At 67.5% G+C, this 55,770-nt stretch carries 55 protein-coding genes and 3 pseudogenes; 26 read left to right on the top strand and 32 right to left on the bottom strand.

What is annotated here, in order from left to right:
- Together ACLML9_RS06020 and ACLML9_RS06015 are read left to right on the top strand one after the other, a co-directional pair.
- Positions 1-719 (top strand): SDR family oxidoreductase (locus tag ACLML9_RS06020; protein WP_411944537.1); only part of this gene is annotated, 719 nt, incomplete at its 5' end.
- A gap of 1 nt (position 720) precedes the next feature.
- A complete protein-coding gene (locus tag ACLML9_RS06015) occupies positions 721-1,548 on the top strand; it encodes a mycofactocin-coupled SDR family oxidoreductase (RefSeq protein WP_030525310.1) in 828 nt (275 codons plus the stop codon).
- Between the two features lie 157 nt (positions 1,549-1,705).
- Here the strand turns inward: ACLML9_RS06015 and ACLML9_RS06010 are convergent, their stop codons facing one another.
- From ACLML9_RS06010 to ACLML9_RS05985, 6 genes are all read right to left on the bottom strand, one after another.
- Positions 1,706-2,329: a DUF4328 domain-containing protein gene (locus ACLML9_RS06010; protein ID WP_411944536.1), complete on the bottom strand. Its 624-nt coding sequence runs from the start codon at positions 2,327-2,329 to the stop codon at positions 1,706-1,708.
- Positions 2,330-2,616: 287 nt separating this feature from the next.
- Positions 2,617-3,480 (bottom strand): alpha/beta fold hydrolase, encoded by an 864-nt coding sequence (locus tag ACLML9_RS06005; RefSeq protein WP_411944535.1) that lies wholly within the window; start codon positions 3,478-3,480, stop codon positions 2,617-2,619.
- A gap of 154 nt (positions 3,481-3,634) precedes the next feature.
- On the bottom strand, positions 3,635-3,892 hold the full coding sequence (locus ACLML9_RS06000) for a hypothetical protein (RefSeq protein WP_411944534.1): 258 nt from the start codon (positions 3,890-3,892) through the stop codon (positions 3,635-3,637).
- A 2-nt stretch (positions 3,893-3,894) separates the two neighbouring features.
- A complete protein-coding gene (locus ACLML9_RS05995) occupies positions 3,895-4,059 on the bottom strand; it encodes an FAD-binding protein (protein ID WP_411944533.1) in 165 nt (54 codons plus the stop codon).
- Positions 4,060-4,088: 29 nt separating this feature from the next.
- A complete protein-coding gene (locus ACLML9_RS05990) occupies positions 4,089-4,460 on the bottom strand; it encodes a nuclear transport factor 2 family protein (RefSeq protein WP_411944532.1) in 372 nt (123 codons plus the stop codon).
- Between the two features lie 71 nt (positions 4,461-4,531).
- On the bottom strand, positions 4,532-6,067 hold the full coding sequence (locus ACLML9_RS05985; protein ID WP_411944531.1) for an FAD-binding protein: 1,536 nt from the start codon (positions 6,065-6,067) through the stop codon (positions 4,532-4,534).
- 259 nt (positions 6,068-6,326) lie between these two features.
- Between ACLML9_RS05985 and ACLML9_RS05980 the strand changes: the two are divergent.
- Together ACLML9_RS05980 and ACLML9_RS05975 are read left to right on the top strand one after the other, a co-directional pair.
- Positions 6,327-6,973 (top strand): annotated as a pseudogene (locus ACLML9_RS05980) (hypothetical protein); the annotation flags it as partial.
- A gap of 70 nt (positions 6,974-7,043) precedes the next feature.
- Positions 7,044-7,727, top strand: coding sequence for a PadR family transcriptional regulator (locus ACLML9_RS05975; RefSeq protein ID WP_411944530.1), 684 nt, complete (start codon positions 7,044-7,046; stop codon positions 7,725-7,727).
- A 239-nt stretch (positions 7,728-7,966) separates the two neighbouring features.
- Here the strand turns inward: ACLML9_RS05975 and ACLML9_RS05970 are convergent, their stop codons facing one another.
- The 4 genes from ACLML9_RS05970 to ACLML9_RS05955 form a co-directional block, all read right to left on the bottom strand.
- Positions 7,967-8,803, bottom strand: a complete 837-nt coding sequence (locus ACLML9_RS05970; protein WP_411944542.1) for an IclR family transcriptional regulator — start codon at positions 8,801-8,803, stop codon at positions 7,967-7,969.
- Between the two features lie 245 nt (positions 8,804-9,048).
- Entirely contained in the window at positions 9,049-9,954 is a 906-nt protein-coding gene (bphC, locus tag ACLML9_RS05965) for a biphenyl-2,3-diol 1,2-dioxygenase (protein ID WP_411944529.1), read from the bottom strand.
- Between the two features lie 33 nt (positions 9,955-9,987).
- On the bottom strand, positions 9,988-11,169 hold the full coding sequence (locus tag ACLML9_RS05960; RefSeq protein ID WP_411944541.1) for a hydroxylase: 1,182 nt from the start codon (positions 11,167-11,169) through the stop codon (positions 9,988-9,990).
- Between the two features lie 57 nt (positions 11,170-11,226).
- Positions 11,227-12,414, bottom strand: a complete 1,188-nt coding sequence (locus tag ACLML9_RS05955; protein WP_411944540.1) for a Rieske 2Fe-2S domain-containing protein — start codon at positions 12,412-12,414, stop codon at positions 11,227-11,229.
- A 371-nt stretch (positions 12,415-12,785) separates the two neighbouring features.
- Between ACLML9_RS05955 and ACLML9_RS05950 the strand changes: the two genes are divergently transcribed.
- Positions 12,786-14,084, top strand: a complete 1,299-nt coding sequence (locus ACLML9_RS05950) for a TetR/AcrR family transcriptional regulator (protein ID WP_411944528.1) — start codon at positions 12,786-12,788, stop codon at positions 14,082-14,084.
- Between the two features lie 136 nt (positions 14,085-14,220).
- Here ACLML9_RS05950 and ACLML9_RS05945 read toward each other — a convergent pair whose 3' ends face one another.
- A complete protein-coding gene (locus tag ACLML9_RS05945; RefSeq protein WP_411944527.1) occupies positions 14,221-14,520 on the bottom strand; it encodes a transposase domain-containing protein in 300 nt (99 codons plus the stop codon).
- 281 nt (positions 14,521-14,801) lie between these two features.
- Here ACLML9_RS05945 and ACLML9_RS05940 point away from each other — a divergent pair, with 281 nt between their 5' ends.
- The 3 genes from ACLML9_RS05940 to ACLML9_RS05930 all read left to right on the top strand — a co-directional run bounded on the left by ACLML9_RS05940 (position 14,802) and on the right by ACLML9_RS05930 (position 16,838).
- Positions 14,802-15,536, top strand: coding sequence for a DUF4352 domain-containing protein (locus tag ACLML9_RS05940; protein ID WP_411944526.1), 735 nt, complete (start codon positions 14,802-14,804; stop codon positions 15,534-15,536).
- Between the two features lie 520 nt (positions 15,537-16,056).
- Entirely contained in the window at positions 16,057-16,326 is a 270-nt protein-coding gene (locus ACLML9_RS05935; protein WP_411944525.1) for a DUF1778 domain-containing protein, read from the top strand.
- A complete protein-coding gene (locus ACLML9_RS05930) occupies positions 16,323-16,838 on the top strand; it encodes an N-acetyltransferase (protein ID WP_411944524.1) in 516 nt (171 codons plus the stop codon). The genes ACLML9_RS05935 and ACLML9_RS05930 overlap by 4 nt, the downstream gene beginning before the upstream one ends.
- On the opposite strand, the gene ACLML9_RS05925 is transcribed toward ACLML9_RS05930, so the two are convergent.
- Positions 16,822-17,409 (bottom strand): GNAT family N-acetyltransferase, encoded by a 588-nt coding sequence (locus tag ACLML9_RS05925; protein WP_411944523.1) that lies wholly within the window; start codon positions 17,407-17,409, stop codon positions 16,822-16,824. The genes ACLML9_RS05930 and ACLML9_RS05925 overlap by 17 nt on opposite strands.
- 395 nt (positions 17,410-17,804) lie before the next feature.
- Between ACLML9_RS05925 and ACLML9_RS05920 the strand changes: the two genes are divergently transcribed.
- The 9 genes and pseudogenes from ACLML9_RS05920 (at position 17,805) to ACLML9_RS05880 (ending at position 25,815) form a co-directional block, all read left to right on the top strand.
- A complete protein-coding gene (locus tag ACLML9_RS05920) occupies positions 17,805-18,011 on the top strand; it encodes a hypothetical protein (protein ID WP_411944522.1) in 207 nt (68 codons plus the stop codon).
- Positions 18,012-18,152: 141 nt separating this feature from the next.
- Positions 18,153-19,049 (top strand): SAM-dependent methyltransferase, encoded by an 897-nt coding sequence (locus tag ACLML9_RS05915; protein ID WP_411944521.1) that lies wholly within the window; start codon positions 18,153-18,155, stop codon positions 19,047-19,049.
- Positions 19,050-19,148: 99 nt separating this feature from the next.
- Positions 19,149-19,739 (top strand): hypothetical protein, encoded by a 591-nt coding sequence (locus ACLML9_RS05910; RefSeq protein ID WP_411944520.1) that lies wholly within the window; start codon positions 19,149-19,151, stop codon positions 19,737-19,739.
- A gap of 241 nt (positions 19,740-19,980) precedes the next feature.
- Positions 19,981-20,271, top strand: coding sequence for a hypothetical protein (locus ACLML9_RS05905; protein WP_411944519.1), 291 nt, complete (start codon positions 19,981-19,983; stop codon positions 20,269-20,271).
- A 163-nt stretch (positions 20,272-20,434) separates the two neighbouring features.
- Positions 20,435-20,857: pseudogene (locus ACLML9_RS05900) on the top strand (oxygenase MpaB family protein); the annotation flags it as partial.
- Positions 20,858-21,305: 448 nt separating this feature from the next.
- Positions 21,306-22,454: an ATP-binding protein gene (locus ACLML9_RS05895; protein WP_411944518.1), complete on the top strand. Its 1,149-nt coding sequence runs from the start codon at positions 21,306-21,308 to the stop codon at positions 22,452-22,454.
- 249 nt (positions 22,455-22,703) lie between these two features.
- Entirely contained in the window at positions 22,704-24,026 is a 1,323-nt protein-coding gene (locus ACLML9_RS05890) for an ABC transporter substrate-binding protein (protein WP_411944517.1), read from the top strand.
- Positions 24,023-24,973 carry a carbohydrate ABC transporter permease gene (locus ACLML9_RS05885; protein ID WP_411944516.1) on the top strand — a complete coding sequence of 317 codons (951 nt, stop codon included), beginning with the start codon at positions 24,023-24,025 and terminating at the stop codon, positions 24,971-24,973. The genes ACLML9_RS05890 and ACLML9_RS05885 overlap by 4 nt, the downstream gene beginning before the upstream one ends.
- The gene (locus tag ACLML9_RS05880; protein WP_411944515.1) at positions 24,970-25,815 is read left to right on the top strand and encodes a carbohydrate ABC transporter permease; all 846 of its coding nucleotides are present in this window, start codon (positions 24,970-24,972) and stop codon (positions 25,813-25,815) included. Before ACLML9_RS05885 ends, ACLML9_RS05880 begins: the two co-directional genes overlap by 4 nt.
- Positions 25,816-25,993: 178 nt before the next feature.
- Here the strand turns inward: ACLML9_RS05880 and ACLML9_RS05875 are convergent, their stop codons facing one another.
- The 7 genes from ACLML9_RS05875 to mftA form a co-directional block, all read right to left on the bottom strand.
- Positions 25,994-26,386, bottom strand: coding sequence for a DNA-binding protein (locus ACLML9_RS05875; RefSeq protein ID WP_411944514.1), 393 nt, complete (start codon positions 26,384-26,386; stop codon positions 25,994-25,996).
- Positions 26,386-26,634, bottom strand: coding sequence for a hypothetical protein (locus ACLML9_RS05870; protein WP_411944513.1), 249 nt, complete (start codon positions 26,632-26,634; stop codon positions 26,386-26,388). Before ACLML9_RS05870 ends, ACLML9_RS05875 begins: the two co-directional genes overlap by 1 nt.
- Positions 26,635-26,812: 178 nt before the next feature.
- Positions 26,813-27,112, bottom strand: coding sequence for a Scr1 family TA system antitoxin-like transcriptional regulator (locus ACLML9_RS05865; protein ID WP_411944512.1), 300 nt, complete (start codon positions 27,110-27,112; stop codon positions 26,813-26,815).
- A gap of 1,726 nt (positions 27,113-28,838) precedes the next feature.
- Complete coding sequence (mftG, locus tag ACLML9_RS05860; protein ID WP_411944511.1) at positions 28,839-30,296, bottom strand: mycofactocin system GMC family oxidoreductase MftG; 1,458 nt, start codon at positions 30,294-30,296, stop codon at positions 28,839-28,841.
- Positions 30,297-30,315: 19 nt separating this feature from the next.
- Positions 30,316-31,716: a mycofactocin biosynthesis glycosyltransferase MftF gene (mftF, locus tag ACLML9_RS05855; RefSeq protein ID WP_411944510.1), complete on the bottom strand. Its 1,401-nt coding sequence runs from the start codon at positions 31,714-31,716 to the stop codon at positions 30,316-30,318.
- A gap of 193 nt (positions 31,717-31,909) precedes the next feature.
- The gene (gene mftC, locus ACLML9_RS05850; RefSeq protein WP_411944509.1) at positions 31,910-33,415 is read right to left on the bottom strand and encodes a mycofactocin radical SAM maturase; all 1,506 of its coding nucleotides are present in this window, start codon (positions 33,413-33,415) and stop codon (positions 31,910-31,912) included.
- 16 nt (positions 33,416-33,431) lie between these two features.
- A complete protein-coding gene (gene mftA / locus ACLML9_RS05845; RefSeq protein WP_411944539.1) occupies positions 33,432-33,530 on the bottom strand; it encodes a mycofactocin precursor MftA in 99 nt (32 codons plus the stop codon).
- 327 nt (positions 33,531-33,857) lie between these two features.
- Between mftA and mftR2 the strand changes: the two genes are divergently transcribed.
- Both mftR2 and ACLML9_RS05835 read left to right on the top strand, forming a co-directional pair.
- Positions 33,858-34,508 (top strand): mycofactocin system transcriptional regulator MftR2, encoded by a 651-nt coding sequence (gene mftR2, locus ACLML9_RS05840; RefSeq protein WP_411944508.1) that lies wholly within the window; start codon positions 33,858-33,860, stop codon positions 34,506-34,508.
- Between the two features lie 68 nt (positions 34,509-34,576).
- On the top strand, positions 34,577-35,632 hold the full coding sequence (locus ACLML9_RS05835; RefSeq protein WP_030525267.1) for a ferredoxin--NADP reductase: 1,056 nt from the start codon (positions 34,577-34,579) through the stop codon (positions 35,630-35,632).
- Between the two features lie 125 nt (positions 35,633-35,757).
- Here ACLML9_RS05835 and ACLML9_RS05830 read toward each other — a convergent pair whose 3' ends face one another.
- Both ACLML9_RS05830 and ACLML9_RS05825 read right to left on the bottom strand, forming a co-directional pair.
- Positions 35,758-36,516: a glutamate racemase gene (locus ACLML9_RS05830; RefSeq protein ID WP_411944507.1), complete on the bottom strand. Its 759-nt coding sequence runs from the start codon at positions 36,514-36,516 to the stop codon at positions 35,758-35,760.
- Positions 36,517-36,525: 9 nt separating this feature from the next.
- Complete coding sequence (locus ACLML9_RS05825; protein WP_411944506.1) at positions 36,526-37,725, bottom strand: NAD(P)/FAD-dependent oxidoreductase; 1,200 nt, start codon at positions 37,723-37,725, stop codon at positions 36,526-36,528.
- A gap of 315 nt (positions 37,726-38,040) precedes the next feature.
- Between ACLML9_RS05825 and ACLML9_RS05820 the strand changes: the two genes are divergently transcribed.
- Both ACLML9_RS05820 and ACLML9_RS05815 read left to right on the top strand, forming a co-directional pair.
- On the top strand, positions 38,041-38,397 hold the full coding sequence (locus ACLML9_RS05820; protein ID WP_411944505.1) for an SPW repeat protein: 357 nt from the start codon (positions 38,041-38,043) through the stop codon (positions 38,395-38,397).
- A gap of 321 nt (positions 38,398-38,718) precedes the next feature.
- Entirely contained in the window at positions 38,719-40,815 is a 2,097-nt protein-coding gene (locus ACLML9_RS05815; RefSeq protein WP_411944504.1) for a hypothetical protein, read from the top strand.
- Between the two features lie 10 nt (positions 40,816-40,825).
- On the opposite strand, the gene ACLML9_RS05810 is transcribed toward ACLML9_RS05815, so the two are convergent.
- The gene (locus ACLML9_RS05810; protein WP_411944503.1) at positions 40,826-41,029 is read right to left on the bottom strand and encodes a hypothetical protein; all 204 of its coding nucleotides are present in this window, start codon (positions 41,027-41,029) and stop codon (positions 40,826-40,828) included.
- Between the two features lie 678 nt (positions 41,030-41,707).
- Here ACLML9_RS05810 and ACLML9_RS05805 point away from each other — a divergent pair.
- Positions 41,708-44,059, top strand: coding sequence for an arylsulfatase (locus ACLML9_RS05805; RefSeq protein WP_411944502.1), 2,352 nt, complete (start codon positions 41,708-41,710; stop codon positions 44,057-44,059).
- Between the two features lie 47 nt (positions 44,060-44,106).
- Positions 44,107-45,006: a formylglycine-generating enzyme family protein gene (locus ACLML9_RS05800; RefSeq protein WP_411944538.1), complete on the top strand. Its 900-nt coding sequence runs from the start codon at positions 44,107-44,109 to the stop codon at positions 45,004-45,006.
- A 40-nt stretch (positions 45,007-45,046) separates the two neighbouring features.
- On the opposite strand, the pseudogene ACLML9_RS05795 reads toward ACLML9_RS05800, so the two are convergent.
- The 10 genes and pseudogenes from ACLML9_RS05795 to ACLML9_RS05750 form a co-directional block, all read right to left on the bottom strand.
- Positions 45,047-45,133: pseudogene (locus ACLML9_RS05795) on the bottom strand (hypothetical protein); the annotation flags it as partial.
- A gap of 17 nt (positions 45,134-45,150) precedes the next feature.
- The gene (locus tag ACLML9_RS05790) at positions 45,151-45,549 is read right to left on the bottom strand and encodes a PIN domain-containing protein (protein WP_411944501.1); all 399 of its coding nucleotides are present in this window, start codon (positions 45,547-45,549) and stop codon (positions 45,151-45,153) included.
- Positions 45,534-45,797 (bottom strand): type II toxin-antitoxin system Phd/YefM family antitoxin, encoded by a 264-nt coding sequence (locus tag ACLML9_RS05785; RefSeq protein WP_265803556.1) that lies wholly within the window; start codon positions 45,795-45,797, stop codon positions 45,534-45,536. The genes ACLML9_RS05790 and ACLML9_RS05785 overlap by 16 nt, the downstream gene beginning before the upstream one ends.
- A gap of 130 nt (positions 45,798-45,927) precedes the next feature.
- On the bottom strand, positions 45,928-47,118 hold the full coding sequence (gene tuf, locus ACLML9_RS05780) for an elongation factor Tu (RefSeq protein ID WP_030525250.1): 1,191 nt from the start codon (positions 47,116-47,118) through the stop codon (positions 45,928-45,930).
- Between the two features lie 136 nt (positions 47,119-47,254).
- Positions 47,255-49,357 carry an elongation factor G gene (fusA, locus tag ACLML9_RS05775; RefSeq protein ID WP_411944500.1) on the bottom strand — a complete coding sequence of 701 codons (2,103 nt, stop codon included), beginning with the start codon at positions 49,355-49,357 and terminating at the stop codon, positions 47,255-47,257.
- A gap of 126 nt (positions 49,358-49,483) precedes the next feature.
- The gene (gene rpsG, locus ACLML9_RS05770) at positions 49,484-49,954 is read right to left on the bottom strand and encodes a 30S ribosomal protein S7 (protein ID WP_030525248.1); all 471 of its coding nucleotides are present in this window, start codon (positions 49,952-49,954) and stop codon (positions 49,484-49,486) included.
- A 1-nt stretch (position 49,955) separates the two neighbouring features.
- Positions 49,956-50,330 (bottom strand): 30S ribosomal protein S12, encoded by a 375-nt coding sequence (rpsL, locus tag ACLML9_RS05765; protein ID WP_030525247.1) that lies wholly within the window; start codon positions 50,328-50,330, stop codon positions 49,956-49,958.
- 411 nt (positions 50,331-50,741) lie between these two features.
- Positions 50,742-51,296 (bottom strand): DUF3558 domain-containing protein, encoded by a 555-nt coding sequence (locus tag ACLML9_RS05760; RefSeq protein ID WP_411944499.1) that lies wholly within the window; start codon positions 51,294-51,296, stop codon positions 50,742-50,744.
- A gap of 4 nt (positions 51,297-51,300) precedes the next feature.
- On the bottom strand, positions 51,301-51,831 hold the full coding sequence (locus tag ACLML9_RS05755; protein ID WP_411944498.1) for a DUF3558 domain-containing protein: 531 nt from the start codon (positions 51,829-51,831) through the stop codon (positions 51,301-51,303).
- A 110-nt stretch (positions 51,832-51,941) separates the two neighbouring features.
- On the bottom strand, positions 51,942-52,916 hold the full coding sequence (locus ACLML9_RS05750; protein WP_411944497.1) for an NADPH:quinone oxidoreductase family protein: 975 nt from the start codon (positions 52,914-52,916) through the stop codon (positions 51,942-51,944).
- 252 nt (positions 52,917-53,168) lie between these two features.
- On the opposite strand from ACLML9_RS05750, the gene ACLML9_RS05745 reads away from it, so the two are divergent.
- From ACLML9_RS05745 to ACLML9_RS05735, 3 genes are all read left to right on the top strand, one after another.
- Positions 53,169-53,504: a type VII secretion target gene (locus ACLML9_RS05745; RefSeq protein ID WP_411944496.1), complete on the top strand. Its 336-nt coding sequence runs from the start codon at positions 53,169-53,171 to the stop codon at positions 53,502-53,504.
- Entirely contained in the window at positions 53,501-54,631 is a 1,131-nt protein-coding gene (locus ACLML9_RS05740; RefSeq protein WP_411944495.1) for a transglycosylase SLT domain-containing protein, read from the top strand. The genes ACLML9_RS05745 and ACLML9_RS05740 overlap by 4 nt, the downstream gene beginning before the upstream one ends.
- A gap of 127 nt (positions 54,632-54,758) precedes the next feature.
- Positions 54,759-55,529: an acyl-[acyl-carrier-protein] thioesterase gene (locus ACLML9_RS05735; protein ID WP_411944494.1), complete on the top strand. Its 771-nt coding sequence runs from the start codon at positions 54,759-54,761 to the stop codon at positions 55,527-55,529.
- Positions 55,530-55,770 lie beyond the last annotated feature (241 nt).

The following is a 55,770-nucleotide window of genomic DNA, read 5'->3' as shown; positions in this document are numbered from 1 at the left end:
CCGAGGAGGGCGCCGATATCGTCGCCCTCGACCTCGCGGAGAGCGCGGCCGACCTGGTCGCGGTGGCCGGGGAGGTGGAGGATCTCGGCCGCCGGTGCGTCACCGGTTTCGCCGATGTCCGTGACCCGCTGGCGGTCGAGGAAGCCGTGAACACCGGAGTGACGCAGCTGGGCCGGCTGGATGTGGTCGTCGCCAATGCCGGCGTCTACGCGGATCTGGCGCCGACCTGGGAACTGTCCGACGACGCCTGGCAGCGCGCCCTCGATATCAATCTCACCGGAGTCTGGCACACCGTCCGGGCGGGGGCCGCGCACCTCGACGCGGGCGCTTCGATCGTGATCGTCGGGTCGACGAACGGCATCAGAGGCGGCGCTTCGGCCGCCCACTATTCGGCGAGCAAACACGCGGTGGTGGGACTGGCGCGGACGCTGGCCAATGAGCTCGGCCTGCAGGGCATCCGGGTGAACACCGTGCATCCGGGATCGGTGGCGACGCCGATGATCCTGAACGGCGACGTATACGCGAAATTGCTGCCCGGGATGGCGGATCCGACCCGCGACGACGCGGCGCGGGTTCTCGCGGAACGGACAATTCTGCCGGTGCCCTGGGTGGAGCCGGTGGATATCAGCAACGCGGTGTTGTTCCTCGCGTCCGACGAGTCCCGGTACATCACCGGCACCCAGCTCGTCGTGGACGCCGGACTTACTCAGAAGGTGTGAGATGGGACGGGTTTCGGGCAAGGTAGCGCTGGTCACCGGCGCCGCACGGGGTATCGGGCGGGCCCAGGCGGTCCGGTTGGCCGAGGAGGGCGCCGATATCGTCGCGCTGGATCTCTGCGGTCCGGTGGAGACGGTGGTCATCCCACCGGCGACGCCGGAAGACCTCGAGCAGACCGTGCGAGCTGTCGAGAAGACCGGGGCACGGGTCGTGGCCGCCACTGCCGATGTCCGCGACGGCGCGGCGCTGCGGGCGGCGGCCGACCGGGCGGTGGACGAACTCGGCGGTCTGGACGTGGTGTGCGCGACGGCCGGGATCACTTCCAGCGCACCCGGGCTGCAGCTGACCGAGGAGCAGTGGCGGACGATGCTGGACGTCAACCTGACCGGCGTATGGCAGACCTGCAAGGCGACCGCCCCGCATCTCATCGCCCGCGGCGGCGGATCGATGATCCTCACCAGTTCGATCGCCGGACTGCGCGGACTGGTCGGGGTCGCGCACTATACGGCGGCCAAACACGGTGTGGTGGGGTTGATGCGGTCGCTGGCGCAGGAGCTGGCACCGCACGGGATCCGGGTGAACTCGGTGCACCCCACCAATGTGGATACTCCGATGATCCAGAACGATATGGTCCGCCGGTCGTTCCGCCCCGACCGGGAGAACCCTACCCGCGAAGAATTCGCGGAGGCCGCGCGGACCATGAACATGCTGCCGATCCCGTGGGTGGAGCCGGTCGATATCGCGAACGCGTCGCTCTTCCTGGCCTCGGAGGAGGCCCGCTACATCACCGCGGTGACCCTGCCCGTCGACGCGGGCAGCACCCAGCGGTAGGGCTCCGCCGAACCGGGGCGCCGGTCACCGGGGCCGCCGGATCACCGCCGTGATACAGCACTCGAGTCGACCGACCGCCTGGTCACGATATGCGACGGGGAAGGCGGCGCGGCCGGCAGCCTGGTAGAAGCTCGCCCGGGAACGCCGTATGGCCGTCCTACCCCTGCGCGGACGCCATGTGTTCGTCTTGCCAACGGGCCACGGTGAGAGCGAGGGACCGGAAGGAGAGCGCCGCCACGACGTACAGCGCCGTGCCGCCCAGCAGACTTCGGCCCAGAACCACTGCACCCTCGGGGAACCCTGATCGGTTCAGCTGAAAAAAGCCGTAGGCCAACAGAATCGGCGCCACGAGCCAGCTGATCCACCACACGAAGACCGCACGCAGGTTTTGCCCGGCCGGGTTGCTCGCCCGGACCACATCGCTGACCACGATCATCGGAACCACGAAGTTCACGATGGGGATCAGCCAGCCCACGATCGCCCACCACGACGGCAAGCGGTGACCGGCCGGGGCCAGGAGTCCAGCGTTGGCGCGCGCCCGTACCAGCCATCCTATGACCAGTACGCCGACCACAGGCCAGGCCAGGATCATGAACAGGGCACCCGACCCGAGCAACGCCTGGCCGATCTGCCCTTCCGTCGATTTCTGGGTCGAGCCGAAGGTGAAAGCAGCCGCGGCCATCGCCAGGGGCCCCAGAATCGCGATGAAGACCGCCGTCGTCGCGGTCAGCGCCCACCCGCGTAACGGTCGAATGCCGCGAGAATTGATGATGCCCTGCATGGATTCCTCCCGTATCCGTGCGACGCGGACGACTCTCCGGTAGTACCGCATGATCGCCCACGGAGTCCGGCCGCCGTGTTCGGATTCCCGACCGGACAGCGACATAGTGGCATTCGATGAGCTCGCGTGCCACGCAAATCGACCGATTCCGCTCCGCACGAGACGAATCGGCCGTGGAAGCGCCGGCCGGGATCCCAGCGGTCGTAAAGCAGGGTGTTCGGGCAGCAGGCTGCCGATCCGGCCGGCGGGCCCAACTTCGTCGAGTGGTAGCAGGTCTTCCCGGCGCCTCAGTCCTTGCGGGTCAGGAAGGCCATGACCGTGGATTCGAAGGCGCCCTTCTGCTCGATCATCGCCCAATGGCCGCAATCCGGGAACACGTGCAGTTCGGCGCGCGGGATGGTGCGCATCGGCAGCAGGGCCATATCCAGCGGGCTCACCCGGTCGTCACGTCCCCAGGTCACCAGCGTCGGCGCCTTCACCTTGTGCAGCAGCGCCCACGGCGGCGGGCTGTCCGCGGCGTCCATGGCGCGCACCATCGCGGTGAACGCGGCCCGGCTGTACATGCGGCGGGCGCTGTCGAGAGTGGCCGGATCGGTGGCCTGGGCCCAGCGCTCCTCGACCATCTCCTCCGTGACCAGGGCCGGGTCGTACACCATCGAGTGCAGCCAGGCGATCAACCGTTCGCGGGTCGGGTTCTCGGTGAAGTCCTGGAGCAGCCGGATGCCCTCCCCCGGACCGGGACTGAAGATGTTCTTGCCGATACCGCCGATGGTGACGATCTTGCCGACCCGGTCGGGGTGGGCGATCGCGTAGTTCAGCGCGACCCCGCCGCCCATCGAGTTGCCGACGATATCGACCCGGTCGAGGCCGAGCGCGTCGACGAAGCGGACCACCGCGTCCAGGGCGGTGATCATCGGATGCCCGCCGAAATCGTCACTGACGCCGAAACCGGGGAACTCCAGGATGAGAGTGCGGAACCGTTCGGCGAAGAAATCGAGATTGCCGCGGAAGTTACGCCAGCCGGTGACCCCGGGCCCGGAACCGTGCAACAGCAGCAGCGGCGTACCGGAGCCTGCCTCGTAGTACCGCAGCATTCCGGCGTCGGTACGTATCTCCCGCAGCTCGTGCTCGGTGCCGGAAACCGTCGTCATCGTCAACCCTCCATCTCGCGTGCTTCCTTCCGAACCACGCTGCCAGGTGCGCGGCGACCGCTCATCCGGAGTTCCCGGTGAGCGGTCGCCGCGTGCCGTCGGGACTGAGTAAGGGGTAGCCCTCCTGCCGACAGGCGAGCACCGGGCAGCCGTGTCAGCCCAGGCGGCCCGGCACGGGTTCCCGGCGGTGTTCGTCGGTGGGTAGATCACCGTCGGCGACGGCCCGTTCGATGGAATCGCGCAGCGCCGGGCAGGTCGGTATCCATTTACTGGGCTCGCCGAGGGCCGCCCGGCGGGCGAATTCGGGGCAGGCGGATTCGGCGTCGTCGAGCCATTGCACACTGGTGTGGCTAGGGCTGAACTTCTCCACCAGCACTCGGTTACCGCAGGCGGCGCACTGTACGGGCTGCACGATCACTCCTTCATCGCGGCGTGACGGGCGGCGGTAGCGGCCTTCTCGATGACCAGAGTGTCCGCGCCCCGGTCCGCGGCGGCCACTGCGCCGGTGAGGCCGCCGGCGCCGCTGCCCACGACCAGGAAACCCACCTCGTGGTCCCAGTGCTGTTCGGTAGAGGACACGGATATCTCTTTTCTCGTAGAGCTCGAACTCAGCCGAAGCTGATGTCCTCGGCCGACCAGAACGCGCGCATACTCGTGATCCGCGCGTTCTCGTCGAAAGTCATGACGTCGATGGGTTCGACGGTGATGGTCTGGTCACCGGTCTCGGTGACCACCCGGAAACCGAACGCGGCGCTGTCGCCGCTCACCCGCAAGGTCAGCAGTTCAGTACTGCGACGCGCGGATTCGAGGCTCCCGTAGAACTTCTCGATGGCCGCGCGGCCGGTGTGCGACGGACTGCCCACCGGGTCTTCCAGGGTGGCGTTCTCGTCGTAGAGGGCGGCGATATCGGCCGCGGTTCCGGTGGCCACGGCGTCGAGGTAGCGGTGTACGGCTGCGCGGATCTGTTCGGGTTCGGGCATGGGCGTTTCCTGTTCGGGTTCGGGGCGCCGTGATCCGGCCGGCCCGTGGGTGAGCGTGTCGCCGGTCGGCGCTAACGGCCGAGCATGTTCAGGACAGCGAGGTGGGCGAAGAGCATCGAGGCGCCGATCGGGTTGCCGCCGCCGGGGTAGACGGTGCCGCTGACCGCGGCCATGGTGTTGCCCGCGGCGTACAGGCCGGGGATCGGCGTCGCGTCGCGGTCCAGCACCCGGGCGGCGCTATCGGTGCGCAACCCACCCTTGGTGCCCAGATCGGACAGGCCGAAGGCGGCGGCGTGGAAGGGCCCCCGCTCGATCGGCACCAACGGCAGCTCGCCCTGGGAGAAGGCCCGGTCGTAGGCCTCGTCGCCGCGGCCGAAATCGGTATCGGCCCCCGCGGCGACCATCGCGTTGTACCGCTCGACCGTCTCGACGAGGTGTGCGGCGGGGACACCGATGGCCGCGGCCAGTCCTTCGAGCGTCTCGGCGCTATGCCACAATCCGGCCGCCTCGTATTTCTCGGTCTCGACCATGGACACATTCGTGGCCTGTACCGGCGGCCTGATCCCGTCCCGGTCGTCGTAGATCATCCAGAACGGCAGGGTCATACTGCCGGCGCGCAGTCGTTCGATCGCCGCCCGGCCGAGCCGGTCATAGGGCGCGGATTCGTTGACGAACCGCTTACCGTCCTGGTCGACGAAGATGCCGCCGGTGAACCACAGCGCGAAGGCCGACCGCCCGTCCGGATGGGTGAGCCCGGGCGACCACCACGCCTGGTCCATGAGATCGGTATCGGCTCCGGCGGCGATACCGGCCCGATGCGCTTTTCCTTGATTGCCGGGCGGGCCCATGGTGTCGCGGGCCGCGCCGGGCACCCCGTAGTGGCGGCGCATCTCTTCGTTGCCCTCGAATCCGCCCGCCGCCAGCACTACACCGCGCCGGGCCCGGATCGCGATCGTGCCCCCGGGCCGTTCGATACGCGCGCCGATCACCGTACCGTCCTCGACGATCAACTCCGCGAGGGCGGCGTTGCGGTACAGGCGGACGTCCGGATAGGCCGCCAGCGCGCGCAGGAAACGGCCGATCAGCGCCTGCCCGCCGATCAGGAGCTCCGGCGGTTCGGCGCCCAGCCGGTCGGTGTCCAGCGGGCCGCGCAGATGTGCGCGCAGGTCGCCCAGTTCGGCGGCGGGCAGCGGTACGGGGACGATATGGCGTTGTCCGTCCGTTCGCGCTTTCGGGGCCGCGCCGAAATAGTCCGGCCACGGGTACATCTGGAATTCGAAACGCTCGTCGCCCTCCAGGTATTCGATGAGGTCGCGACCGCGGCGCACGAAGGTTTCCTGCAGTTCCCCCGGGGTGCGGTCGCCCACGACCGCGCGGAAATAAGTGAGCGCGTCGTCGAGGGTGTCATCGGTACCGGCGCGCTCCAGCACGGGATTGCACGGGAACCAGACCCCGCCGCCACCGGAATACGCCGTGGTGCCGCCGAATTTGTCGGTCGCTTCCACCACCGCGACCGACAATCCCTCCCGGGCCGCGGTGTAGGCGCCGGCGAGTCCACCGCCGGATCCCGCCACCAGCACATCCACTTCGTCGTCGAAGTCCACCACTGCTCCACCGCCTCCTCGCGCTGCCGGCTCGTGCCGAGGCCGACGGTAGGGCCGGTGCGCGGCGCGGGCGAACGGTTCTCCCGGTCACCGGGAGAACCGGCGTCATCCGGTGAATGTGCCGGTCAGCGGGAGGAGGGCGACCAGGAGGCCGCGGCTGTCCCTACCGTCGCCGCAGAGCGCCGGACACCCGAGCGGTTGGAGGCACTGTGAACCCCGGAAACCCCTCGTCACCCGGCCGGACCCGAGTCGATGTGGCGGGGCCGGGCGGCTGCTGCACACCTCGGCCTGGCCGCACGAGGGTGTCGACCTGACCGGACAGCGGGTCGGTGTGATCGGCACCGGTTCCTCGGGAATCCAGGCGATACCGGTGCTCGCCGAACAGGCCGCGCGGCTGCACGTGTTCCAGCGCACCGCCAACTACAGCGTGCCCGCCGGCAACACCGCCCTCGACGACGAACTCCGGCGCAAGCAGAAGGCGAACTACGCGCAGCGACACTCAACGAGGCGTGGGCGGAGGGCCCGGTGAACCATCTCGGGCTCGGTGTCCCCGGTTTCCCCGATCTGTTCGACCTCACCGGCCCGGGCAGCCCGTCGGTACTGGCCAATATGGTGCTGCACTCGGAACTGCACGTGGACTGGGTGGCCGAGGCGATCGGGTTCGTCGACGGACGTGGAGCCACCGCGCTGGAGTCCCGTGCCGACGCGGCGGCGGCCTGGGTCGCCGAATGCGCCGAGCGAGCGTCCGGGACCTTGATGACCCGGGCGAACTCCTGGTACCGGGGGGCGAACATCCCGGGCAAACCGCGGGTCTTCATGCCGTTCGTGAGCGGTTTCGGGGCGTACGGCGAGATCATCGCCGAGGTCGCGGCCGCCGACTACAAGGGTTCCGACCTACTGGATCGGTGAGCGACACGATTGCACCCGCCGCGGTAGTCATATGCCGGACCGGCATATGACCACTGATAGCATTCGGCGAATGACGACGAGCGAACCCGACCTGGCGCAGATCAACCTGCCGCCGACCAGCTGGGCGGTGCTCGCCATGCTCTCCTACGAGGAGGAGATCTCCGGGTACGACCTGAAGAAGTGGGCCGACTGGAGTATCCGCTACTTCTATTGGAGCCCCTCCTACAGCCAGATCTACTCGGAGCTGAAGAAGCTCGAACGGCACGGGTTCGCGCACTCGCGGGTCGACGCCGACAACGCCATGCGCGGCCGCCGCCTCTACCGGATCACCCCGGCCGGCCGGGCCGCCGTCACCGCCTGGACCAACAGCGCGCCGGTCGACCCGCCGATGCTGAAACATCATGTGATGTTGCGGATCATGTTCGGACATCTGAGTTCGCCGGAGCGGCTCAAGGAGATCCTGCGCGACCATATGGCCGATGCCGAACGACTCGAACGCAGTGCCGCCGTCGACGCGGCGGCCGCGAAATCCGAACCGGGCTGGGCCTACTCGCAGATCGTGCTGCAGTGGGCCGAACGCTACTACGCCTCCGAACGCGACCTCACCCAGCAGCTGATCGACGATATCGACGCGGCCGAGACCGCGCTGGTGGCGGCCGAACGCGACGAGCGGGCCGCCTATCCGCATCCCACCCCGGGCCGCTGGCGCGAGGTGGAGCAGCGGGTCAAAGAGGAGGACCCCGGGCGGCGCTGAGCGCCCTCGCCGGGCGCCGGTCCGCCGAGGCCGTCGCCCGCGCTGTCTTCGTGACCGGCCGCGGTGCAGGCGGCGATTCCGGCCCCGGAAGGCGCCCGGTCCGGCAGGGCTCGGTGAGTACTGTGCGCGGGGTTCCGTCCCTGTCGCCGCCCGCGGTGGGCACAGCCGCCGTCCCCGACCGGCTCTCTCCATCGAGCGCACGGCGACGGGCCGCCCTCGGGTAGCACGCACGACACCGGTCAGACGTACTGCAGGGCCGCCATCGGGTGGGGCCTCGGCACCGAACCCAGCGGGCGGGACTGCTGCAGTGTGGGATGTACCCGGACCCGGCCGTCCTCGACATTGCGCCAGATCCCCAGCGCGGTCATCCGCACCGGCGCGGCCGTCCGGTGATCGAAGCTCATCCGGTCCACCGGCCCGCAGATCGATACCGCGGCCACCGCCTGACCGATCTCCCCGACCGGCGCCGCCACGCATCCGAATCCGGCCAGTGATTCCTCGCGCTCGAAGGCGATACCGTGCGCGCGGACCTTGGCCAGTTCGGCGCGCAGTTGCGCGGCCGTGGCGATGGAGTACCGCGTCTTCGGCCGGACAGGGCCGGCACCGAAGACATTGCCGCGCCCGCCGTCGGCGTAGGCGAGGATCGCTTTGCCCACCGCCGTACAGTGCGCGGGCTGGCGGCCCCCGACGCGGGTCGGTACCGCGCCCGCCAGCCGTCCGCCGACCTTGTCCAGGTACACCACGTCCGTGCCGTCGAGCACGGCCAGATGCACCACACATCCGGTGGTGCGGTGCAGTTCGTGCAGGAACGGCACGGCGGCGCGGTGCAGCCGGTCCTGGTGCACCGCCAGCGAGCCGAGTTCCATCAACCGCAGGCCCAGTTCGTAGTCCCGGCCGTCGCGCCGCAACCAGCGCAGTTGTACGAGCCGCTCCAGGATGCGATGCGCCGAGGACCGGGGTAGCCCGGTCCGCCGCACTATCTGGGCGAGCGTCAGGCGTCCCGGGCCCTCGAACGCGTCGAGAACGAGCGAGACGCGGTCGAGCACAGCGCTCGGGGTGGCGGCGTCGGCCTGCATAGTCATGAGCCCTCCATTGGGTCTACGAGCTGATGCCCAATCGAATATGCCGAATAGGCATATTACTATTAGTATCATTCCTTTGTGGTAGCTGTCACAGGAATCGCAAAGGTTGGCCGAAAATCACGAACGGCCCCCCGAACCGGGCGATACGCCCGGCCCGAGGGGCCGTCGATCCAGGAGACGCGCTGCGGAGCCGCGGCCCCGTCCGAGGCCTCGGCTCCGCATCGCCGCAGGCGGCGCGATTACATCGCTGCCAGTGGTTCGCTACCGGACCAATCGTGGCCCCAGTAGCTGTCCGCGGTGATCTCCTCCGCGGTGTAGTACTTCTCGTCGACCTTCATCCCGTCGGTGCCGAATTCGATATCCCAGCCGCCGGGGGCGCGCACGTAGAACGACACCATCTTGTCGTTGGTGTGCCGGCCCAGCGTCGAGGACACCGAGAACCCGTCCTTCGCCACCCGGTCCAGCGCCTGGCCCACCGCGTCGAGCGAATCGACCTCCACCATGATGTGCACCAGCCCGGGCGCGCCGCCGTGCGGTGCGGGGCACAGCGCCAGGCTGTGATGGCGTTCGTTCACGCCCAGGAAACGGACCCGCACCGGCCCGAACTCGGGCGGCGCCGGCACCCGGAACGCTCCGCGCGGCAGGAAACCGAGGACCTCGGTGTAGAACTCGAACGCACCGCCCAGGTCCATGGTGGGCAGCACCGCGTGCCCCAGACCCTGGGCGCCCGTGACGAACCGGGCGCCGAACGGGGTCACCACCGGACTGTGGTCGAGTACGGGGCCGTGGAACACCTCCAGCGTGGCGCCGGTGGGGTCGGTGAAGGTGATCGCCTCCTCGACCCGGCGGGCGTCGGCATCGTCCTGGGACAGCGGTTCCACCGTGACACCCGCCTTCGACACGGTCTCCCGCACCCGCCGCAGCGCCGCGTGGTCACGGACCTCCCAGCCGATCCGCACCACCTCGTCGGTCTCCCCGGCGACCACCACGATCCGCGCGGCCCGCTCGTCCATCCGCAGGTAGAGCGCGTTCTTGTCTGGTCCCGACCCCTCCGCGAAGCCGAGCACGTCGAAGGCGAACTGCCGCCAGCGCTCCATATTCGTGGTCTGTATCTGTACGTACCCGAGGCTCTTGATATCGGTCATTTCGTTCCTGTCGTTCTTCTCGTCCCCGGCCGGTCAGATCATCGAGCGCAGATGCGCGGCCGGGTCGAACCCCATCGAGCTCAGCGCCGAAGCGTGGTACACGGTGCTCGGAACGTGGATGGCGTGGTTGAGGCCGGCGTGGGCGTCGCGCCAGTACCGCTGCAGTGGTTTGTCCATGCGCAGCGCGTTACCGCCCGACCGGGCGAAGATCTGGTCCACGGCCATCACCGCCCGCCAGGCCGCCCGCACCTGGGTGCGGCGTCCGGCCGCGCGGAGCGCGAAATCCACCTCGCCGCCGGATTCGACGATGCCCCAGATCCGGTCCACATTGGCCAGCAGCTCCTGGCGCGCGGCGTTGATATCGGCGGCGGCCTCGCTGATCGCGAACAGCACGTACGGATCGTCCTTGACCGCCGTCCCCTGCGCGCCCACCCGGCCGCGCTGGTAGTCCAGATGCGCGGCCAGCGCGCCCTCCGCGATCCCGATGACCGCCGCGCTGATACCCAGCGGGAACATCGTCGACCACGGCATCTTGTACAGCGTCTCGGTGACGCCGTACTCGCGCTGCGCGGTGCCGTCGATGACGTGGTCCCCGTTCATCACCCGGTACGACGGCACGAACGCGTCTTTCACGACGATGTCCTTGGAACCGGTGCCTTTGAGCCCCACCACGTTCCACGAGTCCTCGACGATCTCGTAGTCGGCCCGCGGCAGGATCATGTGCAGCATCGTCGGCGGATCGGCGATCCCGCCCTGCGCGTCGCCGAGCATGGCGCCGAGGAAGATCCAGTCGCAGTGGTCGGTACCGGAACTGAACTGCCAGCGGCCGTTGAAGATATAGCCGCCGTCCACCGGACGGGCGATACCGGTCGGCGCGTACGGCGACGCCATCCAGGTGTCGTTGTCGGCGCCCCACACTTCTTCCTGCACCCGCGGATCGGCGAAGGCCAGCTGCCAGGGATGGACCCCGACGATGCCGCAGATCCAGCCGGTGGCCGGATCCAGCGCCGCCGCGGACATCACCGATTCGGCGAACTCCCGCGGATGCGCCTCGAACCCGCCGTACTTCTTCGGCTGCAACAGCCGGATCGGGCCGGCCGACTTCAATAGTTTCGCGGTCGAATCCGGCAGCCGGCCGAGCCGTTCGGCCTCCGGGGCCTGGTCGCGCAGCTGGTCGGCGATCGCCGCGAGATTGTCGAGAACTCTGGTCATGATGGGTTCCTAGGTAACGCGCGCCGGGTGTTCACCCGGCGCGCACGAGAAATATTCGGGTCAGGTGGTGGTGTCGAGTACCGCGCCGCGGGCGATGTTGTCCGCGACCTCCGCCTCCCAGCTGGTGACGGCGCGTTCGGTATCGATCTCGAATTCGAACCGTTTGGTCATGTCCTCGGTGATGTCCTCGACATCCACGTAGAACTGCTGGTACCAGCGGCGCAGCTGGTACACCGGCCCGTCCTCCTCGGAGAGCAGCGGGTTGTCGATGGGCGCCTTGTTCTTCCAGATCTCGACATCCTGTTCGAAACCCACCTCGACACCGCGCGCGAACTGCGCCGCCATCGCCTCGGCGTCGGAGTCCGACATGCCCTGGGGTTTCTTCACCATCGCGCCGTACTGCAGGACGAACGAATTCGACGTGACCGGGTAGTGGCAGTTGATCAGCACCGTCTCGATCGTCATACCCTGCGCCTCGTTCCACAGCCAGTCGATCATGTAGGAGGGGCCGAAGTACGAGGCGTCCGAGCGCAGCGCGGAATTCGGGTCGTCGTAGCTGGTACCGACGTTGATATCCCCGCGGGGGGTGGACCGCATGTACTGGGTCGCCACATGCCCTTCGAAAACGTTCTTGAAGTAGCGCGGGAAGGAGTAGTGGACGTAGAAGAAGTGGGCCATATCGACCACGTTGTCCACGATTTCCCGGCAGTTCGACCCCTCGACCAGCAGGGAGTTCCAGGTCCAGTCGGTCCACTCCGAGGTGCCGTAGCCCTCGATCTCCGGGACCGTCACCGCGTCGGTGGGTTTGCTGCCCTGCGGGTCGTGCCAGACGAACAGCTGACCGTTGCGTTCCAGCGTCGGCCAGGCCCGGGTGCGGGCCAGCGGCGGTACCCGCCGGGCGTACGGGATCCCGGTGCACTTGCCGTTACCGCCCCAGCGCCAGTCGTGGAACGGGCAGGCGATGGAATCGCCTTTGACCGTCCCCTGGGCCAGGTTGCCGCCCATATGCCGGCAGTACGCGTCGAGCACGTGCAGCGTGTCGTCGGTCTGGGACCGGAACACCACCAGCGTGGTGCCGAATGCCTTGACCTCGTGCGGTTGCCCGTCCCGGAACGATTTCGCCAGGCCCAGGCAGTGCCAGCCGCGCGCGAACCGGGTCGGGGCCGCGGCCGCCTCGATCTGCCTGTATTCGTCTGTACCGTGCTGGGGTCGCCCGTTCGGTGCAAGATCCGGCATCGGAACCTCCATGTTCCAGCGGAGTTGTGTGACTGCGCCGATAGTGACCTGAGGCACCGGGTCGACCCAGCCGCGTTCCCGGTCAGTGGACACGTTTCGGCGCCGCGATTGCGCCGGGGTGCCCCGGCCGGCCGGAATCCCCGGTCACGCCGGCCGGAATCCCCGGTCACTTCGACCGCCGCGGTACCCCGTATCCGGGACTCGGGGACCCCGGTTTGTGCCATGGTTGGGTTCTCCCCTCGGGGAGTCCTCGTGCCCCCGGCCCCCGCGGCCACCCGGCGACGAGCCGGAAACCCGGGCCGGGCCGCGCACCGACCGCCCGGAACGGCCCCTGAGCGGGGTGCCCGGCATTGTCGCTGGTTACCCGACGATAGGATTACGGAATGAGCGTCGACAATCGCCGGGTCCGGTCGTCCGCGCCGCCGGTGCGCGCGAACGGTCGTGACGATCCGGGCAGCGACGCCGCCACCGGGAAGAAGGAGAGCGCCGCGGCGGCTCGCCCCGTGCGGCGCCGGCCGAAGAACCGGCGGGCACAGATCGCGGCGGCCGCGGCCAACGCGTTCGGTTCGCTGGGATACCACGGCGTGAGCATGGAGGACATCGCCGGCGGGCTCGGTATCAGTTCCGCCGCCCTGTACCGCCACTACCCCAGTAAGTACGCGCTGTTCCAGGAGGAGTCGCTACGGGTCGGCCAGGCCATGGCCGAATCGGTGCGGCTCGACGCCGAGGCCGCGGCGGCCCCGCCCGAGCAGCGGTTGCGGACGGTGCTGGAAGCACTCAGCGCGGTCACGGTCGCCAACCGGGCCAGTGTGACGCTGGTGCGCTGGGAAGGCCGCTACCTCGAGCCGGCCGACCGCGAGATCCGGGAGGTACAGCAGAACGCGGTGCTGGAGGCGCTGGGTACCCAGCTCGCCGCCTACCGCCCGCAGCTGCGCGGTCAGGATCGCCAGGTTCTGGTGGTGGCCCTGCTGTCGGTGATCACCAGCATCGCCGATCACCATGCGACGCTACCTACGAAAGCCCTTGCCGGACTGCTCGTTTCCACCGCTATGGACCTCGCTGCGGTAACGCTGCCGGAACCAGGGGAGGTCGAACCCGCCCGCCCGGTGGAGATCCCGGAATCGTTCAAACACGAACTGCTGCTCCGCAAGGGTGTGGAACTCTTCCACGCCCGCGGATACCCGAATGTGAGCGTGGAGGACATCGCCACCGCGGCGGGCCTGTCCGCGGCGTCCGCGGTGTACCGCTTCTACCGCGGAAAGAGCGATCTGCTGGCCGCCGCCTTCCGGCGCGCCGCCGAACGGGTGTCCAGCGCGATCGGTCCCGCGGTGGCCGGGGCGGCCGGACCGCGGGAGGCGCTGGATTCGCTGATCGACCAGTACGTCGAGGGTTCGTTCGCCGAACGGGAACTCACCTTCGTCTACTACACCGAATTCCAGCACGTACCCGCCGAGGAACGCGCCGCCCTGCGCAATGTGCAGCGGCTGAGCGTGGAGGAATGGGCACGCCTGGTCCGGCAGGTGCGTCCCGAACTCTCCGGTCCGCAGGCACGTTTCCTCGTCCACGCGGCCTTCGCCCTCGTGGTCGACCTGGGCCGCGCGCTCGGCACGGTCGCGACCGCCTCACAGGAGCGGGTCGCCCTGCTCATGCGGACAGTCCTGTACGGCGGGCCCGCCCACTAGCCCCAATGCCGCGCAGTTGGGTTGTGCCCAGTTGTCAACCGGGCACAATATGGATGCTGACCTGGGTTTTGTAGGCTGGTGGTAGAGTTCGGCCATTCGGCAGCCGGGTAGCGGCCGTGGTCGGTCAGTGTGGTGATCAGCCGGTAGCGACCGGCCCGGCGCGGCCCCCCGGCGCTTGACCCAGCGCCGAGGACCCCGGACGGGCGACTCGGGCACCGTCGAGGCCGGCGACCAGTCGCGCCCACACCTGCCGATAACCGTTCTCGGCGAACAAGCAGCCCGCCAGCAGCAGATACACCACCACCCGCGAGGGCAGTGCCCGGACCCGGGCCTGCACCGCACCCACCGATTCCAACGCCGCGTCGACCAGGTCGAACGGCACGATCTGGGTCAACTCACCCAGATGACCCGGCGCGAACGCACCCGCGGCTACCACACCGCGCCGGTTGATGACAGACCGATCCGACAGCGGAGCTCCCAGTGAAGAGTTGTCTTGGAGTGACAAACCTCTTCTACCAGGCGCTCCGCTGTCCCATGTCACGACATACCGAGCCCGGCAATCGGATCGGCTTGACACCACACACGGACCCCCAACTGCGCGGCATTGCCACTAATGGGGGCTGGCTGCTTTCTGTCTACATCACCCCAGGTTCCAGCGATCTGCTGGTACTAATTTGAAAACACCAATTTTCGGTGCATAACGCAGGAGAAAACTCAATGACCCAACCGTTCCAGCAGCAGCCGCCGCAGCAGCCCGGGCCCTACCCGTACCAGCCCCAGCAGCCTTATGGGGCGTACCCGCCGCCGCACCAGCCTTACGGAGCCCCGTACCCGCCGCCGCGGCCTCCGAAGAAGAAGACCCCCCCGGTGCCGCTGCTGATTCTGGTGGGCGTGCTGGCACTCTGCGGTTTCGGTGGATGTGTCTCCGCGATCGGCGGCTCCAACGATGACGCCGCCAGCAAGACCACTACCAGTCGTGTCGCCCCGGGCGAGCAGGCCAAGGCCGCACCTCCGGTAGCAGCACCCACCGAACAGGCACCGCCGAAACCCGATCACGCGCCGGCCGGGAGCGCGGTCCGAGACGGCAAGTTCGAATTCGTCGTCACCCAGATCGAGCAGGGCCTGAAGGTGGTGGGCACCAACCCCTATCTCCAGAAGGAGGCGCAAGGCCAGTACATCCTCGTCCACACCACCGTCACCAACATCGGTGACCGGCCGCGCGCCTACTTCGGGTCCAACCAGACCCTCATCGACGCGCAAGGCCGCGAGTTCACCAACGACACCATGGCCGAGGTCAACGTCAACGACTCCGCCGTCATCGGAGCCGACATCAACCCGGGTAACCAACTGAGCGTGGTCATCGCCTTCGATGTCCCCGTCGACGCCCAGCCCACGGTGATCGAGTTCCACGACTCGGCGTTCTCCGGCGGTGCGAAGGTCGCACTGCAATAGCCCACCCGGACGTACTGCCGGCCCCAGCCGGACAGTCCGGCTGGCGACGGGTGAGCAGGGTCGCATGCGTTCGATAAGGTGGGTGGCGCGGAACAGGTTTGTCGAGCCCGGCAAGCTCTACCGCACCCCCGCCGGCTGGTCGGGGAGCCGTCGCCCGAGACCTGCCATAACGGGCACTTCTTCGGCCCCAACCGCGTCACGGTCGAGTGGGAGCCCTGCCGATGCGGAGGTCACCGCACGCACGCCTGCGGGACCTGCGACGACATCGTTCGATGGCCTGAGAACGGGCCGGAATGCGAAGACGGCACCTTCGACAACCGCTGCGTACCGGCAGCGGACTTCCCATCACCTCGGATAGCCGGTGCCATCGGCCGTCGGAGAATACTTCGCGCTCTCGGATCCTCGCTGGTCAGAGCGGTGAAATGATTACGATTCGTGTGGCGTTTGCCCTAAGTACCTAGTGTTTGCCGTACATTCTCCGTACATTGGGCTGTACACCACAACACACGCGAGGCCCGTCATGACCACCAAGACCGAACGCTTCGAACTAAGGCTAGACGAAGAACGACGGAACCAAATCGAAGCCGCAGCTGATGCGGTCCAGGAAAAGCCCAGCGAGTTCATCCGAAACGCCGCCTACGAGCGCGCCGACCGGATCCTCGCACTGTCGAGCCGCACACTCATGCCGGCAGAACAGTTCGACGCGATGATGGAATCGCTGGACACACCCGACTACGCGCCGGGCCTGGCCAAGGCAGCCGCGAAGCCGAGAATCTTCGAGCGCCGGTGACCTGGATATCGACCGGAATAACCACCGGGCACGACCTGAGCCGGTTCGACTGCGGCAAAGAAGTGCTGAACCGATGGCTGCAACAGTCGGCCTTGAACGCCGAGCAGCGTTGGACCAGTCGCACCTACGTGTGGACCCAGGGTGACGATCCCGTCGTCCTGGGCTACTACGCGATTGCCCCGACATCGGTCGACAAGGACGTCGACGGCATAGCCGCGAAGTTCTCGACCGGACTGAAAACCGTCCCGGCATTCCTGCTGGCCAAGTTCGCCCTGGACCGCGAGTTCCACGGGCAGGGCATCGGCGAGCAGATGCTCGTCGATGCCGTCACCAAGATCATGGGCGCGGCCCAGGCGTCCGGCGGGCGCCTGATCGTCGTCGACGCAATCGACGAAGAAACGGTCAGCTTCTACGAGAAGTACGACTTCATGCTGGTGAAGAACACCCCGAACCGGCTCATCATGAAGCTCGCCACCGCACTCGACACCTTCGGAGTCAGCGTCCGCCGCTGACTCCATCGTCGAACAGCGGAAGGTCACGCATCAGCACATCGAAGATGGGCGCGTCGTCCCATCTTGGGCGCAGCCGGCCGACCTGGTACCAGCCCCACTTCCGATAGCGCGCGTAGGCGCGCTCGTTGTCCGGCTCCACCAGCAACGTTGCCCGCCGCTCACCGCGGCCGCGCAGCAGCTCATCGTGTAGTGCGCGAGCGAGACCGTGGCCGGTGTGCTCGGTGCACACCATGATCTCCGACAGCGCGAACGTCCGCGCCCCCGTCTCCGCGGTGAACTCGGCGGGGTCGCCCTCGTCGAGTTGAAGGCCGCCCCACCACGCCGCGCCCGGCTGTAGTGGCCACCCCCACGTCTGCCCCGTCGGCGCCCCATCCACATACGCCACTACCAGTTCGAAACCACTGCTGCGGTCGGGGTGGGTGTAGGCGTCGAATCGGCGCATGAACTCGGCAGGGGAGTCGAACGGGTCACCGGTGTCGATTGCGTCCACGTACGCCCGGCGATAGATGCCCTCTACGGTCGCTCGTAGGTCGCGTGCCTGCGCGGCATCATCATGGCGGAACTCCGTCACTCGATTTCCTTCCGTGTCGCACCTTCGAGCATCCTGAACTCCTCCCGGAACTCAGCAGCCGCTGGATGGTCGGTGGCTCCCACCGGCGTCAGTACTCGCAAGGTGCGGCCCGACGTCACTTTCCGTAGCTCCGCAAGGACGCCCATACCGACTTCGACCGCGGTGGGGATATCACCGGTGCGCGCATGTGCAGCTGCCGCCCACGCCCGCGCATGCACGGCGTTGCGAGTGCCCTACTCGGAGTAGCCCCGGCGCCGGGCCGATAGCCAGCCATCCGTTGTCGCATACCGTGGCCCGACTTCCCCGGCGCCGGGTGCACACCATGACGGCCTCATTTGGGGAGAGGACACATGCAAGAGCCGCTTTCGACCGGTAGACCGGCAACGAATCGGGCGATGGCCGGTGCTCTACGGCTGCTGGATGATTCGTACCGGACCGACTTGGAAACCATGGAACGGGTCGCTGCGGAGTTGCGTAACGGGCCCACCGACATCCGGCGCTTCACCACTGCTACCGATCGGGCGCGCCTGCGGGCTGAAATCGAGCGCATCGTCAATCGGCTGCGTGCCGCGAAGATCGAAGTGGTACCGAGTGTCCGATAACCACGAATCACCATGTGCCAGCACGAGGAAGCCTGTCGACGTCGATCCCGCGTTGTCGATGTCCGACGATATCCCGGCCGCCGATGTCCTGGAGGAAGTCGCCGCAGGGCTTCGGTCTCACACCTATCGCGAGGAGGCGGCATGACCGGGCACGCACCGGGCCCGGTCACCGGCGCCCGAAAGCCCGTCGGTGTCGACACCAGCCGCCCGAGCATTTCCCGGGTCTATGACTACAGCCTGGGCGGCAAGGACCACTACCCGGCCGACCGCGCAGCCTTCGAGCAGATCCAGCGGGTAGCGCCACGCCAGGGCGACGTCTCCCGGATGAACCGGCGCTGGCAGCAACGGGCTGTGCGCTACATGGCCGGCGTCGGCCGGATCACCCAGTTCCTCGACATCGGGGCAGGGCTGCCGGTGTTCGCGAACCAGAACACCCACGAGATAGCCGAATTGGAGTCCCCTGGAGTCGAGGTCGTCTACATCGACAACGATCCGGTCTGCGGCGCGCACGGTCGCGTCATGCTGGAGCGTAACGAGCGCACGCATTACCTTGACGGCGACCTGCTGGAGAAGAACACCCTGCTGGAGAACAAGGGTGTGCTCCAGCACATCGACATGACGCGCCCGCTCGGGCTGCTGATCTGCGGGCTTCTGCACCACGTCGAGGACAGGCTGGATCCGGTCGGCGTGATGCGCGAATACATCGACCGGGCGCCGGAAGGCTCATATATCGCGATCACCAACTTCTGGGATCCTGCCGACGAGGACCCAGAACCGCACGATCTCGCGGTGCGCCTCGAGCATGCCCACGTCGAGATGGGCCTTGGATCAGGGTGGTATCGCACCCGCGAGCAGCTGGCCGAGTACTTCAAGGGCTTGGAAATCCTCGAACCCGGGCTGGTCCAACTGGAGGACTGGTGGCCGGCCGGGCCGCCTACCCGGCCACGGCTGCCGGAGGAGCGCTTGATGCTGGGCGGCGTCGGCTATAAGCGGCCACCGATCCGGCGACTGCTGAGCCCGGTAGAAGACGACGAATAGCCCCGCCGGCCCCGATCTGGGGCCGGTGGAGTGCTTTCGGCTCCGACCCGCGACGGGCCGAGCGCGCCGACCGAGGTCCGAGACGGCCGGCACCTGGAAGTGGTCGAATCGTCAGGCCATCGGCAATACGAGAGAAGGGCGTCAACGATGAACCAGCAATTCGACCAAGCACAGCAGGATCCGGCCTTCCTGGAGTGGCTGCAAGCCATGGATGACGAACTCGGCAGGTTTCTCGCCGAGGACGCTCCAGCGATCGGGGATCTGGCCGACCCGTACACCGCAGACGGGCTCGCCGTGTGCGAGGACGTGATCCGCGATCGTCTCGGCAGTATCCACGCGATCGACGACCCGGCCAATGCGCGCCTGGTCGATCGCTTCGTCCGCTTCATCGGTGAAGTGCACCGCCGGGCCACCGAAGCCCGGTGGGTCAACGTCGCCCACATGCGCGAGGCCGGCCCCGTGTGGCCGCAGATCCTGCGCCCGTTCTCCGAATGGGCGGTGGACCCGCGCGCCCAGATCGGTGGCGCCTTCGCCAAGAAGCCACAGCAGCCGACACAGCTGGTGTGGGTCCTCAACAACATGCTCACCGAGTACACGCGGTGGGTCGAGTACGGGCGTCCGAAGCCCGAGGAATACCAGCGTCTCTACACCGAACAGCTGGTAGCTGAAACCGATGGAAACGATTTATAGGCGGTAACTATGGGCCCGGGGGACAGACCGGAATCGCTCACTCCCAGCGAGTACCGGAGGTACATGGATGGGTACGTGCCCGACAAGCTCAAGGCCAACCAGATCCCGAGGACCCCGCTGGGGTGGCGAGAAGCATCCACGGCCTGGAAGGAGCGCTATTGGCAGGGTAAAACCATGGAGAAGGGCCTGGACGTCGTTTTCGGGCTGAGCGCATCGGGGTGGCAGCGGGAGGTGCCCCGCCATGAATGCCCAGGTCGCCGCGTTGGTCGAGAAAGGCGTGCCGGCCGACGCGGCCCGCTCGGCGGTGCTGGCCCGCCTGTCTTCGCCCACACAGGATCACCGATCCAATCAGGACAGGGAGATGGAGCGGGTCGAGCAGCAGCTCCTGGCGGCCAGAATCCCACCGGCAATTGCTCGGGCTGCTGCCGAGGGCCGGATCCACGAACCGCCGGAAGTGACCCGCGCGAAGGCCGCGGCGGAGGCTCTGGAGAAGAAGGAGGAGCTGGAACGCCGATACGGCAGAGAACGCTGACCGGTTGTGACGCAGGTTATGCGCACCTGGATCGGTTGGTCAGTTACATATTTCGCCGTTCATGCGGCAAGAAGGGCGGTTGGCATCATCTGACCCCGCGCGCGGGGCAGGCGCTTATCGTGGCCGGGAAACCGCCCACGTCAGAAGAAAGGACCCCATCCATGGCGAGGCGTTCTACCGGTCCTCGTCCGCCCTGGGCACAACGCTGCAGGTCACCGAGGATATGTGGCCGGCCATCCGGGCCGAGTTCGACGAATACTGGAACGCCGCCTGCGAACAGGCGGTGCTCGACGATTTCGTCCGCTCCTACCTCGAGGACCTGCTGAACCTGCGGATGATCCACTGGTACCTGCGTATTCCGTTCCGCGGCCTGCTCAGGTTCCTCACCATCGGTTTCCTGAGCCCCTGGTTCCGTGAGCAGATGCGGGTCGAATGGTCCGCTGCCGATCAGCGCCGGTTCGAAAATCTCTTCCTCTTCGTCGGTTTCGTGAACCGTTTCATTCCCCGCTTCCTGCGGCACGGCGGCCGTCACGCCCTGATGGCCGACGTGCGGCGCCGCATCAAGAGGCAGAAGAACCTCATCTGACCCCGGAGAGTCGTACGGTGGGTGGCCGCGCAGCCGCGGCCACCGTGTCCGACCTCTCGCGACCCGCGGTCGGTCGGCGGGCAGAGCTTCCGAAGCCGGAGTCGTCGCATTTTCCCGCCCTGATACAGCCTTGGCATAGGCTCGACGCGTGGTTCAAAGTTTCCGCCACAGGGCGACAGGAAAGTCTCTATCAGAGGTTCGGGTCGCCGGACGATGGAGCACACTACTACCGGAGTGCGGTTCGCCACACGACTTCTGCACCCCTCGACCGTCGACCTGATCCAGAGTCCCACCGGGATTTCGTGGAGCCGAACGTGCAGGCGAGGAAATGAGCGGCGCAGCGTCCCGAGGTCCGACCGACCTGGCGGAGATTGTGCATGAGGCTGCGGAGCGTGCGGTACGCGCCCTCGTTACGTGCACCACGGACATCGTCCGGCAAAAGCAGGCCATGTCCGGTGGAGCGAAACAGTCCGCCGACCGATTCCTCGGCAGAGATTACCGCGGCAAGGAAGTCGCCGACGGCGTACAACAGCAATCCGGTCCGGAGGTCACGGCTGCGCTGCGTAACGGGAGTCCCGATACCTCCGGACGTCGGCAGTCGTCCGGCGCGGATCGGCCTACCTCATCCGGGGACGGAGCGGGAGACCCTCCGTCGCCGCCCGCGGGTGGCCGACCCGGAGCCGCCGACGACGAACCGCACATTCGCCTGGATCTGGGTGGCCCCGGTTCGCCCGCGCTGCGCGCGGACGCCGTCGGCGCGGCCTCGGCGCGGAACTCCCTGACCGCCGCGCTGCGCGACTGGTCTGCGCCCGGTTACGTCGACGATATCGCGAACGCCGTCGGAGACGTGGTCGGCCACGGTCGCGGTACGGTCCGGCTCACCGCGGAAACCGTCGGCCGGACGGACGGGTCCCGGCTTCTCCGCATCGAGGTCACCCACACCGACGCCGGCCGGGTACGTACGACGTGGGAACTGGACCGGACGCCGCGGACGGTCGAGCGGGTCGTCCCGGGACCCGGCTCCACCCCGCAACCGGAGCGCGCGGCAGGGGCCGATGGGGACGACCGGAGAACTCCGCTGTGGGAGTCGGTGTATCAGGACTATCAAAAGGGAGTCGGGGAGGTCCGCAGGGCGATGGCCCGAGGCCTGGCGGACAACTATCCGTGGCTCACGCCGGCGCAGATCGACGATGCGAAATTGATCATCTCGGAGCTGTACACGAATGCGGTCGCCTATTCGCCCGATCATCGAGGCCGAGTCGACGTCACCGCGCCGGAGGACGGTCGGGTACGCATCTCGGTGACCAATGCCATGGGTCCCGGTGATGCGTTGAAAATGGCGGACTGGGTTCCCGACCAGCAGTCCGTCGAACGGCAAGGGGGTCGGGGCACTCAACTCGCCCATGCGCTGAGCGCGGCCTGCGGCCGGGATCTCCATTTCGGAACGGAAAGTTCCAGTGCCACACACTGGTTCGAACTCCACCGCTCCGGCGAGAGTAGCGGCAGCGACCCGGTAATCGATATGAGTGAGTTGGCGGGCGATCTGGCGGACCTGGGTATCGATCTCGACGACCTCCGCCCTGATGGGGAAAAGTGAACCGGCAGTTCCGGCGGCGATCGGTCACCGCCGGGCCCGGCGCGGCGAGCCGGTGACTCTCCGCCGCCCCCGACCCCATGAGATGCAGGCGAGTCGCTCGGGTCGATTCGCACGGCGGCGTTGGACAATCGCAGGGGCCGGGCAGCGGCATCAGTCGGAGACGGAAGGGACGGCGCTCGAGGCACGAATCGCGGTTCCGTACTCGGACGATTTCGCGCGAGCGGGCGCGGCGCAGGAGGTGATCGCGGCGTGGGTGAGCGAGAAACGCCGCTCGGGCGGCGCGAATTCCTCCGCGCCACCGGCGGCATCGGCGCGGCGCTGGCAGTGTCGGCACTGAGTGCGTGCGACAACGACGACGACGCACTGACGTTCTTCTTCCAGGCCAACCCCGCCGAAGCCGACGGACGGCAGCGGGTGATCGACGAGTTCACTCGCAGAAATCCGGATATCCGAGTGCGCACCCTGCTGTCCGGCCCCGACCCGATGCAGCAGATATTGACCTTCTGCGCGGGCGGCAGATGTCCCGACGTGTTGATGGCGTGGGAACAGACCTATGCCGGTCTCGCCGACCGGGGCGTGCTGCTGGATCTGAACACCCTGCTCGACCGCGACCCGGCCTTCGCCGCCGACCTGTCGGCAGGCGGCACCTCGGCGCTGTACGACACCTTCACTTTCGAAGGCGGGCAGTACGCGCTCCCGGAACAGTGGTCGGGAAACTTCCTGTTCTGCAACAGGACGCTGTTCGACCAGGCCGGACTGCGACCCCCCGGCCGGTGGGAAGACGCGTGGAGCTTCGCCGAGTTCCTGGATATCGGCCGCGCGCTCACCGAGCGTGATCGGTCCGGCGAGGTCCGGCAGTGGGGGTTCGTCGACACCTGGGTGCCGTATTATTCGGCCGGTCTCTTCGCCGTCAACAACGGCGCCGAATGGGCGAGCCCGCGAACCGTTCCCAACCGTTCGGACTTCGCCACGGCTGCTTTCATCGAAGGCGTCCAGTTCTATGCGGACCTGGCCAACAGGTATCGGGTGGCGCCGAGTCCGGCGGATCAGCAGTCGATCTCGGCGATGGACCTGTTCACGCAGGGCAGAGCCGCGCTGGCGATGGGCGGGCACTGGCGGTACCGCACCTTCGCCGAGGCCGGCGACCTGGATTTCGATATCACCGCGCTACCGGCCGGGCGGGCGTTCCGCGGTGCGCGCTCGAATATCGGCACCACGGGCCTCGCCATCTCCGCCGGTAGCCGCCGGAAAGATCAGGCGTGGGAGTTCTTGAAGTTCGCGGCCGGGCCGGTCGGCCAGGCGGTTGTCGCGGAGACCGGCCTTTTCGTGCCGGCCCTCGGCTCCGCCGTGCGATCCCCCGGGTTCGCTGCGGCGCACAGCGATATCCGCAACCTGGACATCCTCGTCGGCGGACCGGCGCATTCCGCTCCCCTGCCGGTCACGGCGGAATGGCCGCGCATCGACGCGCTGATGGACCGGTACATCGGTCCCGTGCTCCGCGGCGCCGCCCCGGCGACCTCGCTGGCGGACCATCTCGCTCCGGCAGCCGACGAGGTGCTGCGCAACCGATGACCACCACCGACGAGATCGCGACCGGGAAACCGGCGGCACCGGTTGCCGCCACCGGACGCCGCTCGGAGTCGGCGAAGCGGCAGGCACGGGCGGCACGACTGTTCATCGCCCCGAATCTCCTGGCGGTCGCGGTATTCCTGGTCCTCCCACTGGGTTTCTCGCTCTATCTGAGCTTCCACGAGTGGGATATGTTCGGGCCGATCCGGTTCACCGGGCTGCGGAACTTCCGCGAGCTGCTCACCACGGACCCGCTGTTCGCCATCGCGTTGCGGAACACGATCGTCTACACCCTCGGGACGCTGATCCCCACCGTGTCGATCAGTCTCGTCATCGCCGCGGCCCTGAACCGCGGAGTCAGGGGGACCGGCTTCTTCCGGACGGTCATGTTCCTGCCCCTGGCGATATCGAGCGTGGTGATGGCGGTGATCTGGCGTTTCGTCTTCGATACGAACAACGGGCTGCTCAATACGATGCTCGGTGGGGTCGGCCTCGGTCCCATTCCCTGGCTGGTCGAACCGCGGTGGGCGATGGTCTCGGTATGCCTGGTCAGCGTGTGGAAGACCATCCCGTTCGCCACCGTGGTGCTGCTCGCCGCGATGCAGGGCGTCCCGCAGGACCTCTACGAAGCGGCGAAGATCGACGGAGCCGGCGCGATCCGGCGATTCGTATCGATCACCGTGCCCCTGATCCGGGGCGCGCTGTCCTTCGTCCTCGTCGTCTCGATCATCGGCTCGGTGCAGGCCTTCGACCAGATCTACGTGCTCACCGGCGGCAACGGCGGCCCGGAAACCGGAACCTACGTCTTCGGCATCATGATCTTCCAGAACGCCTTCGCGTTCGGTGACGCCGGCTACGCGTCGGCCATCGCCTGGTTGATCTTCCTGGTCCTCTTGGCGCCGACCGTCACGCAACTGTGGTTCACCCGCAAGAACTCGACGGAGCGGTGAAAGTGGTACCGGTCTGGAAGACCCGCGCCTTCGTCCGGGCCGCCGCGCTCTACCTCGCGCTCATCGCGATGGCGTGGTGCGCCCTGCTCCCCATCCTGTGGGCGTTGGCGGGCTCGGTGAAGAAGCAGTCCGAAGTCGCCACACCGGCCCTGCTTCCGCGTGAACCACAGTGGTCCAACTACCGCACCGTTTTCCAGGAGATGCCGTTCGGCCGGATGTTCCTCAACACCGTCCTCTACGCCGGATGTGTCACCGCAGGCCAGGTCTTCTTCTGCTCACTGGCCGGATACGCGTTCGCCCGGCTACGCTTCCCCGGCCGCGACGCCCTGTTCGTGGCCTATCTGGCCACGCTCATGGTCCCGCTCACCGTGACCGTGGTGCCCCAGTTCCTGCTCATGCGGGTGCTGGGTTTGACCGATACCCCCTGGGCGTTGATCCTGCCCGGACTGTTCGGCAGTGCGTTCGGCACCTATCTGATGCGGCAGTTCTTCCGTACCCTCCCCGTCGAACTCGAAGAGGCCGCGGTCCTCGACGGCTGCTCCCCGTGGCAGATCTACTGGCGGGTTCTGCTGCCCAACGCCAAACCGGCGGTGATGGTTCTCGCCGTACTCACCTGGGTCGACGTTTGGAACGACTTCCTGTGGCCACTGGTGATGATCCAACGCCGGGAGATCTCCACCGTCACCCTCGGCCTGGTGTGGATGCAGGGGCAATACGTCTCGGACTGGCCGGTGCTGATGGCCGCGTCCATGCTGATCCTGCTACCGCTGGTCATCGTCTACGCGGTCGCGCAGAAGGCATTCCTGCGCGGTATCGGCATGTCGGGTTTCGGCGGACGGTGACGAACCGGGCCGCGCTGTCACCGCGTTGCCGGCCGATTCCGCCCGGTGGCCGGTGCCGTGATCACCACCGTCGTGTAGTTCATGACGAAGCTTCCACCGGCATCGTCGACCGCGGACATGCACAGCGAGCCCGTCCGGGAGCCGGACGACGCACTCTGCGCATGAAGCAGTTGAGTGCTCAAACTTTGATTATCTCGATCCCCGGCCCGCACAGCAGGGTGAGGTCCTCGGGATCAGAGGTGAGGATAGTGACCGGCGGCACGGCGCTTCGGGCGACAGCGGCGAGGGCTGCGTCTATCGCGTATTTGTGGCCGTGCAGCTGATGTGTCCGCAGGAGGTCGGCGGCGGAATCGCTTATGGTGCGGCTGATTTCGTGGAGGTCGAGGCGGGAGAGGACCCAGGCGATTCCGGCTTTGTTCAGTCGGCGGTCTTCCGCTTCCAGTCGGGTCATCGCTGTTGCGCCGACGCGGATGCCTTCTTGCCGCGCCGCTTCGACGTGGACGACGAGATTTCGATCACGGCGATAGAGCTTGGACAAACCTTCGCTGTCGAGCAGGAGGGTGCCGGGCATCAGGCTGCGTCCCCAGGTGCGTTTTTGTCGTGACGCAGCGCCGCGCGAGCAGCGTCGATTTCTTCTTGGGTGAGCGGGTCGTGGTCCTTGGCGTAGTCGGCGACGATTTCGCCGAGCTTGTCCATGGCGACGCGCTGTTCGAGCGCTTCGGTGATATATGCGGAGAAACCGCCGGGCCCGACATGCTCGCGAACAGTCTCGGCGAGTTCTTCGGGAAGGCTTACGGAGTATTTTCTGCTACCGCCCATGGCACTTATCCTACCATTGGTAGCATATATGGAGAACACCGAAGGCGACGGCCCGCGGTTCGAAAGTGAATCCGAGGGGATCGAACCCTGACCTTCTCGGTGCGGTCCACGCACAAGACGCCGCCCATTCCGACCTGGTGCCGCTACACCGACACCGGCCCCGACCACGGCGGTCGCGCTACCGGCCGAGCAGTCGGCCGTCTGGCCGAGCACGCCGAGTGATGATCTTCTGCCGCTGCATTTCGAGCTGCACACGCCGATCTTGTTCCTCGAGGATGTCTTCGGGCCGCCGTTCACGCGCCAGAGCGCGATCGTAGTTGGCTGTCCGAAGTAGCCCCGGCACCAGATCCGGCTGATACGAAATCACCTTGGTCGCTGCCGCTTCCAGGCCCACGTAGACGTCGAAGTCCTTCGGAATGAGATCACCGTATTGATGCCACCAGCTCTTGACGTTGGCCTGCTTCGCCAGTCCAGTCAAGGCCGCAGTCAAATCTTCCGGTACGCCGTAGAGATCGCAGGCCGCCTGAATGTCGCGAGTCTTGATCCTGGAGTTCTCTCCTTTTCGAGTCGTCCGAGGCTGGTCGCCCCCATCTCCAACAGTTGAGCAGCCTTGGCCTGTGTGTAGCCGGCCCTCGTCCGCCACTCCAGCAGGTGCCTGCCGAGTTGACGCCTGGGCAATGTGGAACCGATACCGCCTGCTGTATCAGGCATTTCATCCTCCGATTCGGGAGCCACCGATTCACCGATGCGGCGTAATCCTGCTACATGCACCGGTTCTCGCGCTGGCAATGCGGAGAACTTTTTTCGGAGCACCCGTTTCGGGTAGGGCTCCGGGAGTACGCGGTGTGTCATAACCCTGCGCCAGGTTCCACGCATTTCAGTGCGATCCGGCCGCCACCCGAAACCTCTTCGATGAAACCGAGGTGTCCCACCCATGACGCGAGCCACCGCACTCTGCCACCGCGATCGTTCCCGAGCCATCGGCTATCTCCGAACCGATATCTCCCGCGCCCACCAGCCCCGGCACACCGACGCCATCCGCCTGCTGGCCCGGCGGCAGGGCCACGCCCTTATCTACATCGTGCGATTGCGCCACGACTCGGTGCCGGATCCGGTCGGCCACGTACTGGATATGGTCCGCGCCACCGCAACCACCCCGGACTATGCAAGTGCACCTGACCTGCAATCCGCTCGACTGCCCGCGGAAGGCCGCCGCGTTCGCCAGGCCGGCCGAGGCCGGCAGGCTGGTTCCCGCCTCGCGCAGCCCGCGCCAACGCGCCCGTTGATGCCCGAACCCGCGGGCTCATCGACGGCCGTGCTCGTCGGCGGGTCGATCCGCCCTTGTGCCCCACAGCGCCGATGAACCACTCCTACAGAGCGCTGCGGTCTATGTAGAAGACTTCTACATAGATTTCTTCTATATAAATCGAACCTCATGCTTATTCGGGCGGTCTTCTATGGCCGGAGCCGACAACCGTGGATTCAGGTCGGAACCGCCGCTCAGCGGCGAGGGCGAGATAGTGGGCCGATCGGATCCTCTGGCGCGACGCGTGCACTTCACCGGATCGGCGAGAACCGATGGCCGGCAATTGATCGGTGCGACGGGGTCGATCGAAGTCGACAAATCTGGGTCGCGGGGAGTTCGCTGAGTCTTCCGCACCGGCGCCGTACCTTCCCCGTGTCCGGCGCCGGGTGCGGATTCTCGGGTGGCCGGATCACGTTGCCGCAGCGGGCCACCCGAGGGACCAGAGTACAAGCTCGCGGTCCGATTCCCGGGAGATCGACCCGGGGTGTCGAAAATGGGGATGCAATATTGCACGGTGCCGCTTGGTATTTCGGCGGGCCGACCCCGGTGAGCTGTATCCCCGACCGATACAGCTCACTTACCACACCGGTTGGCCCGGCGCAGGCAGTGGGGATACGCCGATAGCAGTCGGCTATACCTCGGTGGCGGCGATTCGCTCCTGGGTGCCGGGCAGTGTCCGGATGTCTGCAGAGGGGCCGGTCCTGATCACCGACCGGCGAATCGCACCGGTGGAAAGTACCGCACCGGCCACGGCCGCGCCAGTGGGAGATCCGGGCCCTGGCGGGCAGCCGGGCGGCCCGGCCGAGCGAGTTCGCCACCGATTAGCGCACAATCGACTGCTCCATGATCCAAAGGCGCTGCGGGAGCGTATAGGCAGGTGATCGATGGGACGGGGGATTCAGCGCAGCTCGGCGGTGGCCCGTTCCGCCAGCAGCACCACGGTCGCCTGCGGACCTCGGCTCAGCGGCACCGGCACCACGGACAGATCCACCACCGACAGCCCGTCCACCCCGTGCACCCGGAAACGCTCGTCGACCACCGCCCGCGGATCGTCCGCGCGTCCCATCCGGCAGGTACCCCCGAGATGCTGTGAGGTGCCGAGACGGTCGTACAGCCACCCATCCGAAACCGGGCCGGCAGACCCTACCGGTTCGGCCGCCATGGCCTCGAGGAGCTGCCCGGTGAGTTCCACCGCGTTGCGCAACCGGGTCCGGTCGATTCCGGTCCCGAGGTAACCGTGCTCGATCCGCGGCGCGGCCAGCGGATCGGCCGCGCTCAACACGATGGTGCCCGAACTGGTGGGCCGCATCAGGGTCACGCCTATCCGGTACACCCCCGGTGTGAACGCGACCGTGTAGGGGCGGATCTCGATATCGTCGAACTCCAGGACGTATTCCAGGGGGACGGACCGGCCCGCGGGCGCCGGATGCCGGTAATCGATCCCGATTTCGGGATGATCGGTGAGCCATCGCCCGACAGGTGCGTCGACGACCACCGGGATACCCAGCGCCGTCGACTCGGCGGCCGGTCCGATACCGGAACGTAGCAGTAGCGCCGCCGATTCGATCGCGCCCGCGCACAGCACAACCCGGTCGGCCCGGATCGTCTCCGGTTCGCCGCCGCGGCGGCAGTCCGCGCCGACCACCCGGCCGCCGCGGAAACGCAGCCGCGTCACCAGGGTTTCCCCCTGCACCGTCAGATTGGGACGCGACAGCGCCGGCAGCAGATAGGAATGCGCGGGCCCTATCCGATGACGCCGCCCGGAGCCGTCGGGCGGCCCGACCGTGCACGGCACCGGGCCGACACCCGATTCGGGGCCGCCGGGCAGCGCGTTCCAGTCCGCCACCTCACCGAATCCGAGTTTCCGGCAGGCCGTGCCGAACTCCACGACCAGCGGGGTGGGCGCGCGTGTCCGGCGTACCGGGACCGGCCCCGCCCGGCCGTGGCCGGGGTGATCCCCGTAGTCGTGATCGGTTTCCAACGCACGGAAATAGGGCAGCACCGACTCGAAGTCCCACGAGCGGGTGCCCACCTCCCCGCTCCACGCCGCGAAATCCCGCGCCGCGGCCCGGATGAAATAGGACCCGTTCACCGACCCCGAACCCCCGATACCGCGGCCGCGCACGATGGTGCCCGGCCGGTCCGGCGTCAGGGCTACGGAATACCGCCATAGCCAGGCCGCCTGATCACCGAGCGGCAGGTCGGCACTGTCGGCGAGCTCCGGGGGGAAGTCGTCGGCCGAAGCCCAGTGACTACCGGCCTCCACCACCCGCACGGTATGTCCCGGATCCTCGCTGAGCCGGGCGGCCAGTACACATCCGGCGGTCCCGGCGCCGATGATCAGCGTGTCCACCATGCGGGGTGACCTGCTCGGACTACTGGGGCGGGGCGGTCGGTTTGAGGGCGGCGGGGCTGCCCGCGCGGAGCGCGCCCAGCCACAGGCCGGTGCCGTAACCGATATCGTCGACCCGCCGGAACGCGATATAGCGCAACGGATCCAGTCCGCCCGGCTCGCGATGGGTGTACCAGTCGACGGCGCCCTCGGCCACCGCCAGCGACAATGCGATCTGTCTGATCCGGCGGGAGAACAGCATGGCGGCCAGGGTTATCGGCCAGTAGTGGCGGCACATGGCCGAGGCGATCCGCCACAGACCGGCGAAGAATCCGCGGGCCACGTAGATCGCCGCGACACCGGTCGGGTTGTCGACGCCGGCGAACGCGCGCCGCAACCGGCGCAACGGCAGCAGCAGCGTGAGTCCGGCGCCCAGCGCACCCCAGCGGGTCCGGGTGGCCAGCAGCAACGCCGCCGCCGCGGTCCATTTCGGTACCTGCAGCGGCGACACCATTCCCGCGTGCCGGTCGCTGAGGGGAGCGGCGCCGGTGCCGTAGAACATCTTGCGGCGGAACCAGTCCCGGAACGACACCCGGTGATCATGGGCCACATGTGCGGCCGGTTCGTAGCGGGCCCGCCAGCCCGAGCGTTCGAGACGCCAGCACAGGTCCACATCCTCGGCGACCTGCATGGTCTCGTCGAAACCGCCCTCGGCTTCCAGCACCGAGCGGCGCACCAGCAGCGCCGCGCTGGGCACATAGGACACCACTCCGCGCGATTGCACCGCCGATTCGCGGCGGCCCAGGTCCAGCGAGGAGCGGGCGTGCTCGTAGCGCGCCAGGGTATTGGTTTCCGGGTCCAGCGCCACGATCCGCGGCGCGACCAGGGCGACCTGGGGGTCGCTGAAATGCCCGAGCATCACTTCGAGCCAGCCGCTGCGCGGTACCACGTCCGAGTCGAGGAAGGCCACGAACTGGGTCGTCGCCGCCCGCAGGCCGGTGTTACGGGCCGCGGCCGGACCGCGGCGCCGTTCGTGCCGCAGCACTTTCACCCGGCACCGGCCGGTGTGCTCATCGGCTATCCGTACCTCGTCGTCGGAACCGTCGTCGACCACGATCACCGTATGCCCGCGCAGCGCGGCCAGCAGCCGGTCCAGTCCGCCGGGATTGTTGTGCAGCGGGACGATGATCGTCACGTCCTCCGGCGACGGCAACAGCCGCGGCCGGGGATTGGCCACCCCGGAATCCAGTAGCCGTCTGGCAACCACTGCCGATTGCGGACTGTTCACCTCGAGATAGCCGTCGCCGATCATTTCGGCGGCCTCGGGAGCCAGGCGCAGCAACCGGGCAGGTGAACCTCCGATAAGGATTCGACCCCCCGAGTATGCGCGTACCCGTGGGTCGATCCGCACCCCGAATCCGTCGGGCAGGCGATCACTGCGCATTCCACGAATGGTAACTGCCGATTCGATACAAGACATCAGCAGTCCGGGAAAAAGTACTTCGAGCTGAAGAAGTTCCCGAAATCACCGGAAGTTCGGGCATGAAATGAGTCACCACCGCTGTAGCGCGGGTATGAAAAGCCGCCCGGAGCAACGGTCTGGCTATCGTCGCTCCGGGTGGCTTCCCGGAAGGTGCTCACACGAGCGGACTCTCATCGCACGCGCGTGCCGGACGCCGCGCCGGCGGCAACAGCGTCAGCGGAACCGGACCCCCGGAGCGCGATCGGCGCGGGGCACTCTTACGCGAATGGTCCACCGCCGGACGTGGGATCACCCGCCCGGTGGCGGCCAGTGCCGCTTCCCCGTAGCCCTGCACGCATTCCGGATCCGGGCCGTCGGCGGGCAGTCCGGTGAAGAACTTCGCCGCCATGCACCCGCCACGGCAGGAGTCGTAGTGCGCGCAGGACGCGCAGGCTCCGCCGCCGCTGGGCTCCCGCAGTTCCTCGAACAGCGCCGAGTCCCGCCACACCGTGGCGAAACCGCCGTCGGTGACCACGTTTCCGGCATGGAATTTCTCGTGGATGGCGAACGGGCAGGCGTAGACGTCACCCAGCGGATCGACCAGGCACACCACCCGGCCGGCCCCGCACAGGTTCAGTCCCGGCAACGCCTGGCCGTAGGCGGAGAGGTGGAAGAACGAATCTCCGGTGAGCACCCCGTCGCCGTTGCGGACCAGCCAGTCGTAGAGCGTGCGCTGCTGTTCCGGAAGCGGATGCAGTTCGTCCCAGACGTCCGCGCCGCGACCCGACGGCCGGAGCCGGGTGAGCCGCAGGGTGGCGCCGTAGCGGTCCGCGATCTCCTTGAACTGGTCGAGTTGGTCGATATTGTGCCGGGTCGCCACCACGGACAATTTCGCGTCCCGGAATCCGGCGTTCGCGAGATTCTCCAGCGCCCGGATCGCCGTGGCGTAGCTACCCGCCCCACGGACCGCGTCGTTCACCTCGGCGTCGGCACCGTCCAGCGAGATCTGCACGTCGACATAATCGCTGGCGGCGAGCCGCTGCGCGACCTCCGGGGTGATCCGTACCCCGTTCGTGGAGAACTTGACCCCGACCTGATGCGAGGTCGCGTAATCGACCAGTTCCCAGAAATCCGGACGCACGGTGGGTTCACCGCCGCCGATGTTCACGTAGAACACCTGCATCCGCTGGAATTCGTCGATCAGCGCCTTGCACTGTTCGGTGCCGAGTTCACCGGGATCGCGCCGGCCCGACGAGGACAGACAGTGCACGCACGAGAGATTGCACGCGTAGGTGAGTTCCCAGGTGAGGCAAATCGGAGCCGCGAGGCCCGATTCGAAACGGTCGACCAGCCGGACCGCCGGATCGGCCGGTCCCACCCCGGTGAAGGGTGCGGGCTCGCTGAGCGCCGCCGTTTCCGGCGCGCGCTCGATCATCTGCGAATCGGCCAGCTCGGACAGTGCCCGCAGGTAGGGGGCGGCGGCCGCGTCCTCGATCCCGGCGGCCCGGACAGCCGCGCGGGCCGAGGCGTGCCCGGGCAGGGAACGCACGATCTCGACGATCCGCGGATTCTTCAGGAACGACAGTTTGCGGGTCCCGAAGTGGTAGAGCAGCGCACCGAAGGGTTCCGGCCGCAGCGCCACCCGGGGATGCAACTGCCAGCGGTTTTCCAGATCGAGCATGGTTGGCTCCCGCCGGTCAGTAGACGCCGCACATACCGTCGATGGACACCTCTTCGATCAGCGATTCCTCGATCACGGGCGCATTGCCGGCCGCCTCGGTGTCGACGGTCGCGATCGGGCCGCGGTGATCGGTTTCGGCCGATCCGAAGGAGCGGTTGTCCGCCATGGCTACCTCCACAGATTGGTGCCTGCGCCGGCTCGATGCCGTGGTGACCCGCCCGCCGCGGCGCCGCTGGGGATACCGCCGGTGGGCCCCGGCACAGCGCCGGCGCCGCGGTCGCCCGGTGCGACCACGGTCACACCATAACGTCATCCACTGACAAAATGGAACAGTTTTCGGGTAATGTCCACGCTCACGCCGAAACGCGACCTCTAGACTGCGGGGGCAGAGCAGCTGAACAGAACGTGACGAGCGGATGCCGCTCGACGTGTAGAGGTGGCAATGGGAGTCGTGCGAATGCAGGCGAGCGGGGGTGGGGGCGGTAACGGCAGCACCCTCTCGGAGACCGAGATCGTCGAGGCGGCACTTCGGGTGGTACGCGCCGACGGGGTGGAGAAGTTGTCCATGCGGCGACTCTCCCGGGAACTCGGCGTCTCCCCCATGGCGCCGTACTACTACGTCGCCGACAAGCGCGAGCTACTGGACCTGGTGGCCAGCGCGGCGCTCGCCGGGGTGCGCAAACCGCCGCCCGACTCGGGCCCCTGGCAGGACCGCCTGGTCGATCTGCTCGCCCAGATCGACGAACGGCTGCGCCGGCACCCCGGGCTGGGCGATGTACTGATCGAGCAGATGCTCGGGAAACAGCTCGACCTGATCGCCGGAATCATGGAGATCCTCTACGAGGCCGGGTTCGACGACCGCAATGTCCTGGCCGGTTACGCCACGATCCACACCTACCTGTTCGGCCGGCGCCGGGTGAATCCGCGCAACCTCGACACCCCGCCCGATGTGGTGATGCCGGAACGAGTGGCCCGCGCAATGGAATACCTGCCCGATCTGCGCGGCAAGTATTCCTACGATTTCGGCGTGGGCGTCCTGGTCTCCGGCCTGGAGGGTCAGCTCGTCCGCCAACAATCCGCCGGCATAGGGTAAAATTGGAACACGTTCTAGTTTTGCCGTAGGCTCGGAGCCACCGGCAACCAGTGTTTCGAGAGGACGAGATGACCACCGTCGAAGTGCCCCATGGCTCGCGATCCGTCGTATTGCGGGTCGCTCAGGTCATCGCGGAAACCACCGACGCGAGCTCGCTGGTCTTCGAGGTCCCCGAGCAGGCGCGAGAGAAGTTCGCGTACCAGCCCGGCCAGTTCCTCACCCTGCGTATCCCCAGCGACCGCACCGGATCGGTGGCGCGCTGCTATTCGCTGGCGAGTTCGCCTTTCACCGACGACCTACCCAAGGTCACGGTGAAACGCACCAGCGACGGATACGGCTCCAACTGGCTCTGCGACAACATCAAGCCGGGTGACCAACTCGAGGTGTTGCCGCCGTCCGGGGTATTCACCCCGAAGGACCTCGACGAGGACCTGCTGCTGTGCGCGGCGGGCAGCGGTATCACCCCGGTGATGTCCATTCTCAAATCCGCACTGGCGCGGGGCAGCGGCAAGATCGTGCTGTTCTACGCCAACCGCGACGCCGAATCGGTGATCTTCGCGTCCGAACTGCGCGAACTGGCCGAGAAGAACCCGCAGCGGCTGGTGGTGGTGCACTGGCTGGAGACCCTGCAGGGCCTGCCGACCGTGACCGCGCTGTCCGAACTGCTGCGGCCCTACACCGAGTACGCGGCCTTCATGTGCGGTCCGCGGCCCTTCATGGACGGGGTGCACGACGCCCTCACCCAGCTCGGGGTACCGCGCAACCGCACCCACGCCGAAATCTTCAACTCACTCGCCGGTGACCCGTTCGCCGAAACCGCCCCGGCCGAGATCTCCGAGGAGGAGGCCGCGGACGCGGCGACCGTGGAGGTCGAACTGGACGGTGAGACGCACAACCTGAGCTGGCCGCGGAAACAGACCCTGGTCGACATCATGCTGGACAAGGGCCTCGATGTGCCCTACTCCTGCCAGGAGGGCGAATGCGGGTCCTGCGCCTGCACCGTGCTCGAGGGCAAAGTCGAGATGGAGAACGCCGAGATCCTCGATCCCGAGGACATCGAGAACGGATACATCCTGGGCTGCCAGGCCCGCCCGGTCACCGACCACCTGCGTATCCAGTTCTGACCTCTCACCCGGAGGAACTCGCTCACCGAGAAATCGCCGGTTCGTGGTGTCCGGATGGACGATATCCGCCTCGCGCAGCCGCTGCCGGGTGGCGATATGACGGGATTCGCGCCCGTAAAGGCGGCCTACCGAGCCCCCAGGATGCGCCCGGACTCGTACGCGGCCGCACCGGGCGGCAGCACTCCGGGCCGGCCGCTCAGATACACCTGTACCGTCCCGTCGCCGGTCGTCGCGCCCCCCAGCGCCTCCATCCGCCGCACCGTCTGCGCGGCGACGGCCTGCGCGCTGTCGAACAGCCGGACGCCGTCGGGCAGCGCGGCGAGGATGCTGTCCACGATCAGCGGGTAGTGGGTGCAGCCCAGCACCACGCCCTCGATATCGGCGGGCGTCCGGGCCGCCGCGTCCGCCACCGCCGCGCGCACCCCGGCCATATCACCGCGGTCCACCGCTTCGGCGAGTCCGTGGCAGGCCACCCCGGTCACCTTCGCCTCGCCACCGAACCGCGCGATCAGATCCGCCTGGTAGGGGCTGGCCGTAGTGGCCGCGGTCGCCCATACGGCCACCGACCGGCAGGCCGCCGCGGCCGGTTTGATCGCCGGGACCGTACCCACCACCGGAACCGCGGCGCCCAGATCGGCCCGGACGTGTTCGAGCGCGGTCACGCTGGCGGTGTTACACGGCAGCACGACCACCTCGGCGCCCAGGTCACGCGCGGTGCGTCCGGCCGCGACCACCCGATCGATCATCCAGTCCTGCGGTTTGGGGCCCCATGGCGCCCCTTCGGGGTCCAGTTGCAGCAGCAGGTCCACATCGGGGCGCAGCTTGCGCAGCCACGCCGCGGTGGGCAGCAGCCCGAAACCCGAATCGATGAGCGCGACGATCACCCCCACAGGTTATTGACTCGCGCCGAGCAATTCCTCCACCGGGGCAGCCGCGGCGATCTTGGCGCGCATCTTCATCACCTGACCGGTCATCCCGGCGCCCACCACTCCGGACAACCGGCCCTCGCGGAAGTAGTAGGCGAGGAACTTGCGGCCGTCGTCGGCGAGGATGCGGATATCGTCGGCCGCGCGCGGCGTACCGAGCGCCTGCAACTTCAGGTCGTACTGATCGCTCCAGAAGTACGGGACCTGCGGGATACCCGGCGCCGCCACTCCCAGCAGGGCGCAGGTCAGCAGCTTGGCCTGTTCGCCGGCATTGGTCCAGTGCTCGATCCGGCGATGTTCACCCGTGGGGGTCCGCCACGCCGCCACATCGCCCACCGCCCAGACGCCGGGCACACTGGTCCGCCCGGCCTCGTCGGCGAACACTCCGCCACCGGCAGTCGGTTCGGCCAGCTCGATCCCGGATCCGGCCAGCCAGTCGGTCACCGGGCGCGAGCCGATACCCGACACCACCAGATCCGCGGTCACCTCGGACCCGTCGGCCAGCCGCGCGCCGCGCACCCGGCCCGCCGGATCGGCCAGCAGTCCGGCCACCCCGACCCCACAGCGCAGATCCACACCTTCGGCCCGGTGCCACCGGGCCACCAGTTCGCCGAGCTCCGCGCCGAGCACCCCGGCCAGCGGGGCCGGCTGCGGTTCCACCAGCACCACGGGCACGTTCTGCGCGCGCAGGCTCGCGGCCAGTTCACAGCCGATGAAGCCGGCGCCGATCACCAGGGCCGCGGTGGTGTCGCGCACCCCTTCCCGGATCGCGACCGCGTCGTCGTGGCTGCGCAGTACGTGGACGCCGGTCACCTCGTCGGCGCCGGGCAGCAGCCGGGGCCGCAGCCCGGTGGCGACGACCAGGTGCTCGTAGGCGATCGTGGAGCCGTCGGCCAGCCGCACCTGTTTGGCGTCGGTGTCCACGCCGGTCGCGGCCGTACCCAGGCGCAGGTCGATCTGCTTCTCGTCGTAGAACTCGTCCGGACGCAATGGCGTCGCGGTGGTTTCGCCGCGGACGAACTGTTTGGACAGCGGCGGACGATCGTAGGGTGCGCGCGGCTCGTCACCCAGCAGCACCAGCTCGCCCTCGTACCCCGCGCGGCGCAACTCCTCGGCGGTGCGTAATCCGGCCAGGCCGGCACCGGCGATCACGATCGGTGCGGACATACCGAACTCCCTCCCCGCGGCACCCGTGCGCCGCGCCTGGAACAGGTTACAGAAAATTGTGTAGCCCACCCTAACAAGCACAGCTCGGCGAAGCCCATCCCCGATCCGCACGACCGCGGCGATGACGGAGCCCCCCGAGGAGCGCACGCGGAGGTGGACCGGGCCGGCCGGGCTACTCCGCGGCGGAAGCGCGTCCGCTGCGCATCGTTTCGCCGCGCAATCGTGTCCGTTGCGATATCGACCGGTCGCGGCCGGACACGCTATACCGAGGTCAGGCCCTTTCTACGGACCTGTTTCCAGTCTCAGGAGGCCATTATGTTCACAGAAAGCCGGACTCAGGATTTCCTGGCCGTGGTGCTCGGTGTCTTCACCGCCCTCTCCCCGATCTGGGTGGCGACCAACAACCGGGCAGTGTGGACGATGATCGTGCTCGGAGCGCTCATCGCACTCACCGGACTCGCCCAGATGTACCGGCCCGCGATGGCAGCGGCCGACTACGGAATGGCACTGTTCGGCGCACTGCTGTTCATCGCACCGTGGGCCATGAACTACACCGGCTACAACGGGGCGTCGTGGACGTCGTGGATCGTCGGAATCGTCACCGTCGTAGTCGCCGTGGCAGCACTGCCGACGGTGGCCGGCCGGATGCACGGGGCCGCGACGCACCACTGAACCGCACCCACCTCGACGAGCTACCCGCCGGCCGAGCCCGGCGGGCAGACTCATTTGCGCCATCGACACCACCGGGAAAATTTCGAGGGGACCCTACAGACCCGGCGCGCAGCGGGCCTCCGCTGCACCCTTGCGCGCCGGTTTCCGCACACCCCGCCGTCCGGGCACGTCAGAGCCGCGTATCCGGATGTCCCGGACGCGGATCCGCGCGCCGGCCGCTCTCCGCCGGGATGTAATATCGATCACCGCGGAAGGCTCACGCACCATTCATGGGCTTCGCACACTAGAACGAAATCCACCCCGGCGGGTAAGAATGGGCCCATGGATGCCGAAAATGCCAGCCTCGGAGACGAACGTCGCGGCCGCCAGGAGGAGTACGGCCGCGCGCAAGAGAACTCCGAGTCGAGGGGCTTCGCCGGCTTCGGATCGAATCAATTCGATTCGGCGAATGGAACGAACGGCGCCACGAACCGATCCGATTCCGTACCGGATCACGGTTATACGTGGACCCCCGCACCACCGTCCACTCCCGCGCAGAACCAGCACAGCACCGGCGGATCGGCGGCATTGGACCCGTTCGCCGCCTGGAACACCCCCGGAGTCATCGGTGACACCGCCGCTGTCGGCGTCATGACATCCGGTAACCAGGAACCGGATTCCCGCTTCAGTACCTCACCCACGGATCCGTCCCAGTTCCCCGCACCTCCCGACGATCCCAGCGGACCGGATACCGCCGCGCTGTCCACCCGGCACAGCGCCGGGCCCGTGAGCGATCCCGGACGAACCGATCCCGGGGCGCTGCCGCGCAACTCGCCGCCGGGCCCCGGCCAGGCCGGCGACCACTCGGCCGCACTCGCCTCCTCGGCACGTATCCCCGCGCCCGGATCGCCGTACGCGGCCGAGTTGCCGCCGTCCGCCGATCCCACGGCCGGCCGGCCCGACTCGTTCTCTGTCCCGACCACTCAATTGCCCACATCGGGCTCGTTGGAGGCCGCCTATCCGCTGCCGCCCGAGACACCGCAGCGACCCGACAACTACGGCGATCCATCCGCGGACACCGGGTCGCTGCCGAGCTGGCTCAGCTCGATCGGAGACGAACCGGTACCGCACCCGCTGGAAACCGGCGGGCGGCGCCGCAAACTCGATCTCACCGAATCCGGCGCACCGGCCGACGCGTTCAACCCGTTCGAGGACCAGTATGCGCCCGGGCAGGAGGAGAACCCCGCGGTCGCGGTCACCGATCCGCACCCGCTGTCCGGGGCTCCGGGCGAGGAGCGCGGGACCGCACTCGACGGCGATCCCGGCACCCGGCCCGAACTGCCGTCGCGCGGACTGCCCACCCGTAGCTCCCATGGCCGCACCGCTCCCGGTCCGGGCGCCGAGGAGGAATCCGCCGCCCCGCCGCTGCCGATCCGGCGCCTGCCGCGGTCGGCGGCCCGGCACGCCCCCGCCCCGGCCGACGAGACGAACACGGCGGCGCACAACGCCCACGAGGCGCTTCCGGCGAACGCCGTGAGTCTGCCGGAACCGGCGCAGACCGGCGACCCGTCCGATACCGCGAACAACGAACGCGAACTGCCGGCGCCGCGTCGGTTGCCGCGGTCCGCGACCCGGTACAACACCGACGACGAACAGCCGGACGCCCATGGCGATCAGCAACCCGCGCTGCGGATCGCGGTACAGCCCGAAGAAGCGGACCCGGCCGACGAGACCGGCGCGCATACCGCTCCGCCGCGGCTGGCCCCACCGGACGGCATCCCGATCCTCGACCGGCTGCTGGAGCCAGAACCCGCGCACGGTATGGACCCCGGCGACGAATCCGGCGCGCCGGTGGCCGAATTGCTCAGCCGGATCCTGGAATCCAAGGATCCCCGGCACTCCGGATCCGACGAACCGGCCGAGGAGGCACCGGAAACCACCGCCGCTGCGTTATCGCCGCTGACCCTCGTACGCGACGCCGCGGGCGAGCCGGCCGCGGAATCGGGTGAGGGAGCCGATTCGCGGCCGCCGCTGGAAACACGCCGCTCTCGGCGGGCGCGTGAGGAGGCCGAGGCCATCGGGTCCGAGGTGCCGGACCGTCCGGAGGCGGCCCTGTCGGGCCCCGCACCGGAACCGGTACCGGCGCTGCCGGTGGCCCGGCACCCGGCGCCGGTGGCGGACACCACATCCCGGCACAGCCGCAGCGAGGAAGGCGCCGATATAGATATCCACCTCATCATGCGTTTGCTGACCGCGAGCGATGATCTCGAAGTCCTGGCCGGACAGGCGGAGACGGGCGAGGTGTCGGCCGCGGAGGTGGCCCGCGCCGCACGCGAGGCCCGGGCCGCGGTCCTCTCCGCGGTCACCGCCTGGTACGGCGGCCCGGCTCAAATGGTGAAGTTCGCCAACGCCCTGCTCCAGGCCGCCCGCGAAACCTGATCCGACGTAGTCACGTCCGGTTGCCGGCCACGGCCTGCCACCGTCGCACCAGCCGGCGGCAGGCGGCCACCAGTTCCGGGGGCACCACCTCGGCGAGGTCGGTATCGAATGTGGCGAGCAGTCCCGCGACACCGGCCCAGGACCAGGCACCGATGGTGAGCCGCGGCGGTACCGGGGTCGGGGCGGGTGCCGTCGGGCCCGAGGGTTTCGACAACGAGCATCTCGTGACGGCGTACGGCACTGCCCGCGGCCTGCAACGCCTCGATGGGTGGCCCCGGAAACTCCCAGTAGTTCTGCAAACTCGTCAGCCGCAATGCTTCCACGGCCGCGCGCAGGCGGACGGGCATGACCTGTTCGAGTGCCTCCAGGGCCCGTTCGGTGTCGGCGGCGAGGCCGGACACCGTGGTCGGGGCGGTCTGTAGCACTACCGCGACCGCGAGCGCTTGGTCCTCATCGAATTGCAGCGGGGGCAGTGTGTGGCCCGCTCCGAGCCGATAGCCGCCGGCCGGCCCGCGGAGCGTGACGACCGGATAGTCGAGCGAGCGCAGTGTTTCGATATCCCGACGGACCGATACCCCGCTCGGGGCAGCGGTCACCGCGACGGCGACCCCGATACTGGCCGCCGCCAACATGCTCGCGCGCAGACACTGAACCGACCGTCCGGCGGCGCGAGCCGGGCTCGCTGTGGTCCGGTCACGGTTCGGCCGGGATCGGGCTACTGTTCGGCTCCGCCTCCGGAGCGAAGCTCTGCAGACCGATAGGCTTACGCAGGCCGACCTGCAGTCGACGACAGCGCCGCAGTTCCTGCTTTCGAGGCAATCACCCGTCCGCTCCCGGCCATGGGGACCTCGGTGATATGCACTGTTGACCCATCACCGTCTTGGAGGTGGTCGTGTCCGAGCAGTTCCGAGGACGTATCGCACTCGATATCCGTGATTCGGTCGCGGACTGGGCGCCGTATGTCGAGCCCACCGCGCCGCAGGACGCACCCAATGTGCTCTACCTGGTGTGGGACGATATCGGCATCGGGACCTGGGACTGCTACGGCGGTCTGGTCGAGATGCCGAATATGCGCCGTATCGCCGACCGCGGAATCCGATTCACGCAATTCCACACGACCGCGTTGTGCTCGCCGAGCCGTGCCTCGCTGCTCACCGGGCGGAACGCCACATCGGTGGGTATGGCGACCATCGAGGAATTCACCGACGGATTTCCCAGTATGTCCGGACGGATTCCGGCAGAGACCGCGCTGTGCTCGGAAGTCCTGTCCGAACAGGGCTGGAACACCTATGCGGTCGGCAAATGGCATATGACTCCGCTGGAGGAAGAAAATCTCGCCGCCTCGAAGCGGAATTGGCCGCTGGGGCGCGGGTTCGAGAGGTTCTACGGCTTCCTCGGCGGCGAAGCCGACCAGTGGTATCCGAACCTGGTCTACGACAACCACCCGGTCTCCCCGCCCTATGCCCCGGAGGACGGTTATCACCTCTCCAGGGACCTTGCGGACAGATCCATCGAGTTCATCCGCGATTCGAAGGTGATCGCCCCCGCCAAGCCCTGGTTTCTCTATCTGAGCCCCGGCTGCGGTCATGCCCCACACCATGTGTCTCCGGAATGGGCCGACCGATACCGCGGACGCTTCGATATGGGTTACGAGAAATACCGCGAAGCGGTCCTGGACAACCAGAAACGTCTGGGGCTGGTACCGGAGGACACCGAGCTGTCGCCCATGAATCCGTACTCGACCGCGACGAGCGCGGACGGCCTACCGTGGCCGGCGTCGGACACGGTGCGACCGTGGGATTCACTGTCGGAGGACGAGAAACGGTTGTTCCGGAGGCAGGCCGAGGTGTTCGCCGGCTATCTCTCCTACACCGATGATCAGATCGGCCGGTTGCTGGACTATCTCGACGAAAGCGGCCAGCTGGACAACACGATCATCGTCGTCCTGTCGGACAACGGGGCCAGCGGCGAGGGCGGTCCGAACGGTTCGGCCAATGAGATGAAATTCTTCAACGGCTATATCGACACCACCGACGACAGCCTGTCCCGCCTCGACGAACTCGGCTCGCCGACGACCTACAACCACTACAGCATCGGCTGGGCGATGGCGTTCAACACCCCGTACAAGCTGTACAAGCGCTACGCCTCACACGAGGGCGGTATCGCCGACCCGTGCCTGGTGTCGTGGCCTGCCGGAATATCGGCCCGGGGCGAACTACGCCACCAGTACCTCAACGTCTGCGACATCACGCCGACGGTGTTCGAGCTACTCGGCATCACCCCGCCGGAAACGGTCCGCAACGTGCCGCAGCGCCCCCTCGAAGGCGTGAGCTTCCGGGCTCTGCTCGACGATCCGGACGCCGACACCGGCAAGCACACACAGTTCTATTCGATGCTGGGCACGCGCGGAATCTGGCATCGCGGCTGGTTCGCCGATACCGTGCACGCGGCGTGCCCGTCCGGCTGGGGGAAATTCGATACCGACCGCTGGGAGCTGTTCCATCTCGAAAACGATCGCAGCCAGCTACACGATCTCGCCGAAGAGCATCCCGAGAAGCTGGCGGAATTGAAAGCGCTGTGGTTCGCCGAAGCGGAGAAATACAACGGTCTGCCGCTCAACGACCTCGACGTCGTCTCCATGATGACGCGTGACCGCCCCACCTACGGCAAGGCGCGGGATCAGGCGGTCTACTACCCCGGCACGGCAGAGGTGGGGCCCGGGGCGGCACTGGAGATCAGTGGCCGGTCGTTCGCGTTGCTCGCGGAGACCACGATCACCAGCACGGCAGCCGAGGGTGTGCTGTTCGCCCACGGCGGCCGGCTCGGCGGACACACTTTGTACCTGGAGAACGGCACCCTCCACTATCTCTACAACTTTCTCGGCGAAGAAGATCAGGTCATGGTCTCCGATCGTCCGGTACCGACCGGTGAGCACATTCTCGGAGTTCGCTACGAGCGGCGCGGAACGCGCTCGGACAATTTCACCCCCACCGGCGAGGCCGTTCTCTATATCGATGAGGAGCCGGTGGGCTCGTTCGCCGATATGCGCATTCAGCCCACCGTATTCTCCGGGGTCGGGGAGGGGGTCCGCGTCGGGCGGGACGGCGGCCGGTCGGTGACCACGCGTTATCGGGCTCCGTTTCCGTTCGCCGGGGGCATCGTGCACAAGGTCGTCGAGGATGTGAGCGGGAAGCCGTATCAGGACCTGGAAATGGCGGCGGCGTCGGCGTTCTCACGCGATTGAGGACCAACGACTCGGCCCCCGCGCCCGGCGCGGACAACCGCCACGGGATGCTCCGGATTCCCGGCGGTGAGTTCGCGATGGGGTCCGCGGATTTCTTCCCCGAGGAGCGACCCGTGCACCGGGTGCAGGTGGATTCCTTCTGGATCGACGCGCACCCGGTGACCAATGCCGCATTCCGGAGTTTCGTCAAGCAGACCGGGTACGTGACCGTCGCGGAAAACGCCCCGGCGGCCGAGGACTATCCGGAGGCGGACCCCGGAAGCCTGGCCGCCGGGGCACTGGTCTTCCGTCCCACCTCGCGGCCGGTGCCGCTGGACGACTGGCAGCGCTGGTGGCGCTATGTTCCCGGCGCGAGTTGGCGCCATCCGCGGGGACCCGGGAGCACGCTGGAAGGTCTCGACCGGCACCCCGTGACCCAGGTCGCCTACACCGATGCCGCGGCATACGCGGCCTGGGCGGGTAAACAGTTGCCGACGGAAGCCGAATGGGAGTACGCGGCCCGCGGCGGCCTGGAGTCGGCCGCCTATGTCTGGGGCGACGAACCGGAACCCACCGGCCGGCGCATGGCCAATATCTGGGCCGGCGAATTCCCGTGGCAGTTCCATCCCGGCCGCGGGCAGAAACCTGTTCCCGCCACCACCCCGGCCGGCACCTACGCTCCCAACGGGTACGGCCTGTCCGATATGGCCGGCAATGTCTGGGAGTGGACCAGCGACCGCTACCGGGACGCGCACCCCCGGCCGTCCTGCTGCGCGCCGCGCAATCCCTACGTCGACCACCCCGATCCAGTGGCCGCGCAGCGGTTTCCCCGGTACGTCGTAAAGGGCGGCTCCTACCTGTGCTCCGCGAACTACTGCCTGCGCTACCGGCCCGCCGCCCGGCAGGGACAAACCGAGGACACCGCCACCTGCCATCTCGGTTTCCGGTGCGTGGTACGTGAACTGTGACCGGCGTTCGAACGAGAAACGGCGCCGCTCCCTTCGGAGCGACGCGACCGGCGCCGACGGTGCGGCCACCCGCGCGGATCACGAAGCGCAGACCCTCGTCCATGGCGACCGGATCGTCGAACTCGACTCACGCCCGTGCCGGCATCACGGCGTTATCGCTGTGACGCCGTCGAGATCACCGAACTTCGCCTTCGTATCGAGGGAAACGACGGCACGACCGGTTTCCGCAGCATGCGCGGCGATGATCAGATCGTGTGCGCCGCGGGGTCTACCCGATCGGCGCACCTGTGCCAGGAGCTGGGCGTGGCGAGTGGCTGTGGCGTCGGTGTACTCGAGGATATCGAGGTCGGCCAGCAGCAAGGCGAGTCGACGGGAACGTTGCGCCGCTCGCTCAGCGGTGTCGGCCAGTTCGATCCCCACCCGGAACGCCGCGACGGTCACTGCGGCTATCGCGAGATCGTCGTCGTCGTAGGCCGTACGGTCGATCGTTCCGCGCTCGTAGGCGATCAGAACACCCGTGTCGAGAATCAGACGCCTGCCCACGGGTCCTCCATGTCGTCGGACACCATGGCAAGCCCCGCCGCGATATCGGAGGCGTAGTCGTCGTCGAACGGTGGTACGTCGGATTCCTCCAACGCGAGCCGCAACGAACGGCCCGTACTCGTCGCGGGCGGCGTCACGGTCGCCACGGTTCGCCCATGCCGGACGATACGAATCGTCTCACCGTGCTCAGCACGGCTGAGCACGGCAGAGAAGTTGCGTGACGCCTCGGCTGCGGACATTGTGACCATGTAATTCAGATTATCTGAATTACATGAGTCGGACTACTTCCGAGCCTGGTCCATATCGCGCATCTGCCATACGGAACGAGAAACGGCGCCGCTCCTTTCGGAGCGACGCCGTTCTCAGCGATTCAGTGAATCACTTGATGATCTTCGTGACGCGACCGGCGCCGACGGTGCGGCCACCCTCGCGGATCGCGAAGCGCAGACCCTCGTCCATGGCGACCGGCTGGATCAGCTTCACCAGCATCTCGGTGTTGTCGCCGGGCATAACCATTTCGGTGCCCTCGGGCAGCGTCACAACGCCCGTCACGTCAGTCGTGCGGAAGTAGAACTGCGGACGGTAGTTGTTGAAGAACGGGGTGTGGCGGCCACCCTCGTCCTTGGACAGGATGTAGGCCTGACCCTCGAACTCGGTGTGCGGGGTGGTGGTGCCCGGCTTGATGACGACCTGGCCGCGCTCCACGTCCTCGCGCTTGATGCCACGGATCAGCAGACCCGCGTTGTCACCGGCCTGCGCGGTGTCCAGCATCTTGCGGAACATTTCGATACCGGTGATGGTGGTCTTGGTCTTCTCCGGGCGGATGCCGACGATCTCGACTTCCTCGTTGAGGTTGACCACACCGCGCTCCACACGACCGGTGACGACGGTGCCACGACCGGTGATGGTGAAGACGTCCTCGATCGGCATCAGGAACGGCTTGTCGGTCTCACGCACCGGGTCCGGGATGGACTCGTCGACCGCGTTCATCAGCTCGATGATGGATTCGCTCCACTTCTCGTCGCCTTCCAGCGCCTTCAGGCCGGAAACGCGCACGACGGGGGCGTCCTCGTCGAACTCCTGCGAAGCCAGCAGCTCGCGGACCTCCATCTCGACGAGCTCGAGGATTTCCTCGTCGTCGACCATGTCCGACTTGTTCAGCGCGACCAGGATGTAGGGCACGCCGACCTGACGAGCGAGCAGCACGTGCTCACGGGTCTGCGGCATCGGGCCGTCGGTGGCCGCGACCACCAGGATGGCGCCGTCCATCTGCGCCGCACCGGTGATCATGTTCTTGATGTAGTCGGCGTGACCCGGGGCGTCGACGTGGGCGTAGTGGCGCTTCTCGGTCTGGTACTCGACGTGGGAGATATTGATCGTGATACCACGAGCCTTCTCCTCCGGCGCCTTGTCGATCTGATCGAAGGCAAAGCTCTCGTTCAGATCCGGGTACTTCTCCGCCAGCACCTTGGTGATCGCTGCGGTCAGCGTGGTCTTGCCGTGGTCGACGTGACCGATGGTGCCGATGTTGACGTGCGGCTTTGTCCGCTCGAACTTCGCCTTCGCCACTGTGTGGTCCTCCTGGACTTGTTGGTGCTTGCAGTTGCAGCAGTGCGGGGGTCATCCCCACGTGCGTGGGGAACTAACGGGTGTACTAACTCCCGGGAGATCCGGAGCAGGTGGGCTACCTGCTCCGGAGGGGTACTTACTCGCCGGTCGCCTTGGCGATGATCTCCTTCGACACGTTGGCCGGAACCTCCGCGTACGAATCGAACACCATGGAGTAGTTCGCCCGGCCCTGGGTCTTCGACCGCAGGTCACCGATGTAACCGAACATCTCCGAGAGCGGAACCAGCGCCTTGACGACACGGGCACCACTGCGTTCCTCCATGGCCTGGATCTGGCCACGGCGGGAGTTCAGGTCGCCGATCACATCGCCCATGTACTCCTCGGGCGTGGTGACCTCGACCGCCATCAGCGGTTCGAGGATCACCGGACCGGCCTTACGGGCCGCTTCCTTCAGCGCCTGCGCGCCGGCGATCTTGAACGCCATCTCCGAGGAGTCGACGTCGTGGTACGCACCGTCGAGCAGGCTCACCTTCAGGTTGACCAGCGGGTAACCGGCGAGCACACCGTACTGCATGGCGTCCTGTGCGCCCGCGTCGACCGAGGGAATGTATTCCTTCGGCACACGGCCACCGGTGACCTTGTTCTCGAACTCGTAGGTGGCGCCGTCTTCACCGACGAACGGCTCCAGCGCGATGATGACCTTCGCGAACTGACCCGAACCACCCGTCTGCTTCTTATGGGTGTATTCGAGCTTCTCGACCTTCTTGGTGATGGTCTCGCGGTAGGCCACCTGCGGCTTGCCGACGTTGGCCTCGACCTTGAATTCGCGCTTCATCCGGTCGACCAGGATGTCCAGGTGCAGCTCGCCCATACCGCCGATGACGGTCTGACCGGTCTCCTGGTCCAGCTTCACCGTGAAGGTCGGGTCCTCTTCGGCGAGCTTCTGGATCGCGGTGCCCAGCTTCTCCTGGTCGGACTTGGTCTTGGGCTCGATGGAGACCTCGATGACCGGGTCCGGGAAGGTCATGGACTCCAGCACGATCTGGTTGTTCGGATCGCACAGGGTATCGCCGGTGGTGGTGTCCTTCAGGCCGATGACCGCGTAGATATGGCCGGCGCTGACCTGGGGTACCGGGTTCTCCTTGTTGGAGTGCATCTGGAACAGCTTGCCCAGCCGCTCCTTCTTGCCCTTGGTCGCGTTGATGACCTGGGCACCGGAGTCGACCTTGCCCGAGTAGACGCGGACGTAGGTCAGCTTGCCGAAGAACGGGTGCACCGCGATCTTGAACGCCAGGGCCGCGAACGGCTCGTCGGCGCTCGGCTTACGGGTGATGATCTCGTCTTCCTTGCCGGGCACATGCCCCTGCACGGATTCGACATCCAGCGGCGAGGGCAGGTAGTCCACGACGGCGTCGAGCATGGGCTGCACGCCCTTGTTCTTGAACGCCGAACCACACAGCACCGGGTACAGCTCGGAGTTGACCGTCAGCTTACGAATGGCGCCCTTGATCTCGTCGATCGAGAGCTCTTCGCCACCGAAGAACTTCTCCAGCAGGGCCTCGTCCGATTCGGCGACGGTCTCGAGCAGTTCCTGACGGTACTGCTCGGCCTTCTCCAACAGATCGGCCGGGATTTCCTGGACCTCGTACTTCTCACCGAGCTTGGTCTCGCCGGTCCAGACCTTGGCGTTCATCTCGACCAGGTCGACGATGCCCTCGAAGGTGTCCTCCGCACCGATCGGCAGCTGGATGACCAGCGGCTTGGCGCCGAGGCGGTCCTTGATGGTCTGGACGGTGAAGTAGAAGTCCGCGCCGAGCTTGTCCATCTTGTTGACGAAGCAGATCCGCGGCACGTCGTACTTGTCGGCCTGCCGCCACACCTGCTCGGACTGCGGCTCCACACCCTCTTTGCCGTCGAAGACGGCGACAGCGCCATCGAGCACACGCAGGCTGCGCTCCACCTCGACGGTGAAGTCGACGTGGCCGGGGGTGTCGATGATGTTGATCTGGTTCTGGTTCCAGAAGCAGGTCACCGCCGCGGAGGTGATGGTGATGCCGCGCTCCTGCTCCTGCTCCATCCAATCGGTGGTCGACGCCCCGTCATGGGTTTCGCCGATCTTGTAATTCACACCGGTGTAGAAGAGGATGCGTTCGGTCGTAGTGGTCTTGCCCGCATCGATGTGGGCCATGATGCCGATGTTGCGGACCTTGTTCAGGTCGGTGAGCACGTCCTGTGCCACGGAAATCTTCCCCGCTCGTAGCTAGTTGGGATTTTCGCCGACGACCGTACGGCCGTCATATCTGTCAAAGCGGAAGCGGAAGCTTCCGTAAGCCTCCCGGCCCAGGAGCGATGGGCCGGGCAGACATCACCAGCGGTAGTGCGCGAAGGCCCGGTTCGACTCGGCCATCTTGTGGGTGTCCTCACGACGCTTGACCGAAGCACCGAGGCCGTTGCTGGCATCCAGCAGTTCGTTGGCCAGGCGCTCGATCATGGTCTTCTCGCGGCGCGCCCGCGAGTAGTTGACCAGCCAGCGCAGCGCGAGAGTGTTGGACCGGCCGGGACGAACCTCGACCGGAACCTGGTAGGTGGCGCCACCCACGCGGCGCGGCTTGACCTCGAGCGCCGGCTTGACGTTGTCCAGCGCGCGCTTGAGGGTGACGACCGGATCGGTGCCGGTCTTCTCGCGCGCCTGCTCCAGCGCGCCGTACACGATGCGCTCGGCAGTGGACTTCTTGCCGTCGAGGAGAATCTTGTTGACCAGCTGGGTCACCAGCGGCGACCCGTAGACCGGGTCGTTGATCAGCGGACGCTTGGGAGCGGGGCCCTTGCGAGGCATATCAGCTCTTCTCCTTCTTGGCGCCGTAGCGGCTGCGGGCCTGCTTGCGGTTCTTCACACCCTGGGTGTCGAGCGAGCCGCGGATGATCTTGTAACGCACACCGGGGAGGTCCTTCACACGACCCCCGCGCACGAGCACCATCGAGTGCTCCTGCAGGTTGTGGCCTTCACCGGGGATGTAAGCCGTGACCTCGACCGCGCTGGTCAGCTTCACACGCGCGACCTTCCGCAGCGCGGAGTTCGGCTTCTTCGGGGTGGTGGTGTACACGCGGGTGCACACGCCACGACGCTGCGGGCTCCCCTTGAGGGCCGCGGTCTTGGTCTTGGCGACCTTGTCGCGGCGACCCTTGCGGACCAGCTGGTTGATGGTTGGCATATACCGGCTTTCCTTTTATCGGTTATGGCGGTGTCAGGGCTGTTCATCGAGCTTTCACCCGCACGTCCAACCACGTTTCTCGCGTCCCGAGGTCGGGCGTGTCGCGCGCAGTTCAGGGCCCGATTTACAGGCACGCTGGAATCGTCAGCCGCTCTCGCTGGCCTACGTCTACGCTCGAACTTGCCCGTATCCTTCCGGGCACAGCGGTCCACTGTACTCGGGCGTAGTGAATAGGGTCAAAACCGGGGTGATGTTGTGATATGGCGGGCCGGACACGGGCCCCTCGGAGTTCCGGCTCTCGGCCCCTCCCGGGCATTCTCGCGTTCCCTACTCAACCGCCGGATGCCGCCGCTTTGTTCCCGGGTCCACCGGGTCTCCCGGGGCAGCACGGCGCGCCGCATCGATGCGGCGCTACCGGGCGATATTGAGCGTGAGCTCGAGCAGTTTCTTGGCGGCGGCGCACGGGTCGGCCGTGCCGCCCGAGGAGTTCACCCACCAGCCGATCACCCCGGAGTCGGCGGCGCTCGCGGTCATCCCGCACGAATTCGGGTCGTTCGGCCGCCGGACCTCCAGCGCGATCGTCCCCTGCACGGTGGTTTTCGTGCTGGTGTAACCGAGTTTGTCGTTGGTCGCCTGCTCGGTGCGCAACGACCCGTTCTCATACCAGTTCAGCGTGAGCATTCCGGAGCCGCCGCCGATATCCCACATGCAGACCGCACCGAAGAACGAATCGCTGATATAGGTGTTGCCGCCGAGTGCGTCGATGATCTGCTGTTCGGTCACCACTTCGCATTCACGGAGCAGCTTGTCGATGTGGTCGGTATCCACCGATTCGCCGCCGCCGACCGGTAGCGCGGTCCCTTGGACGGTACTGCCGCAGCCGGCGCCGAGGACCGCGACAACCAGCAGGACCAGTGTGGCGGCGGCGGTACGCAGTCGCCGGTGACGGGTTCGCAGACGTTGCATCTCTTCACTCCAGCCGCTCGATGGTCAGTTCCGCCAGCGCCCGGCTGCGATCGCATGGATTACCGCGGTCGGTACTGAACGAACCCAGCGAGGTCGACCATTCGAAGAAGTCGTCGTCGAGCTGGACAGCGAGATCGCAGATGGTGCCGGTGGGATCGAGCGCCGCGAAGCCGTTGCGGCCGCCGACGGTGATCGGCTCCGGCGGACGGCCGTGCGTGGTGACCCAGGCCTTCTCTCTTTCCAGTGGGCTACCCCGATACGAGGCGAAGGTGATCGAGGCGCCGCCCAGTCCACCCGACTGCCAGTTGCAACCGACCGCGTTCTTGTACGACTGGACGATCTGCCGCAGACCCCCTACGTCGCGTACCTCGTTGTCGGTGACATGTCCGCATTCCCCCACGAACGGACCGAGCGCGGCCACCTTCGGCGCCGGCCCCCGCGGCCCGTCGGCTTCCTCGGAACTCTGGCCGGATCCGCAGCCCGTCAGAGCAAACGCCGCGGTTAACCCGAGGACTAACGCCGACCTGATCCGCATGCCGTGCACAATACCGACGAAAGATCGCTCCCGGCGGCGGTGCAGGTCGCCGGTGGTTTCCGGAGCCCGGGTGGTCCGGCACGCGGCTCGCGCACCGCGGCCGGACGCATTCAGCGAACCGTGACCACGACTTTCCCGGTGGCGGCGCGCTTTTCCAGCGAGGCCACCGCCTGCGCGGCCTGTTCCAGCGGGAACAGCACCGCCTGCGGCGCGGCGATCTTGCCGGCCGCGAACAGCGGCTCGACCTCGGCCCACTGCTCGGCCAGGTACCCCGGGTGCGAGAGCATCCATTCACCCCAGCCCGCGCCGACGACCTCGACATTCTTCAGCAGCAGCCGGTTGACCTTCACCGTCGGGATATCGCCGCCGGTGAAGCCGACCACCAGCAGCCGGCCGCCGCGGGCCAGCGAGCGGATGCTGTCGGTGAAGCGGTCGCCGCCGACCGGGTCGAGCACGATGTCGACACCGCGATTGTCGGTGAGTTCTCTGACCCGGTCCAGCCAGCCGTCGGTGAGCACGACATCCGTGGCGCCGTGCGCACGGGCGACCTCGGCCTTCTCCTCGGTGCTCACCACCGCGATCACCCGGCCGGCGCCCAGTGCGCCCGCCAGCCGCAGGGTGGAGGTGCCGATCCCGCCGGCGGCGCCGTGGACCAGCACGGATTCACCTTCGGCGAGGCGGCCGCGGTTGCGCAGGCAGAAGTGCACGGTGAGATCGTTGAACAGGATTCCGGCGCCCGCCTCGAAGGAGATGTTGTCCGGAAGTTTGAAGACCATCTCGGCGGCGGTGCCGGCGACTTCGGCCATGGCGCCGCCGAGCATGGTCAGGGCACAGACCCGGTCGCCGGGCCGCACATGCGCCCCCTCGGGAGCTTCGCGCACCACACCGGCGACCTCGCCGCCGACCACGAACGGCAGCTGGGGTTTCATCTGATAGAGCCCGCGGGTCATCAGCACGTCGGGGAAGGCCACCCCGGCGGCGTGCACATCGATCACCACGCCGCCGGGCAGCGGCCGCGGTTCCGGGATGTCGACGATCTCGATCGCTTCCGGCCCCTCGAGTTTGCTGACCTGAGCTGCGCGCATATGCCGACCTCTCTGTTCGCCGACCGGCGGTTATAGATACGCGCCAGTCGATATGTACCAATCCACCGTCCTCATCAACTTAATCGGCGCCACCGGTACGAGTCCATCCCCCGCCCGGGCCGCGGCCGGACCGCACCGGCGCATACGAGCGCCGCCGCCGATCGATCACCGCTGGTCGAGCACGCCTCGGGGAGGGCATCGTTTTGTTAGGCTCGGCCGCGAGAGCAACGGGTGGGAATCCTTGGGGGATAGATGAACGAAGACGATACGAGCGCGCCCGGCACGACGGTCCGGGTCGATCCCGGGCTGCTGCGCGGTTTCGCCGGACGGCTCGACACCGAGGCGGACGCCGTCACCGCACTCGACACCGCCGGGGTGTTCACCGCGGCCGCCACCGCACTACCCGGCACCGGCTTCGGCCCGCCCGCGCAACGCGCCGCCGATCTCACCGCCGCCTGCCTGCGCCGGGTGAGCGACCGGCTCACCACGATCGCCGACACCCTGCGTACCAGCGCGGGCGACTACGAGATGACCGAAGCGGAGGTCACCGCGGCGCTCACCACCGTCGGGGCGGAGACCGCGGTATGACCCTCACCCTCGGCAACGTCGAACAATGGCAGGCCGATCACCTCATCGCGGCCGCCGCCCACGCGACCGCGCTGGCCGGCCGCCTCGACCAGCTCACCGGCGCGGCGGTCACCGATACCCGGGCGATGGACTGGACCGGTCCCGCCGGAGCCGCCGCGAATACCCGGATGGACACCGAACGGACCCGCACCGGCGCGGTGAGCGCGGCATTGCTGAAACTCGATACCGCGTTACGCGCCGAAGTGGCCAATCTGATCGAGGCCAGGAACAAGGTCCTGCTGATGCGCGACACCGCCCGCAATACCGCGCAACCACCGCTACCCGCGTTCGAGGTCGCCGACGACGGCACCGTCAGCGCCCAGGCGCGGATCGACTACCTGCGCCGGACCGCCGGGGATACCGCCGAGTCGCCCGAGATGCAGCGCACCGAACTGGGCCAGCGACTCGTGGCGGCCTCGCATCAGTGGCATATCGTGAACGCCCTGAAAACTGCCGCGGACACCGCGGACCGGGCCGCCACCCAGGTGCAGCAGGCCGTCACCGAACTCGAGAACGCCTACAGCACATTGGGCGAACCGGGCCGCCCGCCCGCCGCCGCGCCCACGGTCCCGGCCGCCACCGCGCCGCCGTCGACCGGCGACAGCCCGCAACCCGCGTCCGGCTACCCCACCACCAGCGGCTCGCCGACGAGTTCGCTGATGGGCGGCACCGACAGCGGCGCGGGCGGCCCCGCGCTCTCCGCCGGAAGCGCCCCCACCGCCATGCCCACCGGGGACCAGGCCGAATGGATCGAGGAAGCCATCCGCGTACTGCGCGAGAACGGCTACGACATCGACGATTCCGAGGCCGCCACCATCGCGCTGATCATCGCACGCGAATCCGGCGGCAATCCGAACGCCATCAATCTGTGGGACAGCAATGCCGCGGCCGGTATCCCGTCGAAGGGTCTCATGCAGACCATCGACCCGACCTTCAACTCCTATTCGCTGCCCGGTCACGGCGATATCTGGAATCCGGTGGACAACATCATCGCCGGAACCAGGTACGCCATCGAACGGTACGGTTCGCTCGGCAATGTGCCCGGGGTCGTCGGGGTCTCCGACGGCACCGGCTACGTCGGATACTGACCGCCGCCACACGCCGAGCACAGCGAACCGACGGCTCGGCGTGGCGCGCTGACACACGCCCCGTAAAGTCGTCTCACAGGAAACACGCAGAAGTACCGCGGCCCAACCCGCCGCGCGAGGAGCACAAGTGTCACTCGATCAGCCACTCGCCCCGCTTCCCCAGGAGGGCATGGGGTTCGTCACGGCGTGGCCGGTGCGAGCCGGCGACGTGGACCCGTACAACCGTGTACGCCTCGACGGTGTCGCCCGCTACCTCCAGGACATCGCCTGGGAACACCTCCAGCAATCGGTCCTGGCACAGAGCGACCCGAGCTGGATCATCCGGCGCACGGTCATCGACGTGGTCCGCCCGGTACTGTGGCCCGACCACGTCCATCTGCGACGCTGGTGTTCGAGTATGTCCACCCGCTGGGCGAATATGCGGGTACGCATCACCAGCGACCGGGGCGGCCTGATCGAAACCGAAGGTTTCTGGATCAATATCAACGAGTCGAACAATATGCCCGCCCGGATCAGCGACGCGGGCTTGGCCTACCTCGCCCAGACCACCGCCGAGCAGCGACTCCGCTGGCGTCCCTGGCTCACCGACCCCACGCCGCCCGAATCCGACACCGACCTGCCGTTCCCGCTGCGGGCCACCGATATCGACCAGTACAACCATGTGAACAACACCTGCTACTGGCAGGCCGTGGAGCAGTATCTCGTCGACTACCCCAAACTGGTCAGCGGCCCGCACCGCGCGGTCATCGAATACGTCGCGCCGGTCCTGGCCCGGCAGCACATCAGCGTCCGCAGCCGCTACGAACCGGGCGACCGGACCACGGGCCGCCCGACCCTGCGCCTGTGGTTCGTAGTGGACGGGATCACCACGACGATCGTCCGTATCGCGCCGCTATAGACCGCGAGAACCGAGCGGGAGTTGGCGGTGGTGGCGGGGCGACCGGGAAACTCGGGAACCGGGCGTGCGACCGGGAACCCCGGGAACCGAGCGTGCTTGTCGGCGAAGGCGGGGCGTATGCGGCCTGCTCGTGAAGGTGCTGTGTTTTTTGGCGCCGCCTGCGGCGTCGCGGGGTTGAGGCCCCCTTGGTCTCGCCGTTTCGGCCTCGAGACTCGCGCCTGCGGCGCATGCGCTTCGAGGC

This window comes from Nocardia sp. NPDC002869 (assembly GCF_046764065.1).
In the GTDB taxonomy this organism is placed as follows: domain Bacteria; phylum Actinomycetota; class Actinomycetes; order Mycobacteriales; family Mycobacteriaceae; genus Nocardia; species Nocardia rhamnosiphila.
The sequence above is the reverse complement of the archived record's forward strand: the minus strand, read 5'-3'. Positions and strand labels throughout refer to the sequence as shown.

Coding starts and splice junctions, on each gene's coding strand:
- ACLML9_RS06015 (WP_030525310.1), top strand. CDS start 721: ATGGGACGGGTTTCGGGCAAGGTAGCGCTGGTCACCGGCGCCGCACGG.
- ACLML9_RS05875 (WP_411944514.1), bottom strand. CDS start 26,386: ATGCCCGGCACCCTCCTGCTCGACAGCGAAGGTTTGTCCAAGCTCTAT.
- rpsL (WP_030525247.1), bottom strand. CDS start 50,330: ATGCCAACCATCAACCAGCTGGTCCGCAAGGGTCGCCGCGACAAGGTC.
- ACLML9_RS05800 (WP_411944538.1), top strand. CDS start 44,107: ATGCTCCGGATTCCCGGCGGTGAGTTCGCGATGGGGTCCGCGGATTTC.
- mftG (WP_411944511.1), bottom strand. CDS start 30,296: ATGGTGGACACGCTGATCATCGGCGCCGGGACCGCCGGATGTGTACTG.
- ACLML9_RS05760 (WP_411944499.1), bottom strand. CDS start 51,296: ATGCAACGTCTGCGAACCCGTCACCGGCGACTGCGTACCGCCGCCGCC.
- ACLML9_RS05825 (WP_411944506.1), bottom strand. CDS start 37,725: ATGTCCGCACCGATCGTGATCGCCGGTGCCGGCCTGGCCGGATTACGC.
- ACLML9_RS05970 (WP_411944542.1), bottom strand. CDS start 8,803: ATGCAGGCCGACGCCGCCACCCCGAGCGCTGTGCTCGACCGCGTCTCG.
- rpsG (WP_030525248.1), bottom strand. CDS start 49,954: ATGCCTCGCAAGGGCCCCGCTCCCAAGCGTCCGCTGATCAACGACCCG.
- ACLML9_RS06005 (WP_411944535.1), bottom strand. CDS start 3,480: ATGACGACGGTTTCCGGCACCGAGCACGAGCTGCGGGAGATACGTACC.
- ACLML9_RS05820 (WP_411944505.1), top strand. CDS start 38,041: ATGTTCACAGAAAGCCGGACTCAGGATTTCCTGGCCGTGGTGCTCGGT.
- ACLML9_RS05740 (WP_411944495.1), top strand. CDS start 53,501: ATGACCCTCACCCTCGGCAACGTCGAACAATGGCAGGCCGATCACCTC.
- ACLML9_RS05915 (WP_411944521.1), top strand. CDS start 18,153: ATGACCGGGCACGCACCGGGCCCGGTCACCGGCGCCCGAAAGCCCGTC.
- ACLML9_RS05975 (WP_411944530.1), top strand. CDS start 7,044: ATGACGACGAGCGAACCCGACCTGGCGCAGATCAACCTGCCGCCGACC.
- bphC (WP_411944529.1), bottom strand. CDS start 9,954: ATGACCGATATCAAGAGCCTCGGGTACGTACAGATACAGACCACGAAT.
- ACLML9_RS05935 (WP_411944525.1), top strand. CDS start 16,057: ATGACCACCAAGACCGAACGCTTCGAACTAAGGCTAGACGAAGAACGA.
- ACLML9_RS05990 (WP_411944532.1), bottom strand. CDS start 4,460: ATGCCCGAACCCGAACAGATCCGCGCAGCCGTACACCGCTACCTCGAC.
- ACLML9_RS06010 (WP_411944536.1), bottom strand. CDS start 2,329: ATGCAGGGCATCATCAATTCTCGCGGCATTCGACCGTTACGCGGGTGG.
- ACLML9_RS05815 (WP_411944504.1), top strand. CDS start 38,719: ATGGATGCCGAAAATGCCAGCCTCGGAGACGAACGTCGCGGCCGCCAG.
- ACLML9_RS05755 (WP_411944498.1), bottom strand. CDS start 51,831: ATGCGGATCAGGTCGGCGTTAGTCCTCGGGTTAACCGCGGCGTTTGCT.
- mftF (WP_411944510.1), bottom strand. CDS start 31,716: ATGCGCAGTGATCGCCTGCCCGACGGATTCGGGGTGCGGATCGACCCA.
- mftR2 (WP_411944508.1), top strand. CDS start 33,858: ATGGGAGTCGTGCGAATGCAGGCGAGCGGGGGTGGGGGCGGTAACGGC.
- ACLML9_RS05835 (WP_030525267.1), top strand. CDS start 34,577: ATGACCACCGTCGAAGTGCCCCATGGCTCGCGATCCGTCGTATTGCGG.
- mftC (WP_411944509.1), bottom strand. CDS start 33,415: ATGCTCGATCTGGAAAACCGCTGGCAGTTGCATCCCCGGGTGGCGCTG.
- ACLML9_RS05895 (WP_411944518.1), top strand. CDS start 21,306: ATGTCCGGTGGAGCGAAACAGTCCGCCGACCGATTCCTCGGCAGAGAT.
- ACLML9_RS05955 (WP_411944540.1), bottom strand. CDS start 12,414: ATGGAGGTTCCGATGCCGGATCTTGCACCGAACGGGCGACCCCAGCAC.
- ACLML9_RS05940 (WP_411944526.1), top strand. CDS start 14,802: ATGACCCAACCGTTCCAGCAGCAGCCGCCGCAGCAGCCCGGGCCCTAC.
- ACLML9_RS05885 (WP_411944516.1), top strand. CDS start 24,023: ATGACCACCACCGACGAGATCGCGACCGGGAAACCGGCGGCACCGGTT.
- ACLML9_RS05920 (WP_411944522.1), top strand. CDS start 17,805: ATGGCCGGTGCTCTACGGCTGCTGGATGATTCGTACCGGACCGACTTG.
- ACLML9_RS05905 (WP_411944519.1), top strand. CDS start 19,981: ATGAATGCCCAGGTCGCCGCGTTGGTCGAGAAAGGCGTGCCGGCCGAC.
- ACLML9_RS05950 (WP_411944528.1), top strand. CDS start 12,786: ATGAGCGTCGACAATCGCCGGGTCCGGTCGTCCGCGCCGCCGGTGCGC.
- ACLML9_RS05785 (WP_265803556.1), bottom strand. CDS start 45,797: ATGGTCACAATGTCCGCAGCCGAGGCGTCACGCAACTTCTCTGCCGTG.
- ACLML9_RS05870 (WP_411944513.1), bottom strand. CDS start 26,634: ATGGGCGGTAGCAGAAAATACTCCGTAAGCCTTCCCGAAGAACTCGCC.
- ACLML9_RS05745 (WP_411944496.1), top strand. CDS start 53,169: ATGAACGAAGACGATACGAGCGCGCCCGGCACGACGGTCCGGGTCGAT.
- ACLML9_RS05750 (WP_411944497.1), bottom strand. CDS start 52,916: ATGCGCGCAGCTCAGGTCAGCAAACTCGAGGGGCCGGAAGCGATCGAG.